The 53,268-nt window shown below is 62.1% G+C and carries 62 protein-coding genes and 2 pseudogenes (2 of these 64 running past the window's edge); 27 read left to right on the forward strand and 37 right to left on the reverse strand.

What is annotated here, in order from left to right; genetic code table 11:
* Positions 1 to 209, reverse strand: partial view of a phosphoribosylformylglycinamidine synthase subunit PurL gene (gene purL, locus NKJ37_RS05595; protein ID WP_023810335.1) — the beginning only. The gene continues 2,023 nt to the left of window position 1, outside the view; 209 of the gene's 2,232 nt are visible here — the first part of the coding sequence; its start codon is at positions 207 to 209; its stop codon lies off the left edge, out of view.
* A 119-nt stretch (positions 210 to 328) separates the two neighbouring features.
* Complete coding sequence (locus NKJ37_RS05600; protein ID WP_352751532.1) at positions 329 to 1,738, reverse strand: aminotransferase-like domain-containing protein; 1,410 nt, start codon at positions 1,736 to 1,738, stop codon at positions 329 to 331.
* A 93-nt stretch (positions 1,739 to 1,831) separates the two neighbouring features.
* Here NKJ37_RS05600 and NKJ37_RS05605 point away from each other — a divergent pair, with 93 nt between their 5' ends.
* On the forward strand, positions 1,832 to 2,083 hold the full coding sequence (locus NKJ37_RS05605; protein WP_352720345.1) for a DUF1127 domain-containing protein: 252 nt from the start codon (positions 1,832 to 1,834) through the stop codon (positions 2,081 to 2,083).
* 3 nt (positions 2,084 to 2,086) lie between these two features.
* Here NKJ37_RS05605 and NKJ37_RS05610 read toward each other — a convergent pair whose 3' ends face one another.
* The 6 genes from NKJ37_RS05610 to purC all read right to left on the reverse strand — a co-directional run bounded on the left by NKJ37_RS05610 (position 2,087) and on the right by purC (position 5,636).
* Positions 2,087 to 2,728: a Pr6Pr family membrane protein gene (locus NKJ37_RS05610; RefSeq protein WP_352773135.1), complete on the reverse strand. Its 642-nt coding sequence runs from the start codon at positions 2,726 to 2,728 to the stop codon at positions 2,087 to 2,089.
* 3 nt (positions 2,729 to 2,731) lie between these two features.
* Positions 2,732 to 3,139, reverse strand: a complete 408-nt coding sequence (locus NKJ37_RS05615; RefSeq protein WP_023810339.1) for a hypothetical protein — start codon at positions 3,137 to 3,139, stop codon at positions 2,732 to 2,734.
* Complete coding sequence (locus NKJ37_RS05620; RefSeq protein ID WP_023810340.1) at positions 3,136 to 3,801, reverse strand: glutathione S-transferase family protein; 666 nt, start codon at positions 3,799 to 3,801, stop codon at positions 3,136 to 3,138. The genes NKJ37_RS05615 and NKJ37_RS05620 overlap by 4 nt, the downstream gene beginning before the upstream one ends.
* Positions 3,802 to 3,885: 84 nt before the next feature.
* A complete protein-coding gene (gene purQ / locus NKJ37_RS05625; RefSeq protein ID WP_024504558.1) occupies positions 3,886 to 4,554 on the reverse strand; it encodes a phosphoribosylformylglycinamidine synthase subunit PurQ in 669 nt (222 codons plus the stop codon).
* A 1-nt stretch (position 4,555) separates the two neighbouring features.
* Positions 4,556 to 4,798: a phosphoribosylformylglycinamidine synthase subunit PurS gene (purS, locus tag NKJ37_RS05630; RefSeq protein ID WP_023810342.1), complete on the reverse strand. Its 243-nt coding sequence runs from the start codon at positions 4,796 to 4,798 to the stop codon at positions 4,556 to 4,558.
* A gap of 43 nt (positions 4,799 to 4,841) precedes the next feature.
* Positions 4,842 to 5,636: a phosphoribosylaminoimidazolesuccinocarboxamide synthase gene (purC, locus tag NKJ37_RS05635; protein ID WP_013532127.1), complete on the reverse strand. Its 795-nt coding sequence runs from the start codon at positions 5,634 to 5,636 to the stop codon at positions 4,842 to 4,844.
* Between the two features lie 275 nt (positions 5,637 to 5,911).
* Between purC and NKJ37_RS05640 the strand changes: the two genes are divergently transcribed.
* Together NKJ37_RS05640 and NKJ37_RS05645 are read left to right on the forward strand one after the other, a co-directional pair.
* Positions 5,912 to 6,232, forward strand: a complete 321-nt coding sequence (locus tag NKJ37_RS05640) for a DUF1476 domain-containing protein (RefSeq protein ID WP_013532126.1) — start codon at positions 5,912 to 5,914, stop codon at positions 6,230 to 6,232.
* Between the two features lie 126 nt (positions 6,233 to 6,358).
* Positions 6,359 to 7,132 (forward strand): HpcH/HpaI aldolase family protein, encoded by a 774-nt coding sequence (locus NKJ37_RS05645; protein WP_352773138.1) that lies wholly within the window; start codon positions 6,359 to 6,361, stop codon positions 7,130 to 7,132.
* A gap of 6 nt (positions 7,133 to 7,138) precedes the next feature.
* On the opposite strand, the gene NKJ37_RS05650 is transcribed toward NKJ37_RS05645, so the two are convergent.
* Complete coding sequence (locus tag NKJ37_RS05650; RefSeq protein ID WP_128303284.1) at positions 7,139 to 7,693, reverse strand: RBBP9/YdeN family alpha/beta hydrolase; 555 nt, start codon at positions 7,691 to 7,693, stop codon at positions 7,139 to 7,141.
* A 249-nt stretch (positions 7,694 to 7,942) separates the two neighbouring features.
* On the opposite strand from NKJ37_RS05650, the gene NKJ37_RS05655 reads away from it, so the two are divergent.
* A complete protein-coding gene (locus NKJ37_RS05655) occupies positions 7,943 to 8,758 on the forward strand; it encodes a VOC family protein (RefSeq protein ID WP_023810345.1) in 816 nt (271 codons plus the stop codon).
* Positions 8,759 to 8,773: 15 nt separating this feature from the next.
* Here NKJ37_RS05655 and NKJ37_RS05660 read toward each other — a convergent pair whose 3' ends face one another.
* The 4 genes and pseudogenes from NKJ37_RS05660 to NKJ37_RS05675 all read right to left on the reverse strand — a co-directional run bounded on the left by NKJ37_RS05660 (position 8,774) and on the right by NKJ37_RS05675 (position 12,116).
* Positions 8,774 to 9,502 (reverse strand): metallophosphoesterase family protein, encoded by a 729-nt coding sequence (locus NKJ37_RS05660; protein WP_023810346.1) that lies wholly within the window; start codon positions 9,500 to 9,502, stop codon positions 8,774 to 8,776.
* Positions 9,503 to 9,509: 7 nt separating this feature from the next.
* Positions 9,510 to 10,811 (reverse strand): adenylosuccinate lyase, encoded by a 1,302-nt coding sequence (purB, locus tag NKJ37_RS05665; RefSeq protein WP_128303286.1) that lies wholly within the window; start codon positions 10,809 to 10,811, stop codon positions 9,510 to 9,512.
* Positions 10,812 to 10,870: 59 nt separating this feature from the next.
* Positions 10,871 to 11,284 (reverse strand): hypothetical protein, encoded by a 414-nt coding sequence (locus NKJ37_RS05670; RefSeq protein ID WP_128303287.1) that lies wholly within the window; start codon positions 11,282 to 11,284, stop codon positions 10,871 to 10,873.
* Positions 11,285 to 11,391: 107 nt separating this feature from the next.
* Positions 11,392 to 12,116 (reverse strand): annotated as a pseudogene (locus NKJ37_RS05675) (DUF2259 domain-containing protein).
* A 128-nt stretch (positions 12,117 to 12,244) separates the two neighbouring features.
* Here NKJ37_RS05675 and NKJ37_RS05680 point away from each other — a divergent pair.
* Positions 12,245 to 12,499 carry a DUF2171 domain-containing protein gene (locus NKJ37_RS05680; RefSeq protein WP_013532118.1) on the forward strand — a complete coding sequence of 85 codons (255 nt, stop codon included), beginning with the start codon at positions 12,245 to 12,247 and terminating at the stop codon, positions 12,497 to 12,499.
* A gap of 9 nt (positions 12,500 to 12,508) precedes the next feature.
* Here the strand turns inward: NKJ37_RS05680 and NKJ37_RS05685 are convergent, their stop codons facing one another.
* Positions 12,509 to 13,534: a P1 family peptidase gene (locus NKJ37_RS05685; protein WP_128303289.1), complete on the reverse strand. Its 1,026-nt coding sequence runs from the start codon at positions 13,532 to 13,534 to the stop codon at positions 12,509 to 12,511.
* Positions 13,534 to 14,607, reverse strand: coding sequence for a branched-chain amino acid ABC transporter substrate-binding protein (locus tag NKJ37_RS05690; protein ID WP_352773142.1), 1,074 nt, complete (start codon positions 14,605 to 14,607; stop codon positions 13,534 to 13,536). Before NKJ37_RS05690 ends, NKJ37_RS05685 begins: the two co-directional genes overlap by 1 nt.
* 179 nt (positions 14,608 to 14,786) lie before the next feature.
* Here NKJ37_RS05690 and NKJ37_RS05695 point away from each other — a divergent pair, with 179 nt between their 5' ends.
* The 7 genes from NKJ37_RS05695 (at position 14,787) to NKJ37_RS05725 (ending at position 21,458) form a co-directional block, all read left to right on the forward strand.
* Entirely contained in the window at positions 14,787 to 15,314 is a 528-nt protein-coding gene (locus NKJ37_RS05695) for a flavin reductase (RefSeq protein ID WP_027036962.1), read from the forward strand.
* Positions 15,311 to 16,240 carry an AAA family ATPase gene (locus NKJ37_RS05700; RefSeq protein WP_352440161.1) on the forward strand — a complete coding sequence of 310 codons (930 nt, stop codon included), beginning with the start codon at positions 15,311 to 15,313 and terminating at the stop codon, positions 16,238 to 16,240. The genes NKJ37_RS05695 and NKJ37_RS05700 overlap by 4 nt, the downstream gene beginning before the upstream one ends.
* Before the next feature lie 3 nt (positions 16,241 to 16,243).
* Entirely contained in the window at positions 16,244 to 17,488 is a 1,245-nt protein-coding gene (locus NKJ37_RS05705; RefSeq protein WP_352773145.1) for a vWA domain-containing protein, read from the forward strand.
* Between the two features lie 60 nt (positions 17,489 to 17,548).
* Positions 17,549 to 17,887 (forward strand): XdhC family protein, encoded by a 339-nt coding sequence (locus NKJ37_RS05710; RefSeq protein WP_128303293.1) that lies wholly within the window; start codon positions 17,549 to 17,551, stop codon positions 17,885 to 17,887.
* 65 nt (positions 17,888 to 17,952) lie between these two features.
* Positions 17,953 to 18,690 carry an XdhC family protein gene (locus tag NKJ37_RS05715; RefSeq protein ID WP_352773147.1) on the forward strand — a complete coding sequence of 246 codons (738 nt, stop codon included), beginning with the start codon at positions 17,953 to 17,955 and terminating at the stop codon, positions 18,688 to 18,690.
* Positions 18,691 to 18,756: 66 nt separating this feature from the next.
* On the forward strand, positions 18,757 to 20,367 hold the full coding sequence (locus NKJ37_RS05720; RefSeq protein WP_352773150.1) for an NTP transferase domain-containing protein: 1,611 nt from the start codon (positions 18,757 to 18,759) through the stop codon (positions 20,365 to 20,367).
* 239 nt (positions 20,368 to 20,606) lie between these two features.
* A complete protein-coding gene (locus NKJ37_RS05725; protein WP_352773153.1) occupies positions 20,607 to 21,458 on the forward strand; it encodes an alpha/beta hydrolase family protein in 852 nt (283 codons plus the stop codon).
* 29 nt (positions 21,459 to 21,487) lie between these two features.
* On the opposite strand, the gene NKJ37_RS05730 is transcribed toward NKJ37_RS05725, so the two are convergent.
* Positions 21,488 to 22,540, reverse strand: coding sequence for a DUF1176 domain-containing protein (locus tag NKJ37_RS05730; protein ID WP_352630248.1), 1,053 nt, complete (start codon positions 22,538 to 22,540; stop codon positions 21,488 to 21,490).
* Between the two features lie 137 nt (positions 22,541 to 22,677).
* Here NKJ37_RS05730 and NKJ37_RS05735 point away from each other — a divergent pair, with 137 nt between their 5' ends.
* Positions 22,678 to 23,184 (forward strand): DUF1993 domain-containing protein, encoded by a 507-nt coding sequence (locus NKJ37_RS05735; RefSeq protein WP_352630246.1) that lies wholly within the window; start codon positions 22,678 to 22,680, stop codon positions 23,182 to 23,184.
* A 55-nt stretch (positions 23,185 to 23,239) separates the two neighbouring features.
* Here the strand turns inward: NKJ37_RS05735 and NKJ37_RS05740 are convergent, their stop codons facing one another.
* On the reverse strand, positions 23,240 to 23,404 hold the full coding sequence (locus NKJ37_RS05740; RefSeq protein WP_023810361.1) for a hypothetical protein: 165 nt from the start codon (positions 23,402 to 23,404) through the stop codon (positions 23,240 to 23,242).
* A 393-nt stretch (positions 23,405 to 23,797) separates the two neighbouring features.
* On the opposite strand from NKJ37_RS05740, the gene NKJ37_RS05745 reads away from it, so the two are divergent.
* From NKJ37_RS05745 to NKJ37_RS05755, 3 genes are all read left to right on the forward strand, one after another.
* On the forward strand, positions 23,798 to 24,253 hold the full coding sequence (locus NKJ37_RS05745; RefSeq protein WP_352773156.1) for a hypothetical protein: 456 nt from the start codon (positions 23,798 to 23,800) through the stop codon (positions 24,251 to 24,253).
* 115 nt (positions 24,254 to 24,368) lie between these two features.
* Positions 24,369 to 25,436: an aldo/keto reductase gene (locus tag NKJ37_RS05750; protein ID WP_128303300.1), complete on the forward strand. Its 1,068-nt coding sequence runs from the start codon at positions 24,369 to 24,371 to the stop codon at positions 25,434 to 25,436.
* Between the two features lie 53 nt (positions 25,437 to 25,489).
* Positions 25,490 to 26,755, forward strand: coding sequence for a cysteine desulfurase-like protein (locus NKJ37_RS05755; protein WP_128303301.1), 1,266 nt, complete (start codon positions 25,490 to 25,492; stop codon positions 26,753 to 26,755).
* 15 nt (positions 26,756 to 26,770) lie between these two features.
* On the opposite strand, the gene NKJ37_RS05760 is transcribed toward NKJ37_RS05755, so the two are convergent.
* The 5 genes from NKJ37_RS05760 to NKJ37_RS05780 form a co-directional block, all read right to left on the reverse strand.
* Complete coding sequence (locus NKJ37_RS05760) at positions 26,771 to 27,799, reverse strand: histone deacetylase family protein (protein WP_128303302.1); 1,029 nt, start codon at positions 27,797 to 27,799, stop codon at positions 26,771 to 26,773.
* Positions 27,796 to 28,311, reverse strand: coding sequence for a GNAT family N-acetyltransferase (locus NKJ37_RS05765; RefSeq protein WP_031212950.1), 516 nt, complete (start codon positions 28,309 to 28,311; stop codon positions 27,796 to 27,798). The genes NKJ37_RS05760 and NKJ37_RS05765 overlap by 4 nt, the downstream gene beginning before the upstream one ends.
* A gap of 226 nt (positions 28,312 to 28,537) precedes the next feature.
* Positions 28,538 to 29,467 (reverse strand): 3,5-dioxohexanoate:acetyl-CoA acetone transferase, encoded by a 930-nt coding sequence (kce, locus tag NKJ37_RS05770; RefSeq protein ID WP_023810367.1) that lies wholly within the window; start codon positions 29,465 to 29,467, stop codon positions 28,538 to 28,540.
* Between the two features lie 10 nt (positions 29,468 to 29,477).
* Complete coding sequence (locus NKJ37_RS05775; RefSeq protein WP_352773159.1) at positions 29,478 to 30,857, reverse strand: aminotransferase family protein; 1,380 nt, start codon at positions 30,855 to 30,857, stop codon at positions 29,478 to 29,480.
* A 1-nt stretch (position 30,858) separates the two neighbouring features.
* Positions 30,859 to 32,502 carry a N,N-dimethylformamidase beta subunit family domain-containing protein gene (locus NKJ37_RS05780; RefSeq protein WP_352440173.1) on the reverse strand — a complete coding sequence of 548 codons (1,644 nt, stop codon included), beginning with the start codon at positions 32,500 to 32,502 and terminating at the stop codon, positions 30,859 to 30,861.
* Positions 32,503 to 32,656: 154 nt separating this feature from the next.
* Between NKJ37_RS05780 and NKJ37_RS05785 the strand changes: the two genes are divergently transcribed.
* From NKJ37_RS05785 to NKJ37_RS05815, 7 genes and pseudogenes are all read left to right on the forward strand, one after another.
* Entirely contained in the window at positions 32,657 to 32,905 is a 249-nt protein-coding gene (locus NKJ37_RS05785) for a ParB N-terminal domain-containing protein (protein WP_013532091.1), read from the forward strand.
* Between the two features lie 129 nt (positions 32,906 to 33,034).
* Complete coding sequence (locus tag NKJ37_RS05790) at positions 33,035 to 33,520, forward strand: SRPBCC family protein (protein WP_023810371.1); 486 nt, start codon at positions 33,035 to 33,037, stop codon at positions 33,518 to 33,520.
* 43 nt (positions 33,521 to 33,563) lie between these two features.
* Positions 33,564 to 34,520 carry an alpha/beta fold hydrolase gene (locus NKJ37_RS05795; RefSeq protein WP_128303305.1) on the forward strand — a complete coding sequence of 319 codons (957 nt, stop codon included), beginning with the start codon at positions 33,564 to 33,566 and terminating at the stop codon, positions 34,518 to 34,520.
* Between the two features lie 197 nt (positions 34,521 to 34,717).
* Entirely contained in the window at positions 34,718 to 35,116 is a 399-nt protein-coding gene (locus NKJ37_RS05800; protein ID WP_023810373.1) for a GFA family protein, read from the forward strand.
* Positions 35,117 to 35,300: 184 nt separating this feature from the next.
* Positions 35,301 to 35,492, forward strand: a pseudogene (locus tag NKJ37_RS05805) (hypothetical protein); the annotation flags it as partial.
* Between the two features lie 194 nt (positions 35,493 to 35,686).
* Positions 35,687 to 36,559: an undecaprenyl-diphosphate phosphatase gene (locus NKJ37_RS05810; protein WP_023810374.1), complete on the forward strand. Its 873-nt coding sequence runs from the start codon at positions 35,687 to 35,689 to the stop codon at positions 36,557 to 36,559.
* 72 nt (positions 36,560 to 36,631) lie between these two features.
* On the forward strand, positions 36,632 to 37,408 hold the full coding sequence (locus tag NKJ37_RS05815; RefSeq protein WP_023810375.1) for a phosphodiester glycosidase family protein: 777 nt from the start codon (positions 36,632 to 36,634) through the stop codon (positions 37,406 to 37,408).
* A gap of 72 nt (positions 37,409 to 37,480) precedes the next feature.
* On the opposite strand, the gene NKJ37_RS05820 is transcribed toward NKJ37_RS05815, so the two are convergent.
* Positions 37,481 to 37,756 carry a hypothetical protein gene (locus NKJ37_RS05820; protein ID WP_245490376.1) on the reverse strand — a complete coding sequence of 92 codons (276 nt, stop codon included), beginning with the start codon at positions 37,754 to 37,756 and terminating at the stop codon, positions 37,481 to 37,483.
* Here NKJ37_RS05820 and NKJ37_RS05825 point away from each other — a divergent pair.
* The 3 genes from NKJ37_RS05825 to NKJ37_RS05835 all read left to right on the forward strand — a co-directional run bounded on the left by NKJ37_RS05825 (position 37,644) and on the right by NKJ37_RS05835 (position 40,491).
* On the forward strand, positions 37,644 to 38,645 hold the full coding sequence (locus NKJ37_RS05825) for a glycoside hydrolase family 25 protein (RefSeq protein WP_502895807.1): 1,002 nt from the start codon (positions 37,644 to 37,646) through the stop codon (positions 38,643 to 38,645). The two genes, NKJ37_RS05820 and NKJ37_RS05825, sit on opposite strands and share 113 nt — an antisense overlap.
* 154 nt (positions 38,646 to 38,799) lie before the next feature.
* A complete protein-coding gene (locus NKJ37_RS05830; RefSeq protein WP_023810377.1) occupies positions 38,800 to 39,408 on the forward strand; it encodes a class I SAM-dependent DNA methyltransferase in 609 nt (202 codons plus the stop codon).
* 117 nt (positions 39,409 to 39,525) lie between these two features.
* Positions 39,526 to 40,491 carry a DUF3592 domain-containing protein gene (locus tag NKJ37_RS05835; protein ID WP_352610592.1) on the forward strand — a complete coding sequence of 322 codons (966 nt, stop codon included), beginning with the start codon at positions 39,526 to 39,528 and terminating at the stop codon, positions 40,489 to 40,491.
* Positions 40,492 to 40,497: 6 nt separating this feature from the next.
* Here NKJ37_RS05835 and pqqE read toward each other — a convergent pair whose 3' ends face one another.
* From pqqE to NKJ37_RS05875, 9 genes are all read right to left on the reverse strand, one after another.
* Positions 40,498 to 41,619, reverse strand: a complete 1,122-nt coding sequence (gene pqqE, locus NKJ37_RS05840) for a pyrroloquinoline quinone biosynthesis protein PqqE (protein WP_023810379.1) — start codon at positions 41,617 to 41,619, stop codon at positions 40,498 to 40,500.
* The gene (pqqD, locus tag NKJ37_RS05845; RefSeq protein WP_023810380.1) at positions 41,616 to 41,912 is read right to left on the reverse strand and encodes a pyrroloquinoline quinone biosynthesis peptide chaperone PqqD; all 297 of its coding nucleotides are present in this window, start codon (positions 41,910 to 41,912) and stop codon (positions 41,616 to 41,618) included. The genes pqqE and pqqD overlap by 4 nt, the downstream gene beginning before the upstream one ends.
* Positions 41,909 to 42,667 carry a pyrroloquinoline-quinone synthase PqqC gene (gene pqqC, locus NKJ37_RS05850; RefSeq protein WP_023810381.1) on the reverse strand — a complete coding sequence of 253 codons (759 nt, stop codon included), beginning with the start codon at positions 42,665 to 42,667 and terminating at the stop codon, positions 41,909 to 41,911. The genes pqqD and pqqC overlap by 4 nt, the downstream gene beginning before the upstream one ends.
* Positions 42,664 to 43,602 carry a pyrroloquinoline quinone biosynthesis protein PqqB gene (pqqB, locus tag NKJ37_RS05855; RefSeq protein WP_352773162.1) on the reverse strand — a complete coding sequence of 313 codons (939 nt, stop codon included), beginning with the start codon at positions 43,600 to 43,602 and terminating at the stop codon, positions 42,664 to 42,666. The genes pqqC and pqqB overlap by 4 nt, the downstream gene beginning before the upstream one ends.
* 153 nt (positions 43,603 to 43,755) lie before the next feature.
* Entirely contained in the window at positions 43,756 to 43,851 is a 96-nt protein-coding gene (locus NKJ37_RS31980) for a coenzyme PQQ biosynthesis protein A (RefSeq protein ID WP_013532074.1), read from the reverse strand.
* A gap of 166 nt (positions 43,852 to 44,017) precedes the next feature.
* Positions 44,018 to 44,578, reverse strand: coding sequence for a PQQ-dependent catabolism-associated CXXCW motif protein (locus tag NKJ37_RS05860; protein WP_352720321.1), 561 nt, complete (start codon positions 44,576 to 44,578; stop codon positions 44,018 to 44,020).
* Positions 44,575 to 45,468 (reverse strand): quinoprotein dehydrogenase-associated putative ABC transporter substrate-binding protein, encoded by an 894-nt coding sequence (locus tag NKJ37_RS05865; RefSeq protein ID WP_352552676.1) that lies wholly within the window; start codon positions 45,466 to 45,468, stop codon positions 44,575 to 44,577. The genes NKJ37_RS05860 and NKJ37_RS05865 overlap by 4 nt, the downstream gene beginning before the upstream one ends.
* Positions 45,440 to 45,964, reverse strand: a complete 525-nt coding sequence (locus NKJ37_RS05870; RefSeq protein WP_352773165.1) for a c-type cytochrome, methanol metabolism-related — start codon at positions 45,962 to 45,964, stop codon at positions 45,440 to 45,442. The genes NKJ37_RS05865 and NKJ37_RS05870 overlap by 29 nt, the downstream gene beginning before the upstream one ends.
* Before the next feature lie 179 nt (positions 45,965 to 46,143).
* Complete coding sequence (locus tag NKJ37_RS05875; RefSeq protein ID WP_127293373.1) at positions 46,144 to 48,045, reverse strand: methanol/ethanol family PQQ-dependent dehydrogenase; 1,902 nt, start codon at positions 48,043 to 48,045, stop codon at positions 46,144 to 46,146.
* 684 nt (positions 48,046 to 48,729) lie between these two features.
* Here NKJ37_RS05875 and NKJ37_RS05880 point away from each other — a divergent pair.
* Complete coding sequence (locus NKJ37_RS05880; protein ID WP_023810388.1) at positions 48,730 to 49,083, forward strand: hypothetical protein; 354 nt, start codon at positions 48,730 to 48,732, stop codon at positions 49,081 to 49,083.
* Positions 49,084 to 49,210: 127 nt separating this feature from the next.
* Here the strand turns inward: NKJ37_RS05880 and NKJ37_RS05885 are convergent, their stop codons facing one another.
* From NKJ37_RS05885 to NKJ37_RS05905, 5 genes are all read right to left on the reverse strand, one after another.
* Complete coding sequence (locus NKJ37_RS05885; RefSeq protein ID WP_023810389.1) at positions 49,211 to 50,074, reverse strand: quinoprotein dehydrogenase-associated SoxYZ-like carrier; 864 nt, start codon at positions 50,072 to 50,074, stop codon at positions 49,211 to 49,213.
* 118 nt (positions 50,075 to 50,192) lie between these two features.
* Entirely contained in the window at positions 50,193 to 51,164 is a 972-nt protein-coding gene (locus NKJ37_RS05890; RefSeq protein ID WP_352773168.1) for a quinoprotein relay system zinc metallohydrolase 2, read from the reverse strand.
* Positions 51,165 to 51,198: 34 nt separating this feature from the next.
* Complete coding sequence (locus tag NKJ37_RS05895) at positions 51,199 to 51,939, reverse strand: ABC transporter ATP-binding protein (protein WP_023810391.1); 741 nt, start codon at positions 51,937 to 51,939, stop codon at positions 51,199 to 51,201.
* The gene (locus NKJ37_RS05900) at positions 51,908 to 52,732 is read right to left on the reverse strand and encodes an ABC transporter permease (RefSeq protein WP_352773170.1); all 825 of its coding nucleotides are present in this window, start codon (positions 52,730 to 52,732) and stop codon (positions 51,908 to 51,910) included. The genes NKJ37_RS05895 and NKJ37_RS05900 overlap by 32 nt, the downstream gene beginning before the upstream one ends.
* On the reverse strand, positions 52,729 to 53,268 hold the 3' portion of the coding sequence (locus NKJ37_RS05905) for an ABC transporter substrate-binding protein (RefSeq protein ID WP_352773173.1). 447 nt of this gene lie beyond the right edge of the window; only the last 540 of its 987 coding nucleotides appear in the window; the start codon falls outside the window, past its right edge; its stop codon occupies positions 52,729 to 52,731. Before NKJ37_RS05905 ends, NKJ37_RS05900 begins: the two co-directional genes overlap by 4 nt.

Below are 53,268 nucleotides of genomic sequence, written 5' to 3' on the forward strand. Positions count from 1 at the left end.
ACTTGCGGACCGGTGGTCGGCAGCGTGCGCAGCCACTTCTTCGAGGATTTGTAGGAGCAGTGCTCATTCCACATCGCCGAGAAGATGCCGAGTTCGGTGAAGCTCGGCTCGCGCCCGACGAGGTCGAGGATGCGCTGATACTCGTCGGGCTTGAGCCCGTGTGAGGCAATGAGCTCGGGGGTGATCGGCACGGAATTGGAAATGGTCATGGGCGGCGATTTATATCCGGGACGTTGGGATTTTGAGTCCCGTCTTATCGCAAGCCTCGCGGCCGATACACCCATGGATCGACGAAAAACGACGGAAAACCGGACAAAGCCACGCAGTGTCAGGAGAAGCTGTCGTAGCCGGCGCGGCCTTCATCGAGAAGTCGCCGGATCGCCGCGACGCCTTCGGCTATGTCCTCGCGCTGTCTCGGCTGCGAAACGCCAAAGCGGACGCCATGGAAAACCTGCTCGGAGCGGCCGGCCTTGAACTCGTCCTCATCGTCGATCAGCACGCCGTGCTCAAGGCAGGCGTTCTTGAAGGTGCCGGAAAGCCAGGGGTCGGGCAGGGTCAGCCAGACAAAGGGCACCCTGTCATGCGACTTGAATGCGAAGCCGGCCAAAGTCTCGCGCACGATGGCGATGCGGGCGCCGATTTCGGCGATGCTGCGCTTGCGTATCTCATCCGCCTGACCTGACAGCACCAGCCTTGTATTCACCTCCGCCAGCAGGAAGGGCATGCCGCCGGTCATCATCTTGTGAGCGACACGGATGCGGTGGCGGTAGGCGGGCGGGCAAGAAAGCCAGCCGCCGCGTACACCGGCTGCGACCGACTTCGACAGGCCGCCCGCGACAATGGTGCGTTCAGGCGCATACTCGGCCAGCAATGGTGTCGGGTCATCGGTCAGATTGCCATAGAGGTCGTCCTCGATGAGGACTACGTTGTATTCGCGTGCGACATGGGCGATCGCCTCGCGGCGCGCCGCCGACAAGGTGGCCAGCGTCGGATTCTGCGCAGTCGGCATCAGGAAGATCATCTTGGGATGCTTTTGCGCGCAGACGCGCTCGAAATCCTGCGGATCGATGCCTTCCTCGTCCGATGCCACCAGCGCGGTGCGCCTGCCGATCAGGCCGGCACTGCGGGAAATCTGCGAGTAGGTGAGGTGCTCGAAGGCAACATAGTCGCCAGGCATGGTGAGCGCCGCGATTGCCGCCATCACCGCCGCATGGGTGCCGAGCGTGGGAACGATGGTGTCGGCACTCGGACGAAACGAATTGCGCGCCAACCAGCGGGCGCCGGCTTCGTACCAGCGGTCGGGAAAATCCCGCGTGTAGCTTGAAATCTCATGTGGATGGTCCTGCGCCGTGCGCGACAGGACACCGGCGACGATGTCGCCCTGGCCGATATCGGGTGCTGCGGTGCTGTCGAAACGCAGCTTGCCTTTAGGCGCATCGATATAGCGTGTGCCTTCGCCGCCGACGTCCGGAGCCGGAAAATCCGGCTTCGCGCGCTGGCCGAGCACATAGGTTCCACGCCCGACTTCGCCGCTCACCAGCCCACGCTCGCGCAGCAATTGATAGGCCCGGCCGACCGTGCCGACGGTGGTGCCGATGTCGTAGGCGAGGTCGCGTTGCGGCGGCAGCTTTGCGCCGGCATCGATCACCCCCCGGTCGATGTCCGTTTCGATGGAATCCGCAAGCCGCTGATACAGCGGGCCGGAGCCGGTGGTGAGGTCGGGGAGCCAATTTGTCATGGTGACAATTTTCTATATTGCACCCATACATGAGTCAATACATATCAGATGCGTGCCAAAAAGGGTACAATTTGGAATTCTGGTAGAAAGAAAATGAATACAATCGCCACAATCCGTCATTCGAGCGCCGAGTTATCGGGCCAAGCGACACGTCCATCGGACCGGAGCGGCTTTGTCAGCCGTCTGGTGCGTCTGGTCAGATCGCTGGCGAGATGGATCGACAGCCTGCTGGATCGCCGCCGCAGCCGGCTGGCACTGCTGGAAATGACCGATGATCAGCTCAAGGATATCGGCGTCTCGCGCTGCGATGCCCACCGTGAGGGCATCAGGCCGTTCTGGGACTGAAAGCTAGCGGAGTTTTGATGCCCTGATGCGTGCAATGCCATGGTCCGCAAGGACGGCGACCACGCACAGCACGAGAAAAAGTCCGGTGATGGCCAGCGCCGAGATGGCAACGCTGGGCGCACCGTTCTTGGCGACGTCAAGGAAGGGATAGGGCACCTCGCCGGCAAGCGGTGCCCGTACCAGCGCATAGATCAGATAGGCGACGGGATAGAGCATCCACCAGGAAATGTCGCTCCAGCGCGTCCTGCCGTCAGCGCCCGATATCAACCACCACAGCACGAAGAGCACCGGCGTCACATAATGCAGCAGGACGTCGCAGAGCAGGAACAGCCCCTGCGGCTGCCAGAGTTGTGCCAGGACCGTTGCGTAGATGATGAAGACCAGCGCGATCGAAACCGCAACGCCGGTGCGCATCCGCGCGCCTGCAAAGGCCGGCAGCCAGGCATAGAAGGTGGGTGACAGCAGCGACGTGTACACCAGCACCGCGCCGATGTTGGTCAGGATGGTGAAGAAGCTGAAGACGAAAATGATTGAGCCAAGCAGGCTGCGGCCGGCTTCCATCGATGCCGGAATGCTGATGCAGAACTGCAGGATGAGCCCGGCCAGACCGATGACCAGACCCGCGATCTGCAGGAACCGGCCCACGGGCTAGGCCGTCGCGGCGCAGGCCGGATTGCCGGCCTGCCAACGGGCGATGTCCGAGCCGATGCGGGCGCCGAGCGGATCGTTCATCAGCGGTCCGAAGACGTCGACGCGGCTAGAATTGCCTTGCGCTTGCACGACGAGCAAAGGTTTGCCGCCATAGTGCTTGGCCGGCACCAGCAGGAAACGCGGCGTGCCGCTGAACGAATTCAGCTCATTGGCCATCTGGTACGGTTTGAAGGCTGGGTCCTTGCTGGCGATCCAGCATTTGTGGGCAGCGATCGCCACTTGTTCCATGGCCAGCAGCGCAGCACTTTTGCCTGAGGGAACAGGCGTGCTCTTTGGCGTCGACTGGCAGGATGCCAGCACAAAGCCCGCCGCGGCGACCAGCGCGATCGTCTTCGACTTGATCAAGCGGCACCCATCTCAAGCTCGGAAAGAAAAATCTTCAAACCATCGGTCATCTCGCCCCACACCCGCGACAATGCCGGGTGTTGCGAGGCGATCTGCTGGTAGGCGTCGAATTTCGGATAGGCGTCGAGCAGGTCGTGGCGTCCCGTCATAACGCGAAAATTGTTGAAGATGAACCGCGTCGGCGTCAGCCAGGCATCGGCGAAACTAATGTCGTCGCCGAGTGCGAAGGGCCCTTGCGCCATGCGGGCCTCGATCGCCGCCAGTCCATGATGTAGGCGGGCGAACTGGGCGTCGATCTCGGCATTGTTTCGCTTCGGCACGGAATGAAGCTCGAAAAGCTTCATCATCGGTGTCAGCACATCGAGATCGGTGATGCGGGCGAACATACGCACCAGCGCGCGGTCCTTGGAATCGGGCGGCAGCAGCGCCGGTTCCGGGAACCGTTCCTCGAGATATTCGGCGATGACCACCGATTCGACGATGGTTTCGCCCGAGCCGGTGATCAGAACCGGAATCCGGTTCATCGGTGAGATGGCGCGAAACTCTTCCGGGATGGGGAAACCGGGCGGCGGCGCGATGATCTTGAGTGGTACGTCCTTGATGTAGGCCAGTGCCCGCACGATCGACGAGTAGGGCGACAACGGCCGCGAATAGAGTTTCATGACCGTCTCTCTCCCCAATGAACCAGACTTGCTCCAAAGAGACAGGAATGTCCGGCTGTTTTCAAGCTGTTCGCTTCGATATCGTCAGGCGGCGATGCCGAGGGCGCTCTCGAACAGTCCGCGGCCGTCGGTGCCGCCATGGGCTGCTTCGATCAGGTTTTCCGGGTGCGGCATCAGCCCGAGCACATTGCCTTGGCTGTTGACGATGCCGGCAATGTCGTTGATCGAGCCGTTGGGGTTGGTGCCCTCCGCATAGCGGAACACCACCTGGCCTTCGCCTTCGAGACGGGCAAGCGTGTCGGCGTCGGCGAAATAATTGCCGTCATGATGCGCGACCGGCGAGCGGATGATCTGGCCCGGCTGATAGCGGCGGGTGAACATGGTGTTGGCATTGGTGATCTCGAGCTTCACCTGCCGGCAGACGAATTTCAGCGAGGTGTTGCGCATCAAGGCGCCCGGCAACAGGCCGGCCTCGACCAGGATTTGGAAACCATTGCAGACGCCGATGACTGTAACGCCCGCGGCCGCTTTTTCGGCCACTGCCCGCATGACCGGCATGCGCGCAGCGATCGCGCCGCAGCGCAGATAGTCGCCGAAGGAAAAGCCGCCCGGAATGGCGATCAGGTCGACATCGGGGATTTCGGTGTCGGTCTGCCAGACGGTGACTGGCGGTGTTCCCGAAATCTTGGTCAACGCCGCGATCATGTCGCGGTCGCGGTTGAGGCCGGGCAGGAGGACGACGGCTGATTTCAATTTAGGCGATCTCCACCGCGTAATTCTCAATCACCGTATTCGCCAGCAGCTTGTCGCACATGGCCTTGAGGTCGGCTTCGGCCTTGGCCTTGTCACTTTCGGCCAGCTCGACGTCGAAAACCTTGCCCTGCCGCACCGCGCCGACGCCGCCGAAGCCAAGGCCCGACAATGCGTGTTCTATCGCCTTGCCTTGCGGGTCGAGCACGCCGTTCTTGAGGGTGACGGTAATGCGGGCCTTGATCACGCTGGACATGCTCCTGTTCTGACTATCAGTTCGCAAGCCGCGATCAGTGCGGCTTGCCTTTGAGACCGTCGGTCGAGGCGACGAGCACAGGGCCGGTCGGGCGCGGCGGTTCGTTCTCGTTCATGATGCCGAGGCGGCGGGCAACTTCCTGGTAGGCCTCGACGAGGCCGCCCATGTCGCGGCGGAAACGATCCTTGTCGAGCTTGTCCTGCGTCGCCACGTCCCACAGGCGGCAGGAATCCGGCGAGATCTCGTCGGCGACGACAATGCGCATCATGTCGCCCTCGAACAGCCGGCCGCATTCGATCTTGAAGTCGACGAGCTGGATGCCGACGCCCATGAACAAGCCGGAGAGGAAGTCGTTGACGCGGATGGCCAGCGCCATGACGTCGTCGATCTCCTGCGGGCTCGCCCAGCCGAACGCAGTGATGTGCTCTTCCGACACCATCGGATCGTCGAGCGCGTCGGCCTTGTAATAGAATTCGATGATCGAGCGCGGCAGAACGGTGCCTTCCTCGATGCCGAGCCGCTTGGACAGCGAACCGGCGGCGACGTTGCGCACCACCACTTCGAGCGGAATGATCTCGACTTCCTTGATCAACTGCTCGCGCATGTTCAGCCGGCGGATGAAATGGGTCGGGATGCCCATGCGGTTCAAATGGTTGAAGATGTACTCGGAAATGCGGTTGTTGAGGACGCCCTTGCCGTCGATGACTTCATGCTTCTTCTTGTTGAACGCGGTGGCGTCGTCCTTGAAGAACTGGATAAGCGTGCCCGGTTCGGGTCCCTCATAGAGTATCTTGGCCTTGCCTTCATAAATGCGGCGGCGATTTTTCATCTGGATTTTTCTCTGGGGTTCCGGACAGGGCGGTATCAGACCATTTCCTGTCCGTCTGCCTGAAATAGTGCGGCTACGGTAGGGTTCAATGCCGGGTCTATCCCAATCACATCGTTTGCTCAATCGGCAAATCCTTCCAATCAACCGCTTTCGGGACTGAAATGCCGCAGCGCAGCATGCGATGAAGCGTATTGACCGGCCCGCGACCTTTTGGTTTGTGCTTTGGCAACGCACATATTCACCGCCAACGAATCGAATTTGACCGGAGGGACGCCATGAGCAGCATGAAAGACCGCGAAGAGGGCTTTGAGCGTAAATTCGCATTCGACGAGGAGCTTCGGTTCAAGGCCTCGGCACGCCGCAACAAGGCGCTCGGCCTGTGGGCCGCCGAAAAGCTCGGAAAGTCCGGCGCTGATGCCGACGCCTATGCCAAGGAAGTGGTTATCTCCGACATCGAGGAAGCCGGCGACCACGACGTGTTCCGCAAAATCCGCGGGGATTTCGACGCGGCCGGCGTCGAGCAGTCGGACCACCAGATCCGCCGCACCATGGACGAACTGATGGCGCAGGCGATCGAGCAGATCAAGAACACCTGATCCGGGCCATGCGCTGATCCCGGCCATACGCTGGACCAATCGACCGCCCGGCCTATCCGGGCGGTTTTTCTTTGCCTTTGTCGCGATTTCTGGCTGAAACTGCCGGAGTTAACAAGGAAAGTACCCATGTCCCTGAAGTCCCGCCTCGCGGCCGACGAAACGCTGTTCACCGCATGGTCCGGCGTGCCGGATGCCTTGACCGTCGAAATCGTCGCCAAGCAGGACTTTGATGCCGTCACGCTCGACATGCAGCATGGCGGCCATCACGAAGACAGCGTGCTGCGTGGCCTGGTGCCGGTGCTCGCTGCCGGCAAGCCGGCGCTGGTGCGCATTCCCGTTGGCCGTTTCGACATGGCAAGCCGCGCGCTCGATTTCGGCGCCGAGGCGGTCATCGCGCCGATGGTGAATTCGGTTGCCGATGCAAAATTGTTCGCCGCCGCCATGAAATACCCGCCACTCGGCGAGCGCTCCTGGGGGCCGACTTACGCTTTTCCGCGCCACGGCCAAGGCGACCAGGCCGACTGGCTGCGCGACACCAACCAGCGCACCATGGCCTTCGCCATGGTCGAGACGCGTGCGGCCCTCGATGCGCTCGACGGCATCCTCGACACGCCCGGCATCGACGGCATCTTCCTCGGTCCATCGGATTTCTCGATCGCCTGGAGCAATGGCGCCACGGTCAATTCGACGCTGGAAAGCATGATGGAGACTGTGGCATCGGTGGCCGAGCGCACCCGCAAGGCCGGCAAACATGCGGCGATCTACGTTGTCGAGCCGGCAATTGCCGGCCGGGTTGTGTCGATGGGCTATCGCCTGCTGGCCATGGGCTCCGAGCATTCGCTGATCGGGCTTGGCGCAAAAACGCTGATCAAGAGCGTCCGCGATTCGATCGGGTCCTGAAGAAACTCAGGGTTTCAAATCCGTCAGGAATTTGGCGAAGGTCATTGAACCTTCGGGCCACGGCCCGAAGCCTGAATCCGCGTTCAGATGACCGGTCTCGCCGGCATCGATGAACAGCGAGCCCCATGCACCGGCAATGTCTTCGGCGACATCGAAGGCGCAGAACGGATCGTTGCGGCTGGCGATCACGATCGAGGGAAAGGGCAGCGGCTCACGCGGGTAGGGACCGAAGGTCATCAGGTGCCTGGGCCTGATCTCGGGATTGGCGACGTCGGGAGGCGCCACGAAGAAGGCCCCGGCGACCGGCTTGCGGAATTGCGGAATGGCTTGCACCGCAGTGGCGACGCCGAGTGAGTGCGCGACCAGGACAACCGGCCGCTCGGCCTCGTTGACCGCCTTGGCGACGCTCGCCGTCCAGTCCTCGCGAACCGGCTTCGACCACTCGGCCTGTTCGACGCGGCGCGCCGTCGACAGTTTCGACTGCCAGCGGCTCTGCCAATGGTCGGGGCCGGAATTGGTGTAGCCCGGCACGATGAGGATATCTGCTTCCTTGACCTTCATGGCGCTGAGATAGCGAGCGGCATCGCTTCGTGCAACCGGCAGGAACGCCGCTATTGATCACAATAGTGAACACCATGTTCGCTTCTTCGCGTCTTGTGTGAACGATGCCGATGGACGATCTGTGGTCAGGAAAAGAAACAGCCGTGCGCGGGAACCCTGACTTTGGAACTGACACGACGTACAATGATCGGCGGAGTGGGGCTTCTCGCTTTGGGAGCTTCATCGCAGGCCGGTCGAACGGAGCATTTGATGAGCGAGTTGCCTTTTGCCGCCACCACCCCAGTCAGCGTTGCCCGCGTCGGGCTGAAGGCGCGCGACGCGGAAAGCCTTGCCGCATATTACCGCGAAATTGTCGGTCTGCAGGAGTTGAGCCGTGCCGATGGTTCGATCACGCTGGGCGCCGCCAACCGTCCCTTGTTGGTGCTTGAGCAGGACGCTTCAGCTAAGCCGGATGATCCGCGCAGCGCCGGGCTGTTCCACACCGCCTTCCTGCTGCCCAGCCGCGCCGATCTCGGCCGCTGGATCAACCACGCTATATCGAACAAGATCGCGATCGAGGGCGCTTCCGACCATCTGGTCAGCGAAGCTCTGTACCTGACCGATCCCGAAGGCAATGGCATCGAGATCTATGCCGACCGCCGCCCGCAGGACTGGAAGTGGAATGGCGACAAGATTGCCATGGCAACGGAGCGGCTGAACATTCCGTCCGTCGTTGCCGAAGTGCCTGCGGGTGACGCCGGCTGGCAGGGCGCGCCGGAAAACAGCATCGTCGGCCATGTCCACCTGCGTGTCGGCAGGCCGGAAGACGCCGAAGCCTGGTGGAACCAGGAATTCGGCTTCGACACGGTGGCGAAATATGGCGGCCAGGCGGTGTTCCTGTCGTCGGGCGGCTATCACCACCACATCGGCGCCAACGCCTGGCAGAGTTCAGGCGCAGGCCGCCGCGATCCCTCCCGGTCAGGTCTGGCCTGGGTCGAGATGCGTTCGGACAAGGCATCCACCGAAACCACGCGGGAAGACCCGTGGGGCACGGTGATCCGCACCGTGCCTGGCGCTGCCGGCTAAGCGCCCGCTGCGCTCTTAAACAGAACTGGCGGCGTAACCGGTCAGCAATCCGTGTGCCCAACTGTCGAAGCCGGCCGCCGTCGCGCGGCTGGATGCTTCGGCCCAGTCATAACTGACCGCGTGATGGCTGAACGACCATTCTCCGCGCTTGTGCGTGGCGAGGGCGTAGCGGGCATGCGGGCTGCCGGTCACGGTAAGGCCGGGAAACGCCTGAACACCGACGCTGCCGGGATTTAGGATCGTCTGGCGGTCGGAAAGCCGCACGACGCGCGGCGTATGGGTGTGGCCGCACAAGGTCAGCCCGGCATCGATGCTGCCGAGCTTGTGTCTGATTTCTTTTTGATTGGATGGATAGAAGTGATTGCCGCCGTCTTCCTCGAGCAGGAACGTCTCGTCGTCGCTGGGGCTGCCGTGGCAGAGCAGAATTTCAGGGGCGAGCGTCAGGGCAATCGGCAATGCCAAAAGCCAAGCCAATGACGTCTGGGAGAGGCAATGGTGGGTAAAGGCATCGACGTCTTCCAGCCCGGAAGCCGGCGGCTCGATCAGCACACGGTCGTGATTGCCGCGCACGGTCGGCCAGTTCTGTGCAATCAAATATTGCGCGGTTTCTTCCGGCCATAGCGGCCCGGAGAGACAATCACCCAGATTGACGATGATGTCGGGAGAATTGTCCTTGATCCGCGCATGAACCGCTTCAAGCGCGCGCAGATTCCCGTGAATGTCGGAAAGGACAGCCAGTCGCATGGAAATCCTATCCGAACACCCGCTTGAAGATCGTGTCGACATGCTTGGTGTGATAGCCCAGGTCGAATTTCTCGCGGATCTCGGCTTCCGGCAGCGCTGCGGTCACTTCCTTGTCGGACAGTAATTCCTCAAGAAAATCAGCGCCTTGCTCCCACACTCTCATGGCGTTGCGCTGCACCAGCCGGTAGGAGTCTTCGCGCGACAGGCCCGCCTGCGTCAGCGCCAGCATGACGCGCTGCGAATGCACGAGGCCGCGGAACTTGTTCATGTTCTTCAGCATGTTGTCGGGATAGACGAGCAGCTTGTCGATGACGCCGGTCAGCCGTGACAGCGCGAAATCGAGCGTCACGGTGGCGTCCGGGCCGATCATGCGCTCGACCGAGGAGTGCGAGATGTCGCGCTCGTGCCAGAGCGCCACATTCTCCATCGCCGGCAGCGCCATCGAACGCACCATGCGGGCAAGGCCGGTGAGGTTCTCGGTCAGCACCGGGTTGCGCTTGTGCGGCATGGCCGACGAGCCTTTCTGGCCCGGCGAAAAATACTCTTCCGCTTCCAGCACTTCGGTGCGCTGCAAATGCCGGATCTCGATCGACAGCCGCTCGACCGACGAGGCGATGACGCCGAGCGTGGCAAAGAACATCGCGTGACGGTCGCGCGGGATCACTTGCGTCGAAACCGGCTCGGGCTTCAGGCCGAGCTTCGCCGCCACATGTTCCTCGACATAGGGGTCGATGTTGGCGAAGGTGCCGACCGCCCCGGAGATCGCACAGGTGGCGATGTCCTCCCGCGCGTGCACCAACCGCTCGCGGCAGCGCGAGAACTCGGCATAGGCCTGCGCCAGCTTGACGCCGAAGGTGGTCGGCTCGGCATGGATGCCATGGCTGCGGCCGATGGTGACCGTGTCCTTGTGCTCGAAGGCGCGGCGCTTGAGCGCTGCAAGCAGACCATCGATGTCGGCGAGCAGGATGTCGCTGGCGCGGGTAAGCTGCACCGCAAAGCAGGTGTCGAGAACGTCGGACGAGGTCATGCCCTGATGGATGAAGCGGGCGTCCGGCCCGACGAATTCGGCAAGATGGGTGAGGAAGGCGATCACGTCATGCTTGGTAACGCGCTCGATCTCGTCGATCGCCTCGACATCGAATTTTGCCGCCCCGCCCTTTTCCCAGATGGTTTTTGCCGCTTCCCTGGGGATGACGCCGAGTTCGGCCAGCGCGTCGCATGCATAGGCTTCGATCTCGAACCAGATGCGGAACCGGGTTTCTGGCGACCAGATGGCGACCATTTCCGGCCGGGAATAGCGAGGGATCATCGGTCAGTCCTGACATATCGAGAAGTTTGCCCGCGTCCTAACAGAGGCGAGCAAAATGCTCAACGCCGCTGGCGCGCAAACCAGACGCCCGCGGCAAACAGAGCGATGAAACCAACTGGAAAATAGAGCCGGATGCCCAGCACCACGAACTGATAAAGCGCAATCAACGTCGTGAAGACGAACTGGAGGACCCAGGTGCGGGTGAAAGCAGGCGCATGCCACTCGGCATAGTAGGAGCGGTACTGCAGGGCAAACAGCCCGGCGGTCAGGCCGATCGTCGCCGCGGCTAGGCACACGAAGGCCGCGGCAAAGGCGACTTCCCAGCGTCTTCCCTGCGAAACCAGCCGCGCCGCGAACAGGCCGATAGGAAAGGCCAGCGCAGCTCCCACCGCGAACAGTACGGTGACAATGCGGATTTTCGCCGGCGTCTCCCAGTCGTCCAACAACAGGGTGACGAGCGCACTGGCGCCCATCGTCGTGGCCCATAGCAAGGCGCCATAAAACGCAGTGCGCGGCGTCGGTATAGCGCGGCGAAGGCGGTTCAGCGAACGATCGCGCGGGGCGGGTGGGACAAGCGGTGTCACAGGCGGCCGGTCACCGCGATCCAGCGAAAGTCCGGGCCTTCAAAGCCGTACTGGCGCACCGCGATCAGCACGGCATAGGCGCTGAGACTGTCCATCGAAAAGGTCTGCACGGCGCCGATGCGGTAGCCGTTCGGGCAACCCCGGCTTTTCGGTATCGCCTTATCCTCGTGCAGCAGCTTGGTGGTGCCACCATCCTGCGCCTCGATGCGCAGCAGCCGGAGCCATTGATCTCGCCCTGGCTCTCGCAGCCCTTGGTGTTGTTCATGCCGATCTCGTCGAGCCGGAACTCGAGCGGTGGGTCGACCGGCGAAAAGATCGGGCGCGGATTGACCGCCATCCGGTGCGGATCCGCCGAAAGCTCGGTCACCGGGTTGAAACCCGCGGTGATGCCGCGATTGGCGCTCAGCTCGGCCTGACTGACAATGGCTTCGCCTTTTTGCCGGGCCTGAAGGCGCGCCGCATCCAGTTTGGCATTCTCGTCCTCAAGCCGGACCCGGATCGGCGTGCCCTTGAGAAAGCTGTCGGTGCTGGTGTCGATGTAGTAGCGGTTGGCATAGGGAAAACCCGATCCATCCTGCACGCCATATTCCTCGAAAGCAAAGACGCTGCCGTCCTTGGTGAAGCCGAGGATTTCAAGTTCGGCGACATCGCCGGCATGAGCCGCGATCGAGGTGGCAAACTGTGCAAGCAGGCCAACGGCAAACAGAAAGAGCATTCGCATCGGTCTTCACCCCCGTGATCGTCTCAATCCCCTAGCACGCCGAAATCAAAACGTCGTGCGGTGCGAAAGCCGATGCATCCAATCGGCCCGTCATTTGTTATGGTCGGCAGTCCCAATGGAGAACCACCATGACCGACACCAGCAAAATTCGCGAGCATATGGAAGTTGTCGGCGCCGACGGCGTGCATGTCGGCACTGTCGACAAGGTCGATGGCCAGCGCATCAAGCTGACCAAGGCCGATAGCGGCGAGGGCGCTCACAAGGGCCATCATCACTATATTCCCCTGAGCCTGATTGCCGAAGTCGACGGGAAGAAGGTCTGGCTGTCGGCGAATTCCGATGTTGCGGTGACGTTCGAGGAAGAAAAGTCCGATCCAGTCTGATCGATCGCTTTACCCCGGGCGCGACGACCAGACCGGAAATAGATCGTTTTCGGAGGGCGTCGCGGCAAACACGCCGCGGCTGATGGCCCGCGCCATGGTGGCGCCAGCCGCGGCGTAAAGGTCGATCGCCGCGTCGGCGGAAAGTTCGATTCCGCTCGTGCCCGTCGCCAGCGCAAACACCAGGTCGCCATCGGCCGGCGTGTGCGTCGGCCAGATGGCGCGCACGAAGCCGTCATGCGCCGATATCGCCAGGCGCTTGGCGGCAGCTTTTGTGAGCACCGCATCGGTGGCAATGACGGCGATGGTGGTGTTGCCGCCGGTCTCCATCGGCCTTCCCATATGCTTGTCGCGGTATTTCAAAAGAATCCTTTTCGCGTCGTCCGGCATCGGCGAGGGATAGCCAAGCCCACCGAATTCGTCGCCGATTTCGAATGGTGCTGCCCAGAAATGGCGGGTTCGGCTGACGGTTACCGAGCCCGTCGGATTGACGGCGGCCAGCGCGCCGATGGTGACGCCACTTTCCAGCAGCGTCGAGGCGGAGCCGAGGCCGCCCTTTAGCCCCGAGGTCAGCGCACCGGTGCCGGCACCGATCGTGCCGAGTTGGAAATCGGCGGTGGCGGTTTGCGCCGCCTCATAGCCAAGCTCACGGTAGGGCGGATAACGGCCCCAATCCTTGTCGCCGCCATTGCGCAGGTCGAACAGGATCGCCGATGGCACGATCGGCACGCGAAAGCCACCGACCTCGAGGCCGATGCCGCGTTCGCGCAACGCCGCCTGCACGCCGGATGCCGCGTCGAGGCCGAAAGCCGAACCGCCTGAAAGCACGACGGCGTGCACCACATCGACCGAATTGTGCGGTTCGAGCAGGTCTGTCTCGCGCGTGCCCGGCGCGCCGCCCAGGATCTGAACGCCAGCCACCGTCGGCGCATCGCAAAGCACGGTCGTCACCCCGGATTTCAGCCTGGCGTCGGACGCATTGCCGACGCGCAGGCCGGCAACGTCGGTGATCAGGTTGCGTGGGCCGGTGCGAAACATCAGTTGCTTTCCAAGGGCGCAAAGCGCGTGCCGTCGAAACGGAAGACGCGGTAGGGGCTCTGGCTGAGGTCGCCTTTTGCATCAAAGCGGATCGGCCCGATCGCCGTGGTGAAATCCTGCCCGGTCAGGGCTTCAGCCAATGGCTTGCCCGAGCTTTCGGACAAGCTTGATGCCGCCTTGGCGATTTCGACCGCGGCGTAGGCAGGCAGCGCATAGCCGTCGGGCACGATCTTCCTAGCGTCAAATGCCGCCAGCACTTTTGGATCGGCGACATCGGCCCATTCAGGCGGTGCGATCATCAGCGTGCCCACGGCATAGGGCACGTCGCCCGGCGGTGTGCGGAGATTTTCGCCGCCGGCAAAGACGATGCCAGCCTGAAGCTGTGCGGCATCGCGGCCCATGATGGCGATGTCGTCGCCGTCGCCGCCAGCAAAGACATGCGTCGCGCCGGCCTTCTTCAGCCGGCCGATCATGCCGATCTGGTTGTCGAGCTGTGGCCGGAACGTGTCTGTGAATACCGGCCTCAGCGCTGCCTGTTCGGCCGCTGCCCGCAACGTCTCGGCGATCTCACGGCCGTAGATGGTGCCGTCGTCGATAATGGCGAACAGCTCGTTCTGCCACAGATGGGTGAGGGCAGAAGCGACGGTGTTGCGCTCATCGTCGCCGCGTGGTCCGAGGCGATAGACCGGCCAGCCAGTCTTGGCGCGGCGGTCGGTCAGGCTTTCGGTCCGCACGCCAACGGTGATGACCGGAATGCCGGCACCCTTCAGGATCGGCATCGCCGCCTCGATGGCCTCGGTGCAGAGAAAGCCGACCACGATATTGACCTTGGCGGCCGCAAACTTCCTGGCCGCGGCAGCGCCGCCATCGGCGGTGCAGGAATCATCCACCGTCTTCAGTTCGATGCCGTTCGCTTCGGCCGCCAGGCCGGTCCCGGCCTCGATCTGCTTGCCGAGAATGGCAGATGGTCCCGATAGCGGTGCCGCGACGCCGACGAGCAGCGTCTGGGCATCCGCGGCACTGGCCAGAAACAGCCAGAACAGCGCCGCTATTGTTCTTGTCCTGGGTCGCATTCGAGCGATGGGTCCCTCCGTGCCGGCTCTATGCTCCCGGCACTATTGCCGCCAAGACCTAAAGGCTGCCCGGCCTTGGTGCAACACGCGAATTTCGGGATATGGCTCAGGCACTTCGCTTGTGGCGGGCTATGTCTGGCCATATATGTCGGTAGGATCCTGACCATGGAAAAATTCCGGTGCTGAAGAAGAACGACATTGGGCCGCAGGCCTATCGCGACGCGATGAGCCACTTTGCCGGCCACGTCCATGTGGTCACCACCGACGGGCCGGCCGGCAAGCGCGGCACGACGGTGATCGCCGCCTGTTCGGTGTCGGACACGCCGCCCACCATCCTGGTCTGTCTCAACCGCGAAAATGCCAAGAATGAGCTGTTCGTGAAAAACGGCAGGTTTGCCCTGAACACGCTGGCCTCGCACCAGGAGCCGCTGTCGGTCGGCTTTTCCGGCATCACCGGCCTGCCGGTCGAGGAACGTTTCGCGCTTGGCGAATGGGATGTGATCTCTACCGGCGCACCGACGCTGAAAGGCGCGCTCGCCGTGTTCGACTGCGAATTGATCGACACCAAGGATCTGGCCACCCATCGTGTGCTTTTTGGCAAGGTGACAGGTCTGCGTATGGGCGATAATTTGCGGCCGCTGATCTATCACGCCCGCGGCTACCACGTACTGGAAAGCGGAGCGGCGGCGTTCACGGAGAAAGAATGACCGAGCTGAAACCGCGCGCCGCGCCACGGACGATCGACGAGACTCTCGATCTCCTGACCGGTGCGGACTATGTGGCGGACCGGTCGCTGGCGACCGTGCTGTTCCTGTCGTTGCGTATGAAGCGGCCGCTTTTCCTCGAGGGCGAGGCCGGCGTCGGCAAGACCGAGATCGCCAAGGTGTTGGCACAGGCGCTCGGCCGCCGGCTGATCCGCCTGCAGTGCTATGAAGGCCTCGACGTCTCGTCCGCCGTCTATGAGTGGAACTACGCCGCGCAGATGATCGAGATCCGCATGGAGGAGGCGGCCGGCGAGGTCGAGCGCTCCGCCATGGAGCGCAACGTCTTTTCCGAAAAATACCTGATCCGCCGCCCGGTGCTCGATGCGCTGACCGGAAAGACGGGCGCTGCCCCGGTTTTCCTGATCGATGAGCTCGACCGCACCGACGAGGCGTTCGAGGCCTTCCTGCTCGAAATCCTGTCCGATTTCCAGGTGACGGTGCCCGAACTCGGCACCATCAAGGCGGAAGAACCACCGATCGTCATCATCACCACCAATCGCACCCGCGAAATCCACGATGCGCTGAAGCGGCGCTGCCTTTATCACTGGGTCGACTATCCCAATGCCGAGCGCGAGCTGGAGATCGTGCGCCGCAAGGTGCCGCAGGCCAACCAGCGCCTTTCGGCCGAAGTGGTCTCCTTCATCCAGAAGCTGCGCCAGATCGAGCTGTTCAAGGTGCCGGGCGTCGCCGAAACCATCGACTGGGCCGGCGCGCTGACCGAGCTCGACAAGGTGGCGCTCGATCCTGAAACCGTCTCCGACACGATCGGCGTGCTGTTGAAATACCAGGACGACATTGCCCGCATCGAACAGGGCGAAGGCCGGCGCATCCTCAACGAGGTGAAGGCCGAGCTTTCGGCGGCGGAGTAGGCGATGCTGCGCCCCGAGCCAAAAGAGGCCATGCCGCACGGGCGAATCGCCGACAACATCGTCTATTTTGCCCGCACCTTGCGCAAGGCGGGCATGCGGGTCGGGCCGGCCTCGGTCAAGGACGCCATCGAGGCGGTGCTCGCCGCGGGCATTGGTTCGCGCGACGATTTCTACTGGACGCTGCACGCCGTGCTGGTGTCGCGGCATGAGGATCACGCCATTTTCGACGAAGCCTTCCGGCTGTTCTGGAAGTCGCGCGAACTGATCGAAAAGATGCTGGCTATGTTTTCGCCGGTGACACCCGACACCAGGGAAAAGCAGAAGCCACGCGCCGCTGAAAACCGGGTCAGCCAGGCGATGTTCGAGGGCCACCAGAAGAACCAGCCGCCACAGGAAATTCCCGAGATCGAGGTCGACGCCCGCTTCACCTTTTCCGGCAACGAGGTGCTGCGGGCCAAGGATTTTGCCCAGATGAACGCCGCCGAGATGGCCGACGCCAAGAAGGCGATCGCGCAGTTGCGGTTGCCTTTCGACATGGTGCGGACCCGGCGCTTCAAGGCCGATGCGCATGGCCGCCGCATCGATCCGCGCGCCATGATGCGTTCGGCTGCGCGCACCGGCGGCGAGCTGATTCTGCCGAAGTTCCGTTCGCCGCGCGAGGTTCACCCGCCGCTGGTGGTGCTGGCCGATATTTCCGGCTCGATGAGCCAGTACACGCGCATCTTCCTGCATTTCCTGCATGCGCTGACTGAAAAAAGGCGTCGCGTGCACACCTTCGTCTTCGGCACCCGGCTCACCAACCTGACCCGGCAGATGCGCCATCGCGACCCGGATGCAGCCCTTGCCGACTGTTCGGCGGCGGTCAGGGACTGGTCGGGCGGCACCCGCATCGGTGACACGCTGGCCGAGTTCAACCTGATATGGTCGCGGCGTGTGCTGGGGCAGGGCGCGGTCGTGCTTCTGATCACCGACGGGCTGGAGCGCGACGATGTCGCCGGCCTGTCAGAAGAAATGGAACGCCTGCACAAATCCTGCCGGCGTCTGATCTGGCTGAACCCGTTGCTGCGCTTCGACGGCTTCCAGGCGCGCGCCCGCGGCGTCAAGACGATGCTGCCGCATGTCGACGAGTTCCGCTCGGTGCACAATCTCGACGCGCTCGCCGATCTCTGCGCGTCGCTGGACAAGAAGTCGGCACAATCCGTCGATCCGCGCCGATGGCTGGAAGCTGGCGCGAGGCACGCCGCATAACCATATCTTTCCCATCCGGAAAACAGATCCCGAGAAAAACAGACTTCTGGAGAAACGGTCATGGAAAACAGCATTTATCTGGATGAGGCCCGCGACCCGCTGATCATTGCGGAGGGCTGGATGAAGGACGGCAAGGACGTGGCCATCGCGACTGTGGTCGAGACCTGGGGTTCGGCGCCCCGACCCATAGGCAGCCATCTGGTCATTGATGCCGACGGCAATTTCCACGGCTCCGTTTCCGGCGGCTGCGTCGAAGGCGCTGTGGTCAGCGAGGCCATCGACGTCATCGACAGCGGCAAGGCCAGGATGCTGGAGTTCGGTGTTGCCGATGAAACCGCATGGCAGGTCGGCTTGTCCTGTGGCGGTCGCATCAAGGTGTACGTGGAAAGACTGGGCTAGAGCATGATCCCAAAAAGTGGGACCCGGTTTTTGGACAAGATCATGTTCGGACAAGAGATTTCCTGATGGATCCCTACGCCTTAAAAACTTTGAACGCCGAACGACGCGCTCGCCGTGCGGCGATCCTTGTCACCGATCTCGGTGACGGCCGCGACCGGATCGTGCGCGAGGGCGATCAGGTCGCCGGCGATCTTGGCGCCGCGATCGCCAAGGCGTTTCGCACAGGCAACTCCGGTTCGGCCGAAGCCGAGGGGCGGACTTTCTTTCTCAACGCGCATCTGCCGCAACCGCGTCTGGTCGTGATTGGCGCTGTCCATATCAGCCAGGCGCTGGCGCCGATGGCCAGGATCGCCGGCTATCCCGTCGAGATCATCGACCCCCGCACTGCTTTCGCCACGCCGGACCGCTTTCCCGACGTGGCGCTTCATGCCGAATGGCCGGAGGATGTGCTGAAGCGCCAGCCGCTCGACAGCTACACCGCACTTGCCGCCGTCACCCATGACCCGAAGGTCGATGATTTCGCCCTGAAGGCCGCGCTCGACGCCAACTGTTTCTATGTCGGGGCGCTCGGTAGCAGGAAGACGCATGCCAAGCGGGTCGAACGCCTGCTGGCGCTGGGCGCGAGCGCCGATCAGATCGCCCGTATCCATGCGCCGATCGGGCTCGACATAGGTGCTGCCAGCCCGGGAGAGATCGCCGTTGCGGTGTTGGCCCAGGCGATCCACGCCTTCCGCTCGCGCGGTTTCGATGCCTCCGCATCGGCTCCGAAATCGAAATCGATTTTGGAAAAGCACGATGCGTAGATTCAAAGTAGTAGAGCGTCCTTTGCGCGTCCAAAAGGACGCGCAGCGCTCTACGGGCGCCGTCGCGTGAAATTCGGCCCGATCCCTATTGAGACGGCGGAAGGCGCGGTGCTGGCGCATTCCACCACCGCTGGTGAACGCCGCTTCCGCAAGGCGCACAGGCTGAGCGCCGAAGATGTGGCGCTGCTGCGGGCTGCCGGCATTTCCGAGGTCGTTGCAGCCGTGCTGGCCGCCGACGACCTCGGCGAGGATGCCGCCGCGCAGACGATCGCCGAGAGTATGGCCTTTCGCGGCATCGAGGCCAGGCCTGCCGCGACCGGGCGGGTCAACCTCCATGCCAAGGCGCCGGGCATCTTCACGGTCGATGCCGCTGCCATCGACGCCATCAATGCCATCGATCCCGCCATCACCATCGCCACGCTGGCGCAGCATGCGCCGGTCGAGAAAGGCCAGATGGTCGCGACGGTGAAGATCATTCCCTTCGCGGTCAGTTCAGCGCTGGTCGACGCCGCGACAAAAATTTGCGCCGGTGGTGAGATCTTTGCCGTCAACGCCTACCAGCCGGTGCGTGTCGGCGTCATCCAGACGGTTCTGCCGGGCATCAAGCCGAGTGTGCTGGACAAGACGTTGCGCGTCACCGAAGCGCGGCTGGCGCGCACCGGCGGCAGGCTGACGGCGGAGCGCCGCACGCCGCATGAGATCGCGTCGGTGGCGGAAGCCGCGGCCTCGCTGGCGCGCGACAACGACATGGTGGTGATCTTCGGCGCCTCGGCGATGAGCGATTTCGCCGATGTCGTTCCCGCCGCGATCGAGAAGGCGGGTGGTACTGTCATCCGCGCCGGCATGCCGGTCGATCCCGGCAATCTGCTGGTGTTGGGTATGCTCGACGGCAAGCGCGTCATCGGCGCTCCCGGCTGCGCCCGCAGCCCCAAGGAAAACGGCTTCGACTGGGTGCTCGACAGGCTGATCGCCGGTCTCGACGTGACCGCCAAGGATATTGCCGGCATGGGAGTAGGCGGGCTGCTAATGGAAATCCCAACGCGGCCGCAGCCGCGCGAACCGCTGCCGGCCATGAGCCAGCTCAAGGTCGGGATCGTGCTGCTGGCGGCGGGCCGGTCGAGCCGCATGGGTGGACCGAACAAGCTTTTGGCGCTGTTCGACGGCAAGCCGCTGGTGCGCCGCACCGCCGAGCGGGCGCTCGGCTCGAAGGCGTCTGGAACGATTGTCGTCACCGGCCATCAGCGCGAGCGGGTGCGCACGGCGCTGGCCGGCCTCGACGTGACCTTCGCCGACAATCCGGATTTTACCGAGGGCCTGTCCACCTCGCTGAAAGCCGGCATTGCCTATCTGCCGGGAGACGCCGCCGGTGTGATGATCGTTCTCGGCGACATGCCGGGTATCGCGTCCGACGACCTCGACAGGTTGATCGATACATTCCGCAAGGCCGGCGGCAATGCGGTGGTCCGTGCCTCGCATGACGGCAAGCGCGGCAACCCGGTGCTTTTGCCGCGCTCGCTGTTTCCGGCGATCGCCCATCTGGAAGGCGAAACCGGTGCACGCCATCTGGTCGAGACCGAAGGGCTCGATGTCGTCGATGTCGAGATCGGCGCGGCGGCGTCTGTCGATGTCGACACGCGCGAGGCGCTGGAAGGCGCTGGCGGCGTGCTGCAGGATTGACAAACCCAAGCCTAAAAACGCATGCCAGAGGGATGACTTCATCTTCCATGTTGGCGCTTTTACCCCCCTCTGGCCTGCCGGCCGTCTCCCCCTCAAGGGGGGAGATTGGCAGCTTTGACGGCAGCTCACGTCCCGAAACCTTGGAGATTGGCGAAAGCAGAAGGCGCATCCAATCTCCCCCCTTGAGGGGGAGATGGCCGGCAGGCCAGGGGGGGGCGTGCCGCGCTTTCCTCACGGCAATGCTTTTCTTGTTTTCTTCGGCCGCCAACGCCGACACGTTGTCCTTGAAACCCTTCAAGGACGATCTCTTCGCCTATCCGGCCACGCTGTCGTCCGACACCAACGGCGCCTACACCGTCATCGACTACCGCGAGATGCGCGATATCAACCAGCGTGACCAGGTGCCTGAGCGCCGGGTGAACGCCCAATACACCGACACCGGCGTCCGCAAGATGCAGCAGGATCTGTTGCTGAAAACCGATGCTGGCGATGTCAGGCATGTCGCCGTCGGAAGGACCGAGGGCGCCGGCATCATCGTGCTTTATCTGCACGGGCAGGGCGGCAGCCGCAAGCAAGGCGTCGACGACTTCACCTTCGGCGGCAATTTCAACCGGCTCAAGAACCTGATGGCCGGCAATGGCGGCCTCTACCTCAGCCCGGATTTTACCGATTTCGGCGACAAGGGAGCGACGCAGGTGACGGCGCTGATCGGTCATTATGCCGAACGGTCGCCAAGTGCGAAGATCTTCGTCGCCTGCGGCTCGATGGGCGGCGCGCTGTGCTGGAGGCTTGCCGCGCGCAAGGACATGGGCGGCCGCATCAGCGGCCTGCTGCTGCTCGGCTCGCTGTGGGATGAGAGCTTCTTCGCCAGCCCTGCTTTCAAGCGCCGGGTGCCGGTCTTTTTCGGCCAGGGCAGTCACGACGTGGTCTTCCCCGTGGCAAATCAGGAAGCATTCTTTCGCTCGATCCTGGCCAAATCGAAGACTTACCCGACCCATTTCGTTCGTTTCGAGACAGGCACCCATGGCACGCCGATCCGCATGACCGACTGGCGCGGCACGCTCAACTGGATGCTATCGAAGGCGCCCTGACAGGCGCTGCCTGCAAGCCCATGTGACGCTCAAGGCGCAGTGTTGTAGTCGACGACAGTCTCGGGGTTTTGCTCGCCGTCATAGGATGCATCGACGTCGTACTGGACCAGCGAGAAATTGCCGTTGCGAAACAGATACGTGCCGGCGTCGGAAGCATCGCCGACCCCGCGCCACTTGTTGAACGTGGTGATCGTCTGGGTGGCCTCGTCATAGTCGGAATTGACCGCCCAGCCGGACGTCTGGAAACCGATGATGGTCATGCCCAGCAATTTGCCGTTGCTGTCATTGTTCTCGTAGCGGATGTCCATCTTGGGTTCGGCGAATTGCAATTGCTGCACGCCCGATACCTCGTCGGTCATGTAGTAGACCGAGCTTTCATTGTAGGCGGCGGCCGAACAGGAAAAATGGAACAGTCGCGTCTCCTTGTCGGGGTCGCCAGGCTGCGCATCCTTGTCCTTGTATTTGATCGAAAAAACGGTCGGCTCATCGGCCAGGAACTGCTTGTCGCACTGGTCGCCATAGGTCGCCAGAAAGGCCTTCTTGGCCTGTTCCAGTGCGGTGTCCTTCTTCGGCGGTGGCGGTCCGTCGCCGCAGCCTGGCGGCAGCGCCTCTTCGAAATCGGCGGTGGAGGGTTTCAGCGCGCCTTTTTCGATATGGATTGGATCGAAGGGCGGCGCCGCCTGGATTTGGGCATTCACCTGGCGCAGCGTGTAGCAGCCGGCAAAGACCTTTTCGCCGCCGCTCTTGTCGGTGGCGCGGATGGCGACGGGGACGTTGTAGAAAATGCTGCCCGCCGCACCTTCGTCGGAAACCGACCCGATCTGGACTTCGACCTTGTCGGTGCCGTCATAGCCTTTGACGAAACTGTCGAAATCCTTTGCCGGCTTTGTATCGCCGAAATACCCCCATGCGCGGGCGAATTCGTGCCGGCTGATGGCGCTGTACAGCGAACGGACAACCGCATCGGCGCTCGACCGATCGTCGATATAGGGCGCTTCGGGGGCATCGTCGGCGGCCAATACCGTCTGGCCGATCGGTGCCAGGGAGAGAAAGGCAGTCGCTGCGAAAAGGGCGCGTCTCATCGGGAACCTCCGCTCGATAGAGGATTCTACGACGGCGATTGCGGCAACGTGGTGACGCAGCGTCGGCGGTCTTGAAAAATCCTGCGCGAAGGCGCTACGTGGCGTCCGCCGGCGTTCGGCCGGACAGGATATTTGACGTGACGATATCGATGTATGAGGCATCCGTGCCGGTGTTTGCAGCCAGGCTGAAAGCGCTTTCCAATGTGCTGGCGACCGCCGAACAGAATGCGCTTGACCGCAAGATCGATCCGCAGGTGTTTTTGACCTCTCGGCTGGCGCCCGACATGTACGCTCTGACGCGGCAGGTGCAGATCGCCACCGATCATGCCAAGGGCGCGCCGTCGCGGCTCGCCGGCCGCGAAGTGCCGAAATACGAAGACAATGAGGCGAGTTTCGCCGATGTCCAGGCTCGCATCACGAAAACCCTGGACCTTCTGGCGTCATTTTCGGCTGCCGAGTTCGACGGCTCCGACGACAAGATCATCGAATTGAAGCTCGGCGGGCGCGAAAGCTCTATGCCCGGCATGCAGTATCTGCTGCATGTAGCCATGCCCAACTTCTATTTCCATCTCACCACGGCTTACGACATCCTTCGCCACAACGGCGTGCCGTTGGGCAAGGCGACGTTCCTGGGATCGCGCTAAGGAATTGAGTTTTTTGGAGATGTCCTGGATCGATCCGGGACATCTCCGGAAGTACCTAGCGAATGGACATTTCGCGGGCGATGCGGGGGAAGTCGGCCGGCTTGATCCCGATGTCGGCGCGGTCGGCATTGCTCATCGAATGAAGCAGCGCGAGCGCCGAGCGGTATCTCAGATGCTCCTGCGGCCGCGGCCGGGCGAACATTTCAGTGAAGAAACCCATGATTCAAGCCCCAAATTGGTCCTCCACGGCTGCCAATATAGGTGAATCGTGACAATTGTGCACTGCAGCATTTGCATATCTGCCATGTCTTGGCGAATTTTCGCCATTTTCTGCAACCCGATGAAACTTTTGACTGATGCGCATCGTAGCCTCGAATGCTGGCTACATGGCTGGTTTTTCCTCGCCACTCCTGGCGAATTCCGGACTGCATGAAAATGCAGTCCGGCTTTTGTTTCTGGGATTGCGGTCACAAGCGGTAGATGAGGCGACGGCTAAATTCGTTAAGATCGGTGCCATGCATTTTTAACGAGCCGGTTCTATGCTTCTATACCCGAATGGTCGGGCGAGGGGGAGGCTGACATCGCTACTGGCGCCAAGCGGGATTTCGCTTCGTTGCTCGACGACCTCTTCATCGCCCCCGGCAAGAATGGCGAGGGCGAAGAGGCCGGCGCTCGTCCATCCATCCCGTTCGACTATCTTTCGGTGGCCGATGAACTCCATTCCGGCCGCATCAAGGTTTCCGCTGCCGAATATCGCGAGGCGGGCGCGGATCTGGCGACCGAATTCGCCGCCTTGCTCGATCATGCCAGGCTGGCTCTCGCCGGCGAAGAGCCAAAGCCCGAGGAGAAACTGCCGCCGATTGATCCCGAAGCCATCGCCGTGGAACTCGGCCTCAATCAGCCCAAGCAGGTCGCCGATTTCGGCCGCATGCGCCGCAGCTTTGCCTTTGCCAACCACCCCGACCGTGTCGCCCCGCATCTGCGCCATCGCGCCATGATCCGCATGCAAGTGGCCAACATGCTGATCGACGAGGCCAAGCGCCGTGCATTGGCAGGTGCTCGCCGCTAACCCGGCTGGTTCACGCAAAAGTCGCTCTGGCGAGGCTTGGAGAGCGGCTCTGCTTTGCCTATAGATGCGGCTTCCTCCGCGCAGTCGCGCCAGCCTTCCTCCGGAGCCGAATTCCATGCACAAGCGTCGTCTCGGTCGGACCGATCTTCTTGTTACCCAGATCTGCCTGGGCTCCATGACCTGGGGCCAGCAGAACACCGAGGCCGAAGGCCACGCCCAGATGGACCTGGCGTTCTCGCGCGGCGTCAATTTCATCGATACCGCCGAGCTCTACCCGATCCCGCCCAAGGCGGAGACGCAAGGGTGGACCGAAAAGATCATCGGCAGCTGGATGAAAGCCAAGGGCAACCGCGACAAGGTAATCCTTGCCTCGAAGGTCGTCGGCCGCACGGCCAACAGCTGGTTTCGCGGCGACAGGCCGTCGCAACTGGTGCGCGCCGATATCTTTGACGCCATCGACAAGTCGCTGGCCAAGCTCGGCACCGACTATATCGACCTCTATCAGATCCACTGGCCGGAGCGGGATATCCCCTGGGGCGCCAACCCGACGCGCGTCGGCGCCGTGTCGCCGCGCGCCGATTCCGTCGGCGCACCGGCCGACGAAACGCCGGTCGCCGAGACGCTTGCCGTGTTCGACGAACTGGTGAAGGCAGGAAAGATACGCCATTTCGGCCTGTCGAACGAGAGTTCCTGGGGCGTGATGCGGTTCCTTGCCGAAGCCGACAAGGACATCGGCCCGCGCGTCGCGTCGATCCAGAACGCCTACAATCTCGTCAACCGCACCTTCGAGGTGAACCTCGCCGAGGTCTGCGAGCGCGAGCAAGTGTCGCTGCTGCCCTATTCGCCGCTGGCACAGGGATACCTGACTGGCAAATACGACCATGGCGCGCGGCCTCAGGGCTCGCGCACGCAGCTATTCAACCGCGGCCAGCGCTACGAGACGCCAGGTGCTGCCGAAGCACAACTTGAATACAATGAGCTGGCGCGCTCCTTTGACCTGGAGCCGGCACTGTTTGCCAATGCCTATGTCTCAAGCCGGCCGTTCGTAACCTCCAACATCGTCGGCGCAACGACGCTTTCGCAGCTCGACATGGCGCTGTCTTCCGTCGATGTCGTCTGGACCGAAGAAATGCAGAAGGCGGTGGATGCGATCCATCAGCGGGTCGGTAATCCCTGTCCTTGAACGGGGATTGGCCGCTGGCCGAATCCAATGATTACAATGGGAGAAGGGCAACAATGAATTTTCCGATCGAGCTGGTCCGCGAAAGATTTCCCGCTCTCTCCCTGACCGACAAGGGCCGTCGCCGCATCTATCTCGACAATCCGGCCGGCACGCAGGTGCCGCAAGTCGTCGCAGACGCCGTGTCGCGCTGTCTTTTGACCACCAACGCCAACCTTGGCGGCTATTTCGAAACGACGATTGCCGCGCAGGCCGTCGTCGATGAGGCGCATCGGGCAATGGCCGATTTCCTTGGTGCGGCGAGCCCGGAAGAAATCATCATCGGCGCCAACATGACGACGCTGACCTATCACATGTCGCGCACGCTCGGCCGCACGATGAAGCCCGGCGACGAGATCATCCTCACCCGCATGGACCATGAGGGCAATGTGTCGCCCTGGCTGCAGCTGGCCGAGGATCTCGGCCTCGTCGTGCGCTGGCTGCCGTTCGACGAAAAGAGCTGGCAGGTCGAAGAGGCGACGCTCGCCGGGTTGCTATCCGACAGGACCCGGCTGGTCGCGTTGAACTATGCCAGCAACCTGACTGGTTCCATCAACCGGGTGAAGGCGCTGAGCGCCATCGCCAGGAACGCCGGCGCGCTGGTCTATGTCGATGCCGTGCAGTTCGCCCCGCACGGCCTGATCGACGTTCAGGAGCTCGGCTGCGATTTCTTGATCTGTTCGGCCTACAAATTCTTCGGCCCGCATATGGGCATTTTGTGGGGCCAGCATGATGTCATCGATGATCTGAAACCCTACAAGTGCCGCTGTTCATCCAACGGCCTGCCGGAGCGGTTCGAGCTGGGCACGCCGCAGATCGAACTGATGGCCGGCCTCACGGCCGCGGTCGATTACTTCGCCGACCTTGGCGCGGCAGCGGGCGAGGGTGGATCGCGAAGGCAGAAGATCGCCAAGGCGTTCGCGGTGTCGATCGCCTATGAAAACCCGCTGGCGCAACAGCTGATCGACGGTCTGTCCGATATCGAGGGTCTGACCATCCACGGCATCACCGATCCGAAGCGGATTGGCGAGCGCGTGCCGACGGTGTCCTTCACCGTCGACGGCATCGTGCCGGAGACGATCGTACGGCAGATGAACGCCGAGAACATCTTCCTGTGGTCGGGGCACAACTATGCCTGGGAGATCGTCCATCAACTCGGCATCCCGGCCGAGTATGGCGCCGTGCGCATCGGCATCGCTCACTACAACACATCTGCCGAAATCGACGAGACGCTGGAGAGCGTGCACCGGGTCATCGCCATGCTCAGGCAGCAGCGCTCCTGACACTGGCTTGAGTACTCACCGCATCTTGCCGCCGAAGCCGGTGAGGAACGCGGTGAGATTGTCGCCGAGTTCGTCGCAGAGGTAGCCGCCCTCCTGGACGATGACCGTCGGCAGGTCGAGCTTTGCGATGGCCTCGCCGATGCGCGAGAAACCCGGCGTCGTCACCGAAAGTCCGCCGAACGGATCGCCCTCGAACGCATCGAGCCCGAGCGCCACGACCAGCGCGTCGGGCGAAAAGGCACGGATGCGCTGGAACGCTACCTCGAGCGCTTCGAGAAACGCCGCGTCGGCGGATTTGCGTGGCAGCGGCAGGTTGAAATTGTAGCCGAGGCCTGGCCCTTCGCCGCGCTCGTCGGCATGGCCCCAGAAGAACGGGTAGAAACGCACGGGATCGGCATGCAGCGAGACGGTCAGCACATCCGGTCGTGCATAGAAGATGCCTTGCGTGCCGTTGCCGTGATGCAGGTCGACATCGAGGATCGCCACCCGTGCGGCCTGTTTACGCAGAGCCTGTGCGGCGACGGCCGAATTGTTGATGAAACAGAAGCCGCCGGCGACATCGGCAAAGGCGTGGTGACCGGGCGGGCGGCATAGCGCGTAGGCGGCCGGTACGCCTGACATCACCGCCTCGGCCGCATCGACCGCGCTCCAGACGCTCCACAGCGCGCTTTGCCAAGTCTCGCCCGAGATCGGGCAAGCAGTATCGGCCATGTGGTAGCCGGCCTGCCCGACTGCCGAGGCCGGGTAGGAGCCGTTGCGCGCGATCGGATGGATGTTGGGGATCACTTCGGCCGAAGCGCCCTCGATGCGCTGCCAGCGCGCGTAGATATGCTCGAGGAAATCCAGATATTCGGGCGTATGCACAGCCGCGACCGGGCCGAGCCCATGATCCCGAGACCGCTCGATCGTGCAACCGGCGGATAATGCGCCGGCTAACAATCTTTCGACGCGCTCCGGCTTTTCCGGATTGGGCTGCGCCGCACCGCTTGACAGAAAGGCCTTGGGGTCGTGACGCTTCTGTTCCTCGGCGTAGAAGGCTTTCATTCCTGCTCCTCATTCTCGGCCGTGTCGGCGAAGGCAAAGAAGGCATCGCCGATGATCTTCTGGGTCTGTTCGTAGCTCGACCAGGCGATGCCCAGCCTTTCATAAAAGGCCTTGGCGCCCTCATTGTCGGTGTCGACGGATAGCCTCAGATACACGCCGCCTTCTTTCCGGCACTGCGCCGCAACGTGCCGCAGCAGCCGCTCGCCGATCTTGCGGCCACGAAAACGATCCTCGACATAGAGGTCTTGCACATAGACGCCAGGCCGCCCCATCCAGGTCGAAAAGATCGGGAAATGCAGGCAGAGCCCGGCAAATTCGCCGCCGACTTCGGCGATCAGGGTGGAGAAGGATGGCTTTTCACCAAAGCCGTAAGTTCTGAGATCGTCCGGTGTCGAAATGATCTCCTCGGGCGCGCCGATATGGGTGCCGAGTTTCAGGATCGCCGCGTGGATCGTTTCGACGTCGTCGAGAGTGCCGAGTCGAAGGAGGATATTGGGCGGGGGGACAATCATCGGAGGTTCGGTGCCCAGGCACCCCCCTCTGTCCTGCCGGACGTCTCCCCCGCAAGGAGGGAGATTGGCAGTTTTGATACTACCGCCCATCCTGCAACGTTGGAAGTTAGCGAAAGCCGAAATGACATCCGATCTCCCCCCTTGCGGGGGAGATGTCCGGCAGGACAGAGGGGGGTGCGAAGGAACGCAATCATTTCAGATTGTCTCCCTTTCAAACGCCAGCATCTCAAAACGCCACCCGGTCGCCGCCCTTGAGCGCCAGCATGTCGCGCGCTTCGGTGGGGGTTGCAACCTCCAGCGACAGCCCATCGAGAATGCCACGGATGCGGCGCACCTGATCGGCATTGGATTTCGCCAGCTGGCGGCCGTCATAGAGACTGTCCTCCAGCCCGACGCGGACATTGCCGCCCATGGCCGCGGCGATCGAGATCAGCGGCATCTGCTGGCGGCCGGCGGCCAGCACCGAGAACTGGTAGCTGTCGCCGAACAATTTGTCGGCGATCCGCTTCATGTGGACGAGATTGTCCGGGTCAGCGCCGATGCCGCCCAGAATGCCCAGCACGAACTGGATGAACAATGGGCCAGACACCAGCCCCCGGTCGCGGAAATGCGCCAATGAGTAGAGATGGCCGACATCGTAGCATTCGAATTCGAAGCGCGTGCCGCAGCCCTTGCCCAGTCTTTCCAGCACCCCTTCCATGTCGGCGAAGGTGTTCTTGAAGATCGTGTCGCGGGTGGCTTCCAGCAGCTTCGGTTCCCACTCGTGCTGCCATTCCCTCGGCTTGTCGAGCATCGGGAACAGCGCGAAATTCATCGAACCCATGTTGAGCGAGCACATTTCGGGTTCGGCTCTGAGCGGTGCCGCCAGCCGCTGGTCCAGGGTCATCAGCGACGAGCCGCCGGTGGTGATGTTGATCACTGCATCGGTCGCCTGTTTGATGCGCGGCAGGAACTGCATGTAGACGTCCGGATCGGCGGTCGGGCGGCCGTCACTCGGATCGCGGGCGTGCAGATGCAGGATCGAAGCACCGGCTTCGGCCGCCGCGATCGCCTCCGCTGCGATCTGGTCCGGCGTCACCGGCAGATAGGGCGACATCGACGGCGTGTGCACCGAGCCGGTGACAGCGCAGGTGACGATGACTTTTCTAGGCGCCATCTTTGTCGCCTCAGCCTTCGACCGGTAGGTCGAGTTCGGAGGCCAGAACGTCCAGCGAGTCGCCGATGATGGAGACGATCTCGCCGACCTGCTCCCTGGTGACGATCATCGGCGGCGCGACCATGAAATTGTCGCCGTCGACGCCGCCCTTGACCCTGCGGCCATAGATGATCAGCCCGCGCTCATAGGCGAGGTCGAGCAGCCGTTGCGTGGCTTTCTTGGTCTGGTCGATCGGCCTCAGCGTCTCGGGATCGGCAACCATCTGGGCGCCGGTGAGCAGGCCCTTGCCACGCATATCGGCGATGAACGGAAACCGCTTCGCCAGCCCCTTCAGCCCGTCCATCAGCACGTCGCCCATGGCGGCCGCATTGGCGATCAGGTCGAGCCGGTCCATTTCACCGAGCACGGCAAGCCCGGCGGCGCAGGCCAGCGGATTGCCAGCATAGGTGTGGCCGTGCTGGAAGCCGCCGGAGTCAAGCAGCGGCTGCACCAGCCGCATCGGGGCGGCGAGCGCGCCAAGCGGCGCATAGCCCGAACCCAGCCCCTTCGACAGCGCGACGATGTCGGGCTTGCAGTTCCAATGGTCGCCGCCGAGGAATTTGCCGGTGCGACCGGCGCCGCTCATCACCTCGTCGTGGATGAGCAGGATTCCGTAGCGGTCGCAGATCTCGCGGATGCGCGGATAGTAGCTGTCGGGCGCCACCAGGGCTGAGGTCGCCGCGCCACCGATCGGCTCCATGATGAAGGCCACCACGCTCTCAGGCCCTTCGGCCAGGATCTTTTCTTCCAGCATGTCGGCATAGCGGATGCCGCGCTGTTCCATCGAGAGATTGTCGCGGTCGCGCCAGGCGTTCGGCGCCGGCACGGTCGGCATCACCCGCATCATCGGCTCGAACGTTTCGGCCAGCGCATCGTCGCCGGTGATCGAGAGCGAACCCAGCGTGCCGCCATGATAGGAGGGGAAGCGCGTGATCACCTTCCAGCGGCTGGCCTGTCCGGTGGCAACGGCCCATTGCCGCGCCAGCTTGATGCAGGATTCCGTCGCCTCCGAGCCGCCCGAGACGAAGAAGATGCGGTCCATGCCTTCCGGCAGCTTGCCGGCCAGTTCGCGTGCCAACTCCTCGGCCGGCTCGTTCTCGAAATGCAGCCGATAGGCGAAGGTGGCGCGGTCCATCTGCCGCTTCATGGCATCCAGCACATTGCGGTTAGAATGGCCGATATTGGCGACCATCGGGCCGCTCGAGCCGTCGATGAAGCGGCGGCCATCCTGCGTCCACATATAAATGCCCTCGGCGCGGTCGATCAGCGGCCGGCGCAGGCTGGACAAATAGAACAGATGCGACTCTCGCCGGGCATCGGTGTCTTGCGTGGCGGTCTGGACTTTCGACATGTCAGGACTTTCCGAGGTAACGATCGAGGACATTCTTGGTGACGCGTTCGACCATCGGGTCCTGTCTTAGCAGGCCGGCGACCCATTCGCAGCTTCCGGCGTGGAACACCTCGCCCTTGCCACGCGGGAAATTGACGATCATGCCGTTGCCGCGTTTGACTTTTTCCAGATTGGCGTCGCTCGCCTCGCCGAACAGCGTCTCGGCGGTGAAGCGGCCATCCTCGTCGGTGAGGAATTGGTCCTCGATCGGGATGTCGGCACTTTCCTCGACCTGGGATGCCATGCCGACGGCGAGAACCTGCAGGCCGTCTGGCGCGCCGCTGGTGGCGGTCGGGTAGGGCAGGCCGCCGCGTACCTCGAAGTCGAGCCCATCGACTTCATAGCCATAGACGTGGCTGTCGGAGCCCAGCAGGTCACCATAATAGATGCCGGTGCCGGCAAAGGCCCAGTGCTCCGGCCGGTAGACCGGAAAGCCACGCACGCCGCGCGGCGCGCAACCGCCCCAACCGGTATAAACCCCGCGCGTGGCGTTGAGCCCGAAGGTCGCCGAACCCGGCCGGCCGATTTCCGGCGCTTCCCAGGAGTTGGTGGCGCGGGTGATGTCGCCGCCTGGGAGATAGGCGGGGTCTTCGGCACGCGCGCGATATTTGTAGCAGACCTGCCGGCGGGCCTCGTCTTCCAGCCGCGTCTGCCACATGAAATTGCCGGCAAAGCGCGCCGCATGGCCGCCGCGCTCGACATAGGCGTCGACGGCATCGCGCATTTCCCAGGTCCAGTATTCGTCATGGCCGACGAAGACGGCACAGTCGTAGCCGTCGAGAATTTCGGGCGAAAAATGCAGATCGTGCTGGCTGATGAGATCGACGCCATAGCCGGCCCGTTCGGCGAAGCGGAAGAAATGGCTGTCATAGCTGGCCCAGCCCGACGAGGCGTATTTCTTCGAATGGCCGGTGGCGAGCGCCCATTCCATATGCGGATAACGCGGCACCGTCTTCGGCGGCACGGCGACTTCCAGCGGCACGCGCGGCGCATCCTTCGGCAGCACGACGAAGCCGCGGCACCAGGGGCGTTGCGTCGACACGATGGGCGAATACTGGTTGCGGTCCGGCCCGGTGATGCCCTGGTAATGGTTGGAGCCGCCCCAGGTGTTGTAGGCCAGCCATGTGCCTGTCGCAGCCACCTGCAGCACACGGCCGGGTTTACGGCCCGGCTGTGGGCTGACGATAAAAACATGGTGGCATTGGATCGGCTTGCCGTCGCGCCCGTCGGCGGTCAGCGTGACCCGATAGGCACCGGACGGCCAGTCCGCCCCGACGCGAAATTCGAAGGATACGTCCCAGCCGCAGCCTTCAACCGAACACTGGTCAGGTGTGTCCTGCCGGCGTGCCGCGATGCCCGATTTTTCGAACGCTTTGGTCTCGCTGCCGCCATCCCGGGTGATTGTCATGCCGAAGTTCGGAGCTGTCGAACTGACATGCAACGCCACCGTTTCGCCGGCGCGATAGGAAAAGCGGTCGCTGTAGCACCAGATCTCGCCGCGCTCGCCATCCATCCCCGGCCATTCGTAGTAATGGCCACGCACCGCGTGGCGGCGCTGCTCCGGCGTCAGTCCGAAATCGGGGAATTCGGTCGGCAGATGGGTCATGAACACCTGAAAGGTCGAAGGCCGCCATTTCGGCGATCTGCTGTCGTTGCGTCAAATGGAAACGATCGGACCAGCATTCGTTAGCCGCACCCTTGGCCGCCTCCATCAAACGGACTATCTCAGGGCAGGCGGCGTTTCCGCCACGGGGGTCGGAATGCTCAGAGTGCAAAAGGTCAAAGTCGACGAGATCTACGTGCCGACAGCGCGCAAGAAGACGCTGCATCCCGAGACCGTCCGCCATCTGGCCGAGGACATTCTGGAAAACGGCATGAAGACGCCGATCCAGGTCCGCCATGACGGCAAACGCCACATCCTCGTCGAAGGCCTGCACCGGCTGGAAGCGGCAAAGTGGCTCGGCGAAACCGAAATCGAGGCTTATCTGGTGCAAGCCAAGCGCCACTGACACTTCCTTCGTTCCCCACGGACCGACGCGGAGCAGGGACGTCATCGCAAAATTTTCGTGGACGATGTCGGTTTGCGGTTCATCGGCTCGTCCTTGGGACGGAAGCCAGATCAAACGCAGGACGCCCTTATGACCACCAAGCTCGACACCGCCCCCACCAACGACCGTGAAGTGGTTCTTGCCCGCATCATCGATGCGCCGCGTGAGAACGTCTATCGCTGCTGGACCGATCCGAAACTGATCACGCGCTGGTTCTCGCCAAAGCCGTGGACGACGCCGCGCGCCGAGATGGATGTGCGCACCGGCGGCTCGAGCCTTGTCGTCATGGCTAGCCCGGACGGTAACGAATTCCCCAACCCGGGAATCTTCCTCGAAGTCGTTCCCGGCAGGAAGATCGTCTTCACCGACGCCTACACAGAGGCTTGGCAGCCTTCGGAAAAGCCGTTCATGACCGTCGTGCTGACCTTCGAGGACGAGGGCAACGGCAAGACGCGCTACATCGCTCGGGTCAGGCACTGGAGCGTCGCCGACCGCGAACAGCATGAGAAGATGGGTTTCCACGAGGGTTGGGGACAGTGCGCCGACCAGCTCGAAGAACTCGCCAAAACGCTTTGATCCGCATGACGCTCTGATACCGGCAGGACGAGAGGAGATCGATATGTCCAAAACCCTGTTTTTCGCCATTTTTGCTTCGGCCGCAGCACTGCTTGCCTGCCCGGGCACCACCAATGCGGAGGAGACAAAACCCGCCATGACGACTGAGACGAACGCACTGCCGAAGCCGGAAAAGTCTGGCCTGCTGCCGATCGACGGCCTGAATTATTATTATGCCATCTATGGCAAGGGCGAGCCGCTGCTTCTGCTGCATGGCGGTCTCGGCACCACGGATATGTTCGCGCCGATCCTGCCGAAACTTGCCGAAAACCGCACCGTCATCGGCGTCGACCTGCAGGGTCACGGTCGCACCGCGCTGGGTGACCGACCATTCACCGTGGAAGCGATGGGCGACGACATGGCCGCCATCGTCAAGGCGCTCGGTTACGACCAGGTCGATGTCATGGGCTATTCGCTGGGCGGCGGCGTCGCCTTCCGCATGGCCGGCCAGCATCCCGAAGCGGTGCGCCGCCTCGTCCTGGTATCGACCGGCTACGCCACGGACGGCTTCTATGACGAGATGCGTCCCCAGCAGGCACAGGTGAGCGCGGCTGCGGCTGAGTTCATGAAGGACACGCCGATGTACAAATCCTACGTCGCGGTGGCGCCGCATCCGGAGGAGTTCCCGAAGCTCCTCGATGCGCTGGGCGGCTTCATGCGTCAGAACCGCGATTACTCGGCCGACGTCGCCAAGCTGAAGATGCCTGTCATGCTGGTCTATGGCGACAGCGATATGTACAAGCCCGAGCACGAGATCAAGTTTTATCAGATGCTCGGCGGCGGGCTGAAGGACGCCGGCTGGATGCGCGAGAACCTGTCGCAGAACCGCCTGGCGATCCTGCCCAACCGCACCCACTACGACACTTTCTTCGCCCCCGAACTCACGGCCGCCGCGCTGCCGTTCCTCAACGGCCAGACCAAGGTCAAAACCTGGGACGAGGTCGTCGGCGAAACGGAGTGAACGCCAAGGCCGCCGGTTGTTGGCTGGCAGCCGGCGGATCGTCATGCGGCCGCCATGACGGCTTTCGGCGTCATGACTTCAGCCCCACTCGCATCAGCATAAGCGATGACGTTGCATCAAAGCTTTTCAATTGACCCAATCGGCCGCGCCGATACCTTGCGCGCCTATTCTCCCCCACCAGTGGATCGATCCGGACAATGGCAAGATATGACGGCGGATGCCTGTGCAAGGCGGTGCGCTACCGCGCGGACGCGGCCCCCATCAACGAACGCGTCTGCCACTGCCGGGTTTGCCAGAAGGCGATCGGCGCCGCCTTCAACGCACGCGTCCTGTTTCGCATCGACGACGTGACGATCGACGGGCCGCTGGCGACCATAAACTCTTCGCCGGATCTCAAGCGCGGCTTTTGCCCGAGCTGCGGCACGACGATGTTTTCCCGGCGTGATTCCGCTGATATCATCGGCATCACCACCGGTTCGCTCGACGATCCCACGGTTTTCAAGCCGCAAATGCATATTTTCACCGCCTCGAAGCAGCCCTGGGTGGTGCTCGATGACAGCCTGCCGAAATACGAAGGCGCCCCTCCGCCAGGCTAATTTTCCCCTTTCCCTTTGTTGTGGAAGAAGGTGGATCGACGCGCTACGCCAGCGAGAAGGAAGAACGCAACCATGGCCAAAATTTAATCCAAATCGACACGAGATAGCCGGCAAAGCGTCATTGGCGGGCCATCATTGTCTCCCTATTTATGGGTCGCGGGTACGGCATTCGAGGAGACGACGGATGAACGACAGCATCAGCACCCTGGACGAGCTTTTGAGCGATCCGATGGTCCTGCTTGTGATGGAGCGCGATCGTGTGCGCCCCGAACAGGTGCGCATGCTGCTCGAACGGGCTCGCCGGCCTTCGACCGATGAGCCCGAAGTGCCGCCGGCGCATGTGATCGCCAGGACATGCCAGAAACTCTGGCTCTGCCGTAGTCGCTTTGCGATTTTCCCTGTGTATCTCAAGCCGGCTCCAAGGTGGGCCGGTTTTCGAACGGCGTGCACTTCGGCACGCCAGCTTACAAATCCGTAAATTGATTATCCGGCCCATGACGATAAGGCTTGTCGGGGATTGACCGGTGGTCGGTCCACGCAACTCTGATCTCTCATGCACGGAATTCGATTTTGGCCGACATCTGCACACAAGGCCTGGACACGGGCTTCGTCGGGCTGGGGTTCGCCAAGGTGGCGTTCCTCGGCGTGGTGCAAGGCATCACCGAACTGTTGCCGATTTCCTCGACCGCCCATATGCGCATCGTGCCGGCCGTGCTCGGCTGGCAGGATCCTGGCTCCGCCTTCTCCGCCGCCATGCAACTCGCGGCTCTTGCCGCGGTGGTCAGCTATTTCTGGAGTGATGTCAGGAATATCCTGTTTGGTTCGTTCGACGCTCTGGCGCGACGCGATTTCGCCGACCGGCATTTCAAGCTGGCGCTCTGGATCGTGCTGGCGACGATCCCGATCGTCATCGCCGGCGTGGCGCTGTCGGGCGTGCTCAACGCCTGCAATTCGCCGCTACGCAGCCTAACGGTGATCGGCTGGGCCTGCATCGCAATGGCGATCTTGCTGGCGCTGGCCGAGATCTTTGCCCGTCACCGGCGCAGCATGGGCGGTGCGTCGCTGACCGATGCGCTGCTCGTCGGTGTTGCCCAGATCGGCGCGCTTGTCCCCGGCGTCTCGCGCTCGGGCTCGACCCTGACGGCGGCACTGGGGCTCGGCTTCAAGCGGGCCGAGGCGGCGCGCTTCTCGTTCCTGCTCGGGTTGCCGGCGATTGCACTCGCCGGCCTTAAGGAACTCTGGGAACTGCACAAGGTCCATCTCGACGCCCATGGGTGGTCGGTCCTTGCCGTCGGGCTGGTCGTCGCCTCGATCTCCGCCTTCTTCGCCATATGGGGGCTGATGCACGTGCTGGAGCGTTTCTCGGCCTGGCCGTTCGTCATTTATCGCGGCCTGCTCGGTGTCGTCCTGCTGCTGGGCGTGGCGATGGGATGGCTCGTCTAAGGCAAGTTCCACAGTATCGCTTGAAACGGGCTATATCCGTACCGGACCTCGAACTTCGATTCCGGTACGCACATGGATTTTTTGACCCTCCTGCAATCACTGCCGTTGCTGCTGGCGTTGGCCAAGGGCGCACTGCCGTCGGTGGCGGCATTTGGCCAGTGGGCCGCTTCACTGCCGCCATGCCGGGACTTCACCTTCGAGGCGACCAGCTATCTCGTTTGCGAGGTCGATCCGAAACGATACCAGCTCGAGCTGTTCTGGAAGGATGCGGCGGGCAAGCCGTTTCAGTCGCTGCACAATCTGCATGCCGCGCAACAGGCGATCGGGCGCACGATGGTGTTCGGCATCAATGCCGGCATGTATCACCCTAACCTCGCGCCGGTCGGCCTCTATGTCGAGCGTGGCCAGGAGATGGCCTCGGTGAAAACGGGATCGGGAAGCGGCAATTTTTCCCTGCAGCCGAACGGCATTTTCTACCTGCGCGACGGCAAGGCCGCGGTTCGTGCCACTCGGGAATTCGTGAAAAGGCGCCCGACCGTCGACTATGCGACGCAATCGGGGCCGATGCTGGTGATCGACGGCAAGCTGCATCCAAAATTCCAGGCTGACGGCACTTCGCGGAAAACCCGCGACGGTGTCGGGGTGCGAAAGGACGGCGTCGCGGTCTTTGCGATTTCGAACGGCACAGTGACCTTCCATGCCTTCGCCCGGCTTTTCCGCGACGCGCTTGGCTGCGACAACGCGCTGTTCCTCGACGGCACGATATCAAGCTTGTTTGCGCCTGCCATCGGCCGCAAAGACGACTACTGGAATCTCGGGCCGATGATCGGCGTTTTCAGGAAATCCTAGCCGGTTTTCCACCGCGCTTACCCACACGCGGTATGGGCGAAAAAAATTGATTCAAACTTTATTGGTAATTTCTCATTCATAACTGATCCGGTTTGTCCGTCGGCTGTCGTTTTGCCCTCGGTCTGTTGTGTTTTGAGTACAGGTCCAGATGCGGATTCCGGGCGTCGTGAGTTTTTTGATCGCATCGCTATGCCTTGCCGGCTGCTCTTCAACGGCCGGCGTCGACGCGCTGGATTTGCAGAAACCGTCCAACGAGACCACCAGTTCCGTGATTCGGCCGCCGGCACCGATCGCCGCTGCTCCGGCGGCAAGGGGCAACAGGGCGGCAAGGGCCGAATTGGCCCCCATGTCTGACAACGGTCCGAGGCGCCCGTTTGGTTTGGCGGAGGAGGAAGAGACGGGGGTGTTTGCCGCACCTGATGTGCCTGATCCCCAAGTGCCTGATGTCGGCGGGTTGCCGGTCGAGCCGGCAGCCTTGGTGTCGCCGCCCAAGCTGTTGACCCGCGCGGCACCGGCCATGCTTGCCGGGCCGCTCACCCGTTACGGTTTTCGTGATGCCAAGCCTATCAATTTCGGCAAGGCTTCGCCTCGCCGCCTTGCAGTGCACGGCGTCGACGTCTCGCGTTGGCAAGGCAACGTGAATTGGGACAAGCTGCGCGCCCAGGGCGCCAACTTCGCCTACATCAAGGCGACCGACGGTGGCGACCACCTCGATCCGATGTTCATGAAAAACTGGCGCAACGCCGACGCCGCCGGCTTGAAGCGCGGCGCCTATCATTTCTTCTACTGGTGCCGCACGGCCGGCGAGCAGGCGGACTGGTTCATCCGCAACGTGCCCAGGGTCGAAGGCGCACTGCCGCCGGTGATAGACGTCGAGTGGAACGGCGAGTCCAGCTGCAAGCGCCGGCCGTCGCGCGAAAAGGTGCTGGAAAAGATGCAGGTGTTCATGGACAAGCTGGAGCGCCATTACGGCCAGCGTCCCATCATCTACACCGCGCCCGATTTCTACCGCGACAATCTCAGGGGCGAATTCCTCGACTATCCGTTCTGGCTGCGTGCCGTGGCCCAGCATCCGTCAAAGGTCTATCCCGGCCGCAAATGGCTCTTCTGGCAGTATTCCGGCTCCGGCCTGTCGCACGGCGTCACCGGCCGTATAGACCTCAATGTCTTCCATGGCGACGAACGGCAATGGCGCGCCTGGGCCGGCGGCCGGCAGACGGTAGCCGACGCCAACTGAGACAGTCGTCAGTCCCGGCGCGCTTCGCTCTGCCTGATGCCCGCGGTCTGGGCAAGCGCGATATCGGACTGCTCGATGGACACGCTTCCGCCGGCAGCATTCGCTGAGGAAAGTGTCCGGCTCTTTGACCGACATGGACGCATGGGAGGAAAAGATGGGTGTGTCATCGGAGGCTCTGGCGCAGAGCCGTCAAACGATCAGCGCCTACGAGGATTATGCCGAACAATATGATGCCACCGTGCGCCATGTTCCCAACGAGAGGGAGCAGGCATCGCTGAAGCGCCTGGTGGCAATCGCTGGCACAGGCGGCCGGATTTTGGAAGTCGGGTCCGGAGCCGGATATGACGCGGATTTTCTGGAGACTTTGGGTGTCAAAGTCCGGCGCACCGACGCAACCAAGCGGTTTCTGGAACTGCAGGCCGCGCGTGGCAAGCATGGCGAGTTGCTCGATCTCATCACCGATGATCTCGGCGGCCCCTACGACGCAGTCCTGGCCCTCTGCGTCCTCATCCATGTGCCTCGCGACGAGACCGACCAGGTACTTGCCAAGATAGCCGGGTCGCTGCGGCCGGGCGGCGCCTTCCTCGTCTCGATGCGCAATGGCGACGGCGAGACATCAGGCGAATATCACATGGTCTACTGGCGCAGGGACGACTTCGCGGCCCGTCTCGAAGGCGCCGGGCTCGTCCTCATCAGGGAGGATTTCAACGTCGGCCGCAATAGCGAAGAATGGAACACGTTCCTGGCCGTCAAGCCTGCATGACCCGCCGAACGCTGTCGCTGTTTGCGCTGCTCAGCCTTTTCAGATTTCGCGAATAAGCAAGACATTGCCGCAGCCTTGCTGTCTATGTGAAGTTCCTGCACTCCTGGGGGAGACGAGTTGGAACTCAAGATCATGCTTGTCGGCTTTGCCTGCGTGGTCGCGGGCGCGCTGTCGTTCATCACCTTCATGAAATGGCGAGAGGTGAAAGCGCTCAGCCGCTGGTTGCCGGCCCCGGGAAAGATCATTTCCTCGCGCGTCGAGGCACGTGAAGTGAGAAACTCGGGCGTTGGCTCGGACAGCAGCGATACCACCGAAATGCGCAATTTTCCGGCGATCACCTTCGAATACAAGGTCGGCGGCAAGAAATTTCAAAGCTCGCGCTACAGCGTGAAGGAGAATTTGGGGAATTTCGAAGTCGCTGAAACCCTTGCCCAGTTTCCCCGCGGCGCGGAGGTGACTGTCTTCTACAATCCGGCCGATCCGAGCAAAGCGGTGATCGAGCGCACACTGCCGGACGGCGCCTTCAAGTTCATGGTCCAACTTTCGGCAGGATTGGTGATCGGGGCGGTTGTGCTGGTGTTTTCCGTCGGCGGTGTTCTGGAAGCGATTGGGCCGCATTTGCCCAAGCCGCAGAATCTCGGTGCCGCGGCGTTGCTGCTTTTTATGGGCTTGTTCATCCTGAGCATGGGTTTCGCCCAGAAAGCGTTAGCCGAGCAGGCGGCAAAATGGCCGATCGTCGCTGGCCGCATCGACACTTCAGGTCTGCAGGCGCTCCGAAACCATTCAGGCTATGGCCGCTGGCGCACCGTCTCCAAATCCCGCATCGTCTACTCCTATGGCGTCGCCGGCCAGCGCTACAGCGCCGATCGTGTGACCTTCGGCGCCACCGTGACCGCCTCGCTGCCCGGCCTCGTCGGCGGCCAGGCACGGCAATATGTCGAAGGTAGCAAGGTCGACGTTCACTATGACCCCGTCAACCCCGGCTCAGCGGTGCTCGAATGCCGGGTCCGGGGGCTTGGGCTGCTATGGATCTGCTCGGCAGGCTTTCTCGGCGGCGCCGCCTTTCTGCTCGGGCTGGTATGACACTGGTCAGGCGGATTCGGTCATGGCGCCGATCCGCCGGTAGACGAATGGTTCTTCTCTCGAAGGGGCTGTGGCAATGCGCTTGGCTTCGTCGACCAGCATTGCCATGCGAGCATGGATCGGCGATTTCGCGCAAGCCGGGTCCGTTGCAGCGGCATCGCCGGCGATCGCCATCGCCTGGCAGCGGCAGCCGCCCCAGTCGATCTCGCGCCGCTCACAGCCGCGACAGGGTTCCTGCATCCAGTCCGTGCCGCGAAAGGCATTGAACCCCGGTGAATCGGCCCAGATCGAGGACAGCCTGCGTGGTTCGAAACGCTCGAAGCTGAGAGACGGGATCGTCTGTGCGGCATGACAGGGCAGTACGGTGCCGTCAGGCGTCACCATGAAGGCGTCACGCGCCCAGCCGCCCATGCACGGCTTGGGATAGATCGCAAAATAGTCCGGCGTCACAAAATCGATGTTGATGATGCCGGCCAACCGCTCCTGTGCCTCCGCGACGATCTCCGCCTGCCTGTCGACCGCTTCACGCTCGGGCATCAGTTGATCGCGATTGGTCAACGCCCAGCCGGCATACTGCACATTGGCGATCTCAAGCCTCTCCGCGCCCAGCGAAAGGGCGAGATCGATGAATTCCGGCACTTCCTCGATGTTATGGCGATGGATCGGTGCGTTGATGGTAAGAGGCAGACCGGCAGCGCGCGCGCGGCGTGCCGTCTCCAGCTTCTTTTCGTGGGCGCCCTTGTGGTTGCCGATGCGATCGGTGGTCGCCGGCCGCGCGCCTTGAAAGCTCAGTTGCAGATGGTCGAGACCGGCTTCGGCAAATGCCTCGATACGGCCCTCGACGATGCCAACGCCCGCGGTAATCAGATTGGTGTAGACGCCGCGCCCCGCAAGCCCGGCGATCAATTGCTCGAGGTCGCGGCGCAGTGTCGGCTCGCCGCCGGACAGATGCACCTGGAGCACTCCGAGATCGGCGGCCTCCGAGAACAGAGCGAGCCAGGTCTCTGTGTCGAGTTCGCGATTGGCCTTCAGCAGTTCGAGCGGATTGGAGCAATAAGGACATTGCAGCGGGCAGCGATGCGTCAGTTCCGCCAGCATGCCGATTGGCGGGAGGAGGGGCGTGCTCATAGCCTCACCAGCAGCTTATCCGACCATTCCTGCAGGAAGGCGATGACGTCAGTCGCCACGGCCTCCTGCTCGGCCTCGTAATCCGCGGCAAGGCCGGCAATGATGTCGCCGACCGTGGACCGTCCATCGCAGCGGCGCAATATGTCGAGACTGATATCGTTCGGCCAGAATATCTTTTCCGGTGACAGTACGGCGAATGCCTGCCGCACGGAATCGTACTGTATGCGCGCGTGCTTCGGCAGCGAAGGCACCGATCGCAACGACACCACGGCTCTTTCGCGCAGCGCCATCATTGGGCTGCCTCGGGCTGGAAGGCGCCAGGCGGTATGCTGCCCTGCTCGCCATAAGCGTGTTGAAGCGCATCAAGCATGGCCCAGAGTATATCGCATTTGAACACCAGTGCATCGATTGCCTGCTGCTGGCGCTCCGCCGTATCGGCATGGCTGAGCACGTAGGCGAGGGCGAAGCCGGCGTCACGCGAGGCTTGTTCGGGCCTTTGCCTGAAATAGGCCAGCGTATCCTCGGTGATGTAGTCGTATTTGGCCAGCATTGCCGGCACCCGCTCACCGATGATGAGTGGCGAGAACATCTCGGTCAGCGACGACGCGACCGCCTCGAACAGCGTCCGGTTTGTACAAAAGGAAAGGTAAGCGCCCACCGCGAAGCGCGTCGCCGGCAGCGCCAGCCTTTCGCTCTTCACGGCCTCGGCGTCCAGGCCGAGCGAAGTTGCCAGATGCAGCCAGCGCGCGATGCCGCCGCTCCAGCCGTCCTCGCCGTCATGATCCTCGATCCGCTTGCGCCAAGCGGCGCGAAACGCCGGATCCTCGGCATGCACGAGGATCATGGCATCCTTGCGCGGGATGACCGCCTGATAGCAATAGCGGTTCAGCGCCCAGGCCTTCATCTCGGCCTTTGACAACGCGCCGCTGGTCATCCTGTGGTGAAAGGGATGGCGATTGTGATAGCGCTCGGCGCCAACCTGCCTCAATACGGCTTCGAGAGCGCTCGTGGAGAGTCCGCCTTTGGCTGCATCGCGGAAGTCGCTCAAAATTCCATCTCCATACCGTCGCTTGCGATTTCCCAGCCTGCCGCCTTGACCGCCGCGTGCTCGGCGGAATTCTCGTCAAGGATGGGATTGGTGTTGTTGATGTGGACGAACACACGGCGGCTAACCTTCACATCGGCCAAGCCGGCGATCGAACCCAATTCTCCCGAGATCGCCAGATGCCCCATGCGCGCGCCGGTTTTCTGACCGACGCCGGCGACGATCATCTCCTCGTCGGTATACACCGTGCCGTCGAACAAAAGACAGGCGGCATCGGCGAGACGCGCGCGTAAGCGCGCATCGATGCGCGCGCAGCCCGGAATATAGAAGACGGAGCCGCGGCTGCCGATGCCGGCGATTCGGACTCCGATCGTATCACCTGCGTCGGAGCTGAAATTGGCATCCGGATGGTCTCTATCCTCCAGATAGAGTGCTATCTTCCCGGGCACCGGAAAGGGCTCGATCATTACGCCGGTCTCGCGGCTTTCTGCATCGCAGATGGCCAATTCTTTCGTCGGCGGCAGGATGCGCCGCGGCACAAGCGCTGGATCGAGAACGTTGAAAATCGAATTCGCCTCCAGCGTCGCCAGAACCTGCGCCGTTGCATAGATGGCGAAAGGCTGCCGTTCGCGCAGGCTGAGCAGTCCGGCGATATGATCGACATCGGCATTGGTCAGCACCACCGCGCGAATAGGCGTCGAGCGCAGCGGCGCATCGCCCGCAGGCTGCAATTCAGGTGTTGCAGCGATTTGCTGGCGAATGTCGGGCGAGGCATTGAAAAGAACCCAGCCGAACCCGTCCGCAGAGGCGGCGACACTTGACTGGGTTCGTGAATGCACGCCGGCCATGCCGGTGCGAGCCGCACGACTCAGACGGTAGTTGCAGTTCCATTGCGGAAAGCCGCCGCCTGCCGCCGATCCGATGATCCTCAAATGCATGAAAATGCCCGCGCGCCGGCTTCTCTGACCTGCAGGCAATTTGCAGTCACAAAAAACGCTTCGCGCGCTTTGCGTGCGTCAAAATCTTTCACGAAAATCCCATGCGGCGAGGGGATGCGCGCCCCTGTCGCCAGGGACGCGCACCTCTGCGGCCTACTTCTTGGGAGTAATTTCAGCAGGCAGATACCGTGAAATTTCGAAGCCAGCGGCAACCTGACACATGGTCGGTTTTTTCCAGTTCTTCTTCATGACATTTCTCCTCTTATACCAGCCCGAAGGGACCGATCCTGTCGTTAGCCAACCATTGCAGGGCACCGACGCAATGGCTCGTCCATCAAGTCTTAAAATGGACAAATGAAACAATAGGTTTTGAAAAATTGAAAACAAACTATCGAGAATAATTGCAGTCCTTACTTCAATTGGTCGTGGCGTAGGGTTTTTTCTCCTCCAGTGGCAGGTTTGCATCTTCCCACCCATCAGCGCCAAGCGGATACCAGATTACTGAACTGTAGCCCCACTCGACGGCGCGTTTCGCCGCATTCCACGACATCCAGCAATTCGTCATGCAGTAGAACAGAATCGCGCGCGACTTGTCCGTCCCGGCCTTGGCCGTGAGGCCTCGGCGAAAATAGCTGGCGGTCTCCTGCGAAATAGCGCCGTATCCCACATTGGCCAGCCATATGCTGCCTGGAATGTCCTTTCTGACCTTGTCCCTCCATATGGTTCCTGCCGGCAAATTGGTCGGTTTGGGCGTGTCCGGCATCACGTCGAAGAAGATCGCCTTTTTCGCTCGCCACAGCGCTTCCGCTTCCACCGTCGTCACCACCCTCGCGCCTTGCAGCGTCCGCGGCACCGGCGCCCGATAGTCGTCCATCCGGAAACCGCTGGGTTCGACGACATCGCCAGCCCATGTCGGCTCGGTCAGACCCAGAAGGCTCGCGGCGACCAGCAAGAAAATAGTCTCCCTTCCATTCATTGGGTAATCAGGTTGTCGTGTTCGTCGATCAGCGGCACGTTATAGCTCAGCAGGATCCTGGTGATCTCCGCCTGGTTTTCCCTGATCACCCGGTTGAGCGTCCGCTTCCATTCCTGGTCGGACGGACGTACGCCCATGGTGATGCGGTAAGACATGCGCGAGCCGGTTTTTTCCTTCACCAGTGGAACGATCGTCACATCAGCTCCGAGTTCCCTTGCATAGTAACCTGCCATCGGTCCCCACAGCACCGCCGCATCGATCTTGTGTGCCAGCATGTCCTTGATCATGACCTCTCCCATGGATGGGGTGACGCGCGTATCCACCGCAAGCGGATAGATCTTGGCGGTCCGCAGAAGCTTGTTGGCGGCCATGTTGGCGGTTGGCGGCGTGCTTTCAACCACGCCGATCGTCTTGCCCATGAGTCTGGGATCCTCGATCGTTTCCACACCTTCCATATCGTGGCTTTTTGGATGCACCAGCACATAGGCGGAGCGATAGTAGGCGTTGGTGTTCTGCACCAGCTCATCGCCTTGGGCATAGCCCATGATGATGTCGCATCGGTTGGCCCCCAACGTATTGCGCACGAAGCCGGTGATCGTGGGAAACCAGGTGTAGGAGACGGACTTGCGCCCGGTTTTCGCGGCAACCAGCTCGGCCAGCTTGTTTTCGAAGCCTTCGCCGCTCTTGTCGGTGAAGGGCATATTCGAGGGATCGGCGCAGACGCGCAGAATGTCGGGATCGACCAGTTCTCCCGCCGCGCCAAGGCCGGCGCTTTGCGCATGCGCGTTCGACGGCAGCAAGGCGAGTGTGCCGAGGATCGGCAGAACGACGCGCAGCTTCAATGCATCGCGGCCAATCATGTCATCCACCCATGCAGGATGCTTCGGCATCCTTCGCCGCCTGGGCCTTGTCTTCGTGCTTGGGCGGCCGTCCGCGGGGGGCCGCGCCATCCGCGCGCGCGCGCAGGTAGATGTAGAGGTCGTCCATGTAGCAATAGACATTCTTGTTGTCGCCAAAGGCAGGCATGACGTTTTCCTTGCCGCCGCCGACATTCTTGCGGCCTTCGGCGACGATCGAGAGGAATGTGGCGTAATCCATGGTTTTCAGGCTGTTGACCAAAGCCGGCGCATAGCTCGAACCTGTCGCGTCCTGTCCGTGGCAGACATGGCAATCGGAGTGATACCGGCGGTAGCCGCTGAACGTGTACCAATCGACGGTTCCGTTTTCGATCTTGTAGGTCGGATTTCCATCCGCATCCAAATACTTGCCGCCTTCTTCCTTTACCGCCTTGGCTTTTTCCATGCTGTCGTCGGCCTGGGCGACGCCTGAGCTTGCCAGAGGCAGCAGAGCCAGGACCAAAGCCGAAATTACAATGCGAACGGACATTCAAACGCTTCCTTCATTTGCCAATGGACACGGTTTTGCTGTCGCGACCGGCCTTGATCGGTGTTTTTGGGTGCGTAACCGAATCGAGAGCCCGGACATGGCTTCCGGATGATCCGGGCTCTCGTTCTTCAAGCCTTTGGTCTCACAAGACCCGAGGCGTGCTCAAGGTTCCCGGCGCATCAATCCGGGAGACCGAAGACGGTGAGCTGACCGCCCAGCGTCGTGTAGTCGGCAAGTGCCGCGTAGCCGCCGACGGCACCAAGACCAGCGGTGCCAACGACCGCGGCCTCGTCGCCTTGGGCACGGCCCTGATCGACGGCGCCATGCCAGGCAGCGGCGTTATCAGGCGAAAGCAGGCCGCCTGCCAGGCCGATACCTGCCCAGCCACCGACGCCGGACAGAACGGCGATGTACTGCTTGCCGCCCTGCTCGTAGGTCGTGATGTTGCCGATGATGCCGGACGGGGTCTTGAACTTGTAGAGTTCCTTGCCGTCCTTATCGACCGCCTTGATGTAGCCTTCGAGTGTACCGTAGAAGACGACGTCGCCATCTGTCGCCAACGCACCCGACCACACCGAGAACTGCTCGGGCTTCGACCAGACGATCTCACCCTTGGCCGCATCCCAGGCAATGAAGTTGCCCATGTTGCCGTCGCCGCCAGGTGCGGGATACATCGACACGGTGGCGCCAACATAAGGCTGACCGGCGGTGTAGCTCACCTTGTAAGGCTCATAGTCCATGCAGACATGGTTGGTCGGGACATAGAACAGCCCGGTCTTCGGCGAATAGGCCGCCGGCTGCTGGTCCTTCGTTCCAAGCGCCGCCGGGCAGATGCCCGTCGAGTTGGTGTCTTCGCCGTTCTGCTGGGTCGAATATTTCGCCACGACCTGCGGGCGACCATATTGTTCGCTCTTGGGGTCCATGACGACTTCCGTCGCCCAGTTCACGGCCGGATCGTATTTCTTGGCGACGAGAAGGTCGCCGGTGGCGCGATCCATGGTGTAGGCGAAACCATTGCGATCGAAATGGACCAGCACGTCGTGCTTGGCGCCGTTGACCTCCATGCCATCGACGAGGATCATCTCGTTGATGCCGTCATAGTCCCATTCGTCATGCGGGGTCATCTGGTAGAGCCATTTGGCAACACCCGTATCCGCATCGCGGGCCATGATCGTCATCGACCAACGATTGTCGCCGGGGCGTTGTACCGGGTTCCACGTCGAGGGATTGCCGGTGCCATAGTAGACCAGGTTCAGCTTGGGATCATAGGAATACCATCCCCATGTCGTGCCGCCGCCTGTCTTCCACTGCTCGCCTTCCCAGGTATTCGTGCCGGAATCCTTGCCCACCGGCTTGCCGAGATGCGTGGTCTTCTCGGGATCGAGCAGGGTGTCCGCGTCCGGACCTTCCGAATAGGCTTTCCAGGCGAGTTTGCCATCTTTCAGATTGTAGGCGGCCAGCCAGCCGCGAACGCCGAATTCGGCGCCGGATACGCCGATGAGCACCTTGTCCTTGACGACGACGGGGGCAGCCGTACCGGATTCGCCTTTGCCGCCATCGGTCTGGTCGCCGTTCTTGACCGACCAGACGACCTTGCCGGTCTTCGCGTCGAGGGCGACGACCGTGGTGTCGGCCTGATTGAGAATGATCTTGCCGTCACCATAGGCAACGCCGCGATTGACCGTATCGCAACACATGATCGGAATGACGTTGGGATCCTGCTTGGGTTCGTATTTCCAGAGGATCTTTCCGTCATTCTTGAGATCGAGCGCAAAGACATTGTTCGGGAAAGGCGTGTGAACATACATCACATCGCCGATGATAAGCGGTCCACCCTCGTGGCCTCGTAGCACGCCGGTGGAAAAGGTCCACTTGACCTGCAGGTTCTTCACATTGTCCGCAGTAATCTGGTTGAGTTTGGAATAGCGGGTGTTGGCGTAGTCACCCGTCTGCATTGCCCAGTTCTTCGAATCCGAAGCCAGCTTTGCAAGGTCCTCGTTAGCCGACGCCGTAAAGGCCGCGCCGAGCGACAGAAACGCCGCAGTGGTTAGAATATAGGTAGCTTTCGTAAGTACACGCATCCGAATTCCTCCCGAGGTTCATAGTGATGAATCATTTGCTGAGCCCACAAGGGCTTGCCCAAGCGATTCACGGGGGGGAAATATTTCCGGCAGCGTGTCACGACCTAAGCCAGATGTGCAGAGGGCACCGTTACTGCCCACCTCACCTTGGCCTACGAAAGACTGTCGCCGCTCCCTAATGACGGTGACGCCCTTGAAGCCGGAAACAGGGTGAGGCTATGTCATCGCAAAACGCTAGGCAAGCAAAAAAGCCTGGGTGTTTTTTGCACCGCAATATCGTAAATGCTGCGGCGCAATATAAGGAAATAAGTGGGGTAGTATTTGTTAGATGAAGTATTCCTGATTGAGAAATAACGGTGGGCCGGATAAAATTTGATTATTTTCTGAGTTTTACATTTCACCTAAGCGTGGATTTTATTTGGAGGTATTCACTTCGATGTCTCGGCATGGCCATGTACGTGCCCGTTGGGAAACGATAGTGAGCCAAGCATGAGATGATCGTTGGAGTTGGAGCTTGGAGCGGGCCATGGGGGCCCCATGCGGAACCACCGTCGACCAGCACCGCATTCCTCCTTTGGTCGTATACGGAAGCCATGGGCGCTTGACTGACTCTGCGGCACGTTGCCAACTGCCACGGTGATCCCGACTGGGCGCATCACGCCCAGGCCAACCGGAGGTTTTCCCGTGATCAGATATGTTGGATTTTCGACTTTGCCGCTGCTCCTTGCCGCGCCGCTGGCCTTCGCAAACCCGGCGGGCGCCGCGGGAGATTACCCGACAGCAACGATTGCCGATTACGTGCTCGGCTGCATGCAGACGAACGGCCAGACACGTCAGGCGCTGGAAAGCTGTTCCTGCTCGATCGACGTCATCGCCTCGATCCTTCCCTACGACCACTATGAGAGAGCCGAGACTTTCAAGAGCATGTCTTTGACCACAGGGGAAAACGCGGGGCTGTTTCGCGAGAGCGCACCGGCGAAGGCAGCCCGTACCGAATTGAAGCGCGCGCAGTCGGAAGCCGACGTGCGCTGCTTTTAGAACCTGCTCAAATCCGCAAGCCGGATGGAGTTCCATCCTTTGTCTGGACAGTACCTTCCCGAAACAAGCTCCACTTTCGGGGTCAAGCTGGCAAGCACCCGGCAGTCCGGCACAGGATATCGAGACTTCAGAGTCCCGCTGTCTCCAGCGGCCACTGATTGCGAAATGTCTTGCCATCCGTATCGATCGCTTCAACCTGGATTTCGCCGTTGCCGTGCACGGTGAAATCAAATCGGAAATTGGGGTCTTCCGAAATCGATATTCCACCTTCCATGGAGAGGATCGGCTGGCCGGCTTGGGAGATCGACAGTTTCTGGACAAAATGCGCCGGTATGAAATACTGGGTCAGCGGATCCCGCTGCAGCCCCGAATTGTTAGGGTGCCGGATCATCAACTGCAGTTCCTCGGTCTTGGTCATCGTCTCTTTGGGCGGGAACTGGCGCAGCTTCATCTGACCCATCGTCGCGTTGGCCTCGTCCTGGTTCTTGACCGCAGGGGCGGAGCATCCGCCTGACGCCTTGACGAAGGTCTGCGCCATATGGAGTTGGCCGCCCTGCGTCTCAGCGATGGCACGCAGATAGGAATAGTCGTTGACGCGCACGCGCGTCGACAGATGCGTCACGCCGGCATCCTTGCCGAGCTGGAACGTTGCCGCCACCGGTGCAGGGTTGGCATCGATGATCAAGGTAACGGATTTGATGCCGTCCGGGGCCTTGGCTGGATCGAGATAGATGTCGACGGGCACGATGGCGGCATCCTGCGCCCGCTTCGGCGCTTCGATCCTGACGACGCCGGTATCGACCAGAATTGCCCGATCGCCGAACACGTCGCCCTTCAAATCCTGCCAGATCCTATCCGAGGACGCGGTTGTTTGCTGTGCGCTGGCGGTTCCCGAGGAGCCGAGCAGCGTGCCGATGGCCAAGATGATCGCGACGAAAACGAATGCGAGCGGCAAAGCGAGCTGCCGGCTCGAGTAAGCGTGATTTTGCATTTCGATGCCTCCACCAATGCAAGAGAGGTGGTGCCCAGGCTGGCGTTGAGGATAAGCCTTTGGCGACGCCTTGGCAAATCGCCGTGCCTTACAGCTGCCTGGCGCATGTCGGTGTCGTCTATTCCCATTCGAGTTCGGCAAATGCGGCCGTTGCGTTGCGCTCGTTGTAGTCGTCGAACAGGTGCCAATTATCCCGTTCGCTTTCGCCAGCGGTTTTGACTGCTTCGCGCAGCGGCGTTCCGTCGGCGATCGCCTTGCGGATATCGCGCGCCAGAACCTCGAAATAGCGTCGCTCCCCCGCCAGCGCCTGTGGCCAGTCGGCCGTTACAGGACCATGACCTGGAACGACGCGCGCGGCGTCGATCGCGGTGAGCGCATCCATCTGGCGGAGCCATCCAAGCAGTGATCCGTCGAGCGTCGGCAAGGAGCCCATAAACACGAGATCGCCGGCAAAGAGCGTTCTGGTCGCGGGATCGAACACGGTCAGGTCGTTGTCGGTGTGCGCCGCCTTCCATGCCCGCAGTTCGATCATGCGCCCGCCGAGGTCGAGTTGCAGGCGATCGTCGACCAGCATGGTCGGCGACACGATCTCGATCCCCTCCATCAGCGCCTCGCCAAGCTGTTCGCGATAGTTGTGCAGATAGAACGCGCCACGCGCCTCAAGGGCACGCGGCAGATTGCGGTGACCGACGATGGTCGCGCCGATCTTCCGGAATGCCGCATTGCCGAAGATATGGTCGGGATGCATGTGGGTGTTGACCAGGAAGCGAACCGGCTTTGCTGTCAGCTTTCCGATCGCGGCGAGAAAGGCGTGCGCCTCGATCAGGCTGCCACCGCTGTCGATGACGGCAACCGCATCGGTGCCGATGACGGCGCCCAGATTGCAGATCGCACCGTCGTTGGCGGCGGTCATCAACTCATCCGCGCCCTGGAAGGCGAAGACGCCGTCGGCGATTTGTCTGACCGAGAACCGAGAACTGCCACCTGCGGCCAGAACGGCTCGTCCGAGGCAGCATGGCAGCAAGGCGGCGCTGGCGGCGGTGCAGGCGAAGCCACTCACAAGCCTGCGTCTTAGCCGATCAACCGACATGAAGGCCTCCGATATGCATTTCGCCTGCTGGCAATCAGGTGACGTCCGGAAATCTATGATGGAACGACCGCAGAAGGTCGCTCATCACCTGCGAATTGCGATGTTGCCGTGGCAGCCGTACGTCGAACACGCCGAGCACATGGGTTGGCCGCGGCGCGAGCACGATGATGCGGTCCGACAGCATCAGTGCCTCGCGTAGATTGTGCGTCACCATCAAGGCGGTCGTTGGCCGTGCCGACCACACGGTCAAAAGCAGATGCCGAAGCCGCTCGGCGGTCTGTTCGTCGAGCGAGACAAAGGGTTCGTCCAGGAAAAGCACCGCCGGCTCGGTGGCGAAAGCCCTGGCAAGTGCTGCCCTGCGCGCAAGGCCGAGCGACAGTTCGGCAGGATAGAGCGAGCGCATGCCGGCGAGGCCGAGCGTGTCGAACAGCCTGTCGAGATTTTTCGCTCTCAAGCTTTTCGGCAACGCCAGCCTGACATTCTGCTCCACCGTTCGCCACGGCAGCAGGGTCGGTTCCTGGAATACGGCGGCGATGCGGTTCGAACCTCCTTGCGGCAACTGGAAGGAGCCGGAAAAGTCTTTGTCCAAGCCAAGCAGGATACGCAGCGTCGTGGTTTTGCCGCAGCCCGACGGTCCCAGCAAGCAGGCGAATTCGCCTTGCCGGACCTCGAAGGAAAGGTCCTGAAGCGCCGTGATCGAGACGCCTCGCGCGGACCTGAAGGTCTTTTCGGCGATGTCGACCTTAAGCGGGACGACGGCGCCAACGGGTTGCATGTCGTTCAACGGGCTGCACCAGGAGAAGTTCAATGACAAGCATCACCGCCACGAAAGCCAGCGTGTAGGCAAGAATGGCGGCGACATCGAAGAGCTGGAAATAGAGATGGATCTGGAAGCCGACACCGTTCGAGCGGCCGAGCAACTCGACGACCAGGACGATCTTCCAGATGAGGGCGATGCCGGATCGCGATGCGGCGGCAAGATAGGGCTGCAATTGCGGCAGCAGGATATGGCGGATGCGTTCAAGGCGGCCGAAGCGATAGACGGTGGCCATTTCGGCGTAACTCGGATCAAGCGCCCTGGCGCCTTCGCGCATCGTCACCACGACATTCGGGATCTTGTTCACCGCCACCGCGCCGATCGCCGCCACCTCGTTGAGGCCGAACCAGATATAGCCGAGGACGATGACCACCAGCGCCGGGATGTTGAGGAACAGGATCACCCACGGGTTGAAAAAACGGTCGACGCGACGATGGCTGCCGAGCAAAACGCCGATGACGGATCCGATGATCATTGCGACGATATATGCCGCGGCGACCCGACCGAGGGTCACGCCGAGATGGTAAAAAAGGTCGCCGCTCGCAGCCTCCCTGAGAAGCACCTGCCAGACCTGCCCAGGTCCTGGAAAGGCACGGCTCGGCCAGACACTTGCCGCAAGGTTCCACAGCAGGCAGAGCCCGAGCAGGGAGACCGCTACGGTCAGCGCGGGCATGAGTGCCGTCGCCAGACTGCGTCGGCCGGACATGGTCGGCGGGGCATCACGCGTGCCGTCGGTTCCCAATGCGGTCATTTCTCGGGTTCCTGCCAGAACGTGCCGGGCGCCATTTCCGGCGCGCTGCCGACAAGCTTCGCGCCGCCGATCGCCGCAAGCACATGGTATAGCCTGCCGGCGTCGGCCGCTTCGTCGGCGATCGACCGGCTGGGAATGCCCTGGCGGTAGCGATCGCGCAGTTTTTCCAGTTCCTTGCCTTCCGCGTGAATGATCGGCGCCAGGCGCAGCCATTCATCATCGGATCTGGCCAGCAAGTCCTTGGCTTGCGCGGACGCCCTCACGAAACCCCTAACGGCATCCGGGTTCTGGTTTGCCCATTGGTCATGGAAGACGTAACCGAGGGCCGACACGGGTCCCAGAGCCCCGAGCGCCTTTGCCGCGTCGTTCACGCCGATCAGTCGACGGAAGCCATTGGCCTCGAGACGGGCGCAAAAATGCCAGAAATTCAGCACCGCATCGAGCTCGCCCTGTATCGCCTTTTCCGAAATCAGCGGCGGCGCGCCAAAGACGATGTCGCTGGCTGCCGACAGGTCGACGCCGAGATCGCGTCTGGT

It is taken from the genome of Mesorhizobium sp. M0140 (assembly GCF_040322475.1).
In the GTDB taxonomy this organism is placed as follows: Bacteria; Pseudomonadota; Alphaproteobacteria; order Rhizobiales; family Rhizobiaceae; genus Mesorhizobium.

Excerpts from the sequence above, each read along its gene's own strand:
- NKJ37_RS05705 (WP_352773145.1), top strand. The coding sequence starts at position 16,244 with ATGCTGCGCCCCGAGCCAAAAGAGGCCATGCCGCACGGGCGAATCGCC.
- NKJ37_RS05755 (WP_128303301.1), top strand. The coding sequence starts at position 25,490 with ATGAATTTTCCGATCGAGCTGGTCCGCGAAAGATTTCCCGCTCTCTCC.
- NKJ37_RS05750 (WP_128303300.1), top strand. The coding sequence starts at position 24,369 with ATGCACAAGCGTCGTCTCGGTCGGACCGATCTTCTTGTTACCCAGATC.
- NKJ37_RS05680 (WP_013532118.1), top strand. The coding sequence starts at position 12,245 with ATGACCGACACCAGCAAAATTCGCGAGCATATGGAAGTTGTCGGCGCC.
- NKJ37_RS05800 (WP_023810373.1), top strand. The coding sequence starts at position 34,718 with ATGGCAAGATATGACGGCGGATGCCTGTGCAAGGCGGTGCGCTACCGC.
- NKJ37_RS05885 (WP_023810389.1), bottom strand. The coding sequence starts at position 50,074 with ATGCAAAATCACGCTTACTCGAGCCGGCAGCTCGCTTTGCCGCTCGCA.
- NKJ37_RS05685 (WP_128303289.1), bottom strand. The coding sequence starts at position 13,534 with ATGTTTCGCACCGGCCCACGCAACCTGATCACCGACGTTGCCGGCCTG.
- NKJ37_RS05830 (WP_023810377.1), top strand. The coding sequence starts at position 38,800 with ATGGGTGTGTCATCGGAGGCTCTGGCGCAGAGCCGTCAAACGATCAGC.
- NKJ37_RS05600 (WP_352751532.1), bottom strand. The coding sequence starts at position 1,738 with ATGACAAATTGGCTCCCCGACCTCACCACCGGCTCCGGCCCGCTGTAT.
- NKJ37_RS05815 (WP_023810375.1), top strand. The coding sequence starts at position 36,632 with ATGGATTTTTTGACCCTCCTGCAATCACTGCCGTTGCTGCTGGCGTTG.
- NKJ37_RS05725 (WP_352773153.1), top strand. The coding sequence starts at position 20,607 with ATGCTTTTCTTGTTTTCTTCGGCCGCCAACGCCGACACGTTGTCCTTG.
- NKJ37_RS05645 (WP_352773138.1), top strand. The coding sequence starts at position 6,359 with ATGTCCCTGAAGTCCCGCCTCGCGGCCGACGAAACGCTGTTCACCGCA.
- NKJ37_RS05700 (WP_352440161.1), top strand. The coding sequence starts at position 15,311 with ATGACCGAGCTGAAACCGCGCGCCGCGCCACGGACGATCGACGAGACT.
- pqqD (WP_023810380.1), bottom strand. The coding sequence starts at position 41,912 with ATGATGGCGCTGCGCGAAAGAGCCGTGGTGTCGTTGCGATCGGTGCCT.
- NKJ37_RS05775 (WP_352773159.1), bottom strand. The coding sequence starts at position 30,857 with ATGTCGAAAGTCCAGACCGCCACGCAAGACACCGATGCCCGGCGAGAG.
- NKJ37_RS05765 (WP_031212950.1), bottom strand. The coding sequence starts at position 28,311 with ATGATTGTCCCCCCGCCCAATATCCTCCTTCGACTCGGCACTCTCGAC.
- NKJ37_RS05730 (WP_352630248.1), bottom strand. The coding sequence starts at position 22,540 with ATGAGACGCGCCCTTTTCGCAGCGACTGCCTTTCTCTCCCTGGCACCG.
- NKJ37_RS05760 (WP_128303302.1), bottom strand. The coding sequence starts at position 27,799 with ATGAAAGCCTTCTACGCCGAGGAACAGAAGCGTCACGACCCCAAGGCC.
- NKJ37_RS05820 (WP_245490376.1), bottom strand. The coding sequence starts at position 37,756 with ATGGGGGCCAATTCGGCCCTTGCCGCCCTGTTGCCCCTTGCCGCCGGA.
- NKJ37_RS05895 (WP_023810391.1), bottom strand. The coding sequence starts at position 51,939 with ATGCAACCCGTTGGCGCCGTCGTCCCGCTTAAGGTCGACATCGCCGAA.
- kce (WP_023810367.1), bottom strand. The coding sequence starts at position 29,467 with ATGGCGCCTAGAAAAGTCATCGTCACCTGCGCTGTCACCGGCTCGGTG.
- purC (WP_013532127.1), bottom strand. The coding sequence starts at position 5,636 with ATGAAAAATCGCCGCCGCATTTATGAAGGCAAGGCCAAGATACTCTAT.
- NKJ37_RS05660 (WP_023810346.1), bottom strand. The coding sequence starts at position 9,502 with ATGCGACTGGCTGTCCTTTCCGACATTCACGGGAATCTGCGCGCGCTT.
- NKJ37_RS05620 (WP_023810340.1), bottom strand. The coding sequence starts at position 3,801 with ATGAAACTCTATTCGCGGCCGTTGTCGCCCTACTCGTCGATCGTGCGG.
- NKJ37_RS05875 (WP_127293373.1), bottom strand. The coding sequence starts at position 48,045 with ATGCGTGTACTTACGAAAGCTACCTATATTCTAACCACTGCGGCGTTT.
- NKJ37_RS05710 (WP_128303293.1), top strand. The coding sequence starts at position 17,549 with ATGGAAAACAGCATTTATCTGGATGAGGCCCGCGACCCGCTGATCATT.
- NKJ37_RS05790 (WP_023810371.1), top strand. The coding sequence starts at position 33,035 with ATGACCACCAAGCTCGACACCGCCCCCACCAACGACCGTGAAGTGGTT.
- pqqB (WP_352773162.1), bottom strand. The coding sequence starts at position 43,602 with ATGCATTTGAGGATCATCGGATCGGCGGCAGGCGGCGGCTTTCCGCAA.
- NKJ37_RS31980 (WP_013532074.1), bottom strand. The coding sequence starts at position 43,851 with ATGAAGAAGAACTGGAAAAAACCGACCATGTGTCAGGTTGCCGCTGGC.
- NKJ37_RS05865 (WP_352552676.1), bottom strand. The coding sequence starts at position 45,468 with ATGCCGAAGCATCCTGCATGGGTGGATGACATGATTGGCCGCGATGCA.
- NKJ37_RS05870 (WP_352773165.1), bottom strand. The coding sequence starts at position 45,964 with ATGTCCGTTCGCATTGTAATTTCGGCTTTGGTCCTGGCTCTGCTGCCT.
- NKJ37_RS05900 (WP_352773170.1), bottom strand. The coding sequence starts at position 52,732 with ATGACCGCATTGGGAACCGACGGCACGCGTGATGCCCCGCCGACCATG.
- NKJ37_RS05890 (WP_352773168.1), bottom strand. The coding sequence starts at position 51,164 with ATGTCGGTTGATCGGCTAAGACGCAGGCTTGTGAGTGGCTTCGCCTGC.
- NKJ37_RS05690 (WP_352773142.1), bottom strand. The coding sequence starts at position 14,607 with ATGCGACCCAGGACAAGAACAATAGCGGCGCTGTTCTGGCTGTTTCTG.
- NKJ37_RS05715 (WP_352773147.1), top strand. The coding sequence starts at position 17,953 with ATGGATCCCTACGCCTTAAAAACTTTGAACGCCGAACGACGCGCTCGC.
- NKJ37_RS05670 (WP_128303287.1), bottom strand. The coding sequence starts at position 11,284 with ATGGGCGCCAGTGCGCTCGTCACCCTGTTGTTGGACGACTGGGAGACG.
- NKJ37_RS05795 (WP_128303305.1), top strand. The coding sequence starts at position 33,564 with ATGTCCAAAACCCTGTTTTTCGCCATTTTTGCTTCGGCCGCAGCACTG.
- NKJ37_RS05785 (WP_013532091.1), top strand. The coding sequence starts at position 32,657 with ATGCTCAGAGTGCAAAAGGTCAAAGTCGACGAGATCTACGTGCCGACA.
- NKJ37_RS05860 (WP_352720321.1), bottom strand. The coding sequence starts at position 44,578 with ATGAATGGAAGGGAGACTATTTTCTTGCTGGTCGCCGCGAGCCTTCTG.
- NKJ37_RS05605 (WP_352720345.1), top strand. The coding sequence starts at position 1,832 with ATGAATACAATCGCCACAATCCGTCATTCGAGCGCCGAGTTATCGGGC.
- NKJ37_RS05640 (WP_013532126.1), top strand. The coding sequence starts at position 5,912 with ATGAGCAGCATGAAAGACCGCGAAGAGGGCTTTGAGCGTAAATTCGCA.
- NKJ37_RS05740 (WP_023810361.1), bottom strand. The coding sequence starts at position 23,404 with ATGGGTTTCTTCACTGAAATGTTCGCCCGGCCGCGGCCGCAGGAGCAT.
- NKJ37_RS05650 (WP_128303284.1), bottom strand. The coding sequence starts at position 7,693 with ATGAAGGTCAAGGAAGCAGATATCCTCATCGTGCCGGGCTACACCAAT.
- NKJ37_RS05655 (WP_023810345.1), top strand. The coding sequence starts at position 7,943 with ATGAGCGAGTTGCCTTTTGCCGCCACCACCCCAGTCAGCGTTGCCCGC.
- purB (WP_128303286.1), bottom strand. The coding sequence starts at position 10,811 with ATGATCCCTCGCTATTCCCGGCCGGAAATGGTCGCCATCTGGTCGCCA.
- pqqE (WP_023810379.1), bottom strand. The coding sequence starts at position 41,619 with ATGAGCACGCCCCTCCTCCCGCCAATCGGCATGCTGGCGGAACTGACG.
- NKJ37_RS05780 (WP_352440173.1), bottom strand. The coding sequence starts at position 32,502 with ATGACCCATCTGCCGACCGAATTCCCCGATTTCGGACTGACGCCGGAG.